47 protein-coding genes and 1 pseudogene are annotated in these 42,534 nt (G+C 71.1%); 27 read left to right on the forward strand and 21 right to left on the reverse strand.

Going from position 1 to position 42,534, the window contains the following annotated elements; all coding sequences use genetic code 11:
* Positions 1 to 101 precede the first annotated feature (101 nt).
* Complete coding sequence (locus tag ACFWBD_RS35410; protein ID WP_351766744.1) at positions 102 to 464, reverse strand: DsrE family protein; 363 nt, start codon at positions 462 to 464, stop codon at positions 102 to 104.
* A 227-nt stretch (positions 465 to 691) separates the two neighbouring features.
* On the opposite strand from ACFWBD_RS35410, the gene ACFWBD_RS35415 reads away from it, so the two are divergent.
* The 5 genes from ACFWBD_RS35415 to ACFWBD_RS35435 all read left to right on the forward strand — a co-directional run bounded on the left by ACFWBD_RS35415 (position 692) and on the right by ACFWBD_RS35435 (position 4,187).
* Positions 692 to 892, forward strand: a complete 201-nt coding sequence (locus ACFWBD_RS35415; RefSeq protein WP_385676234.1) for a hypothetical protein — start codon at positions 692 to 694, stop codon at positions 890 to 892.
* 178 nt (positions 893 to 1,070) lie between these two features.
* The gene (locus ACFWBD_RS35420; protein ID WP_385676237.1) at positions 1,071 to 1,820 is read left to right on the forward strand and encodes a hypothetical protein; all 750 of its coding nucleotides are present in this window, start codon (positions 1,071 to 1,073) and stop codon (positions 1,818 to 1,820) included.
* A 231-nt stretch (positions 1,821 to 2,051) separates the two neighbouring features.
* Positions 2,052 to 2,627, forward strand: a complete 576-nt coding sequence (locus ACFWBD_RS35425) for an FABP family protein (protein WP_385676240.1) — start codon at positions 2,052 to 2,054, stop codon at positions 2,625 to 2,627.
* Positions 2,628 to 2,764: 137 nt separating this feature from the next.
* Complete coding sequence (locus tag ACFWBD_RS35430) at positions 2,765 to 3,211, forward strand: Fur family transcriptional regulator (RefSeq protein WP_020130354.1); 447 nt, start codon at positions 2,765 to 2,767, stop codon at positions 3,209 to 3,211.
* A 10-nt stretch (positions 3,212 to 3,221) separates the two neighbouring features.
* The gene (locus tag ACFWBD_RS35435; RefSeq protein ID WP_385676243.1) at positions 3,222 to 4,187 is read left to right on the forward strand and encodes a YgfZ/GcvT domain-containing protein; all 966 of its coding nucleotides are present in this window, start codon (positions 3,222 to 3,224) and stop codon (positions 4,185 to 4,187) included.
* A 50-nt stretch (positions 4,188 to 4,237) separates the two neighbouring features.
* Here ACFWBD_RS35435 and dtd read toward each other — a convergent pair whose 3' ends face one another.
* Entirely contained in the window at positions 4,238 to 4,663 is a 426-nt protein-coding gene (dtd, locus tag ACFWBD_RS35440; RefSeq protein WP_385676247.1) for a D-aminoacyl-tRNA deacylase, read from the reverse strand.
* 159 nt (positions 4,664 to 4,822) lie between these two features.
* On the opposite strand from dtd, the gene ACFWBD_RS35445 reads away from it, so the two are divergent.
* The 3 genes from ACFWBD_RS35445 to ACFWBD_RS35455 all read left to right on the forward strand — a co-directional run bounded on the left by ACFWBD_RS35445 (position 4,823) and on the right by ACFWBD_RS35455 (position 8,061).
* On the forward strand, positions 4,823 to 5,389 hold the full coding sequence (locus tag ACFWBD_RS35445; protein WP_385676250.1) for an aerial mycelium formation protein: 567 nt from the start codon (positions 4,823 to 4,825) through the stop codon (positions 5,387 to 5,389).
* Positions 5,390 to 5,524: 135 nt separating this feature from the next.
* Entirely contained in the window at positions 5,525 to 6,790 is a 1,266-nt protein-coding gene (locus tag ACFWBD_RS35450) for a GNAT family N-acetyltransferase (RefSeq protein ID WP_385676253.1), read from the forward strand.
* Between the two features lie 404 nt (positions 6,791 to 7,194).
* On the forward strand, positions 7,195 to 8,061 hold the full coding sequence (locus ACFWBD_RS35455) for a winged helix-turn-helix domain-containing protein (protein WP_385676256.1): 867 nt from the start codon (positions 7,195 to 7,197) through the stop codon (positions 8,059 to 8,061).
* Here the strand turns inward: ACFWBD_RS35455 and ACFWBD_RS35460 are convergent.
* Positions 8,051 to 8,245, reverse strand: coding sequence for a hypothetical protein (locus ACFWBD_RS35460; RefSeq protein WP_020130348.1), 195 nt, complete (start codon positions 8,243 to 8,245; stop codon positions 8,051 to 8,053). The two genes, ACFWBD_RS35455 and ACFWBD_RS35460, sit on opposite strands and share 11 nt — an antisense overlap.
* A 153-nt stretch (positions 8,246 to 8,398) precedes the next feature.
* Between ACFWBD_RS35460 and ACFWBD_RS35465 the strand changes: the two genes are divergently transcribed.
* The 4 genes from ACFWBD_RS35465 to ACFWBD_RS35480 all read left to right on the forward strand — a co-directional run bounded on the left by ACFWBD_RS35465 (position 8,399) and on the right by ACFWBD_RS35480 (position 12,869).
* Positions 8,399 to 9,277 (forward strand): FadR/GntR family transcriptional regulator, encoded by an 879-nt coding sequence (locus ACFWBD_RS35465; protein WP_385676258.1) that lies wholly within the window; start codon positions 8,399 to 8,401, stop codon positions 9,275 to 9,277.
* Positions 9,226 to 10,038 carry an HAD family hydrolase gene (locus ACFWBD_RS35470; RefSeq protein ID WP_385676261.1) on the forward strand — a complete coding sequence of 271 codons (813 nt, stop codon included), beginning with the start codon at positions 9,226 to 9,228 and terminating at the stop codon, positions 10,036 to 10,038. Before ACFWBD_RS35465 ends, ACFWBD_RS35470 begins: the two co-directional genes overlap by 52 nt.
* Positions 10,039 to 10,174: 136 nt before the next feature.
* The gene (locus ACFWBD_RS35475; RefSeq protein ID WP_385676264.1) at positions 10,175 to 10,435 is read left to right on the forward strand and encodes a hypothetical protein; all 261 of its coding nucleotides are present in this window, start codon (positions 10,175 to 10,177) and stop codon (positions 10,433 to 10,435) included.
* Positions 10,436 to 10,664: 229 nt separating this feature from the next.
* Positions 10,665 to 12,869 carry an aminoglycoside phosphotransferase family protein gene (locus tag ACFWBD_RS35480; protein ID WP_385676267.1) on the forward strand — a complete coding sequence of 735 codons (2,205 nt, stop codon included), beginning with the start codon at positions 10,665 to 10,667 and terminating at the stop codon, positions 12,867 to 12,869.
* A gap of 180 nt (positions 12,870 to 13,049) precedes the next feature.
* Here ACFWBD_RS35480 and ACFWBD_RS35485 read toward each other — a convergent pair whose 3' ends face one another.
* Entirely contained in the window at positions 13,050 to 14,075 is a 1,026-nt protein-coding gene (locus tag ACFWBD_RS35485; protein ID WP_385676270.1) for a zinc-binding dehydrogenase, read from the reverse strand.
* Positions 14,076 to 14,185: 110 nt separating this feature from the next.
* Between ACFWBD_RS35485 and ACFWBD_RS35490 the strand changes: the two genes are divergently transcribed.
* Entirely contained in the window at positions 14,186 to 14,830 is a 645-nt protein-coding gene (locus ACFWBD_RS35490; protein ID WP_385676273.1) for a TetR/AcrR family transcriptional regulator, read from the forward strand.
* 49 nt (positions 14,831 to 14,879) lie between these two features.
* On the forward strand, positions 14,880 to 17,297 hold the full coding sequence (locus tag ACFWBD_RS35495; protein WP_385676275.1) for a HelD family protein: 2,418 nt from the start codon (positions 14,880 to 14,882) through the stop codon (positions 17,295 to 17,297).
* A gap of 56 nt (positions 17,298 to 17,353) precedes the next feature.
* Here ACFWBD_RS35495 and ACFWBD_RS35500 read toward each other — a convergent pair whose 3' ends face one another.
* Positions 17,354 to 18,094, reverse strand: a complete 741-nt coding sequence (locus ACFWBD_RS35500) for a patatin-like phospholipase family protein (protein WP_385676278.1) — start codon at positions 18,092 to 18,094, stop codon at positions 17,354 to 17,356.
* Positions 18,095 to 18,268: 174 nt separating this feature from the next.
* On the opposite strand from ACFWBD_RS35500, the gene ACFWBD_RS35505 reads away from it, so the two are divergent.
* The 3 genes from ACFWBD_RS35505 (at position 18,269) to ACFWBD_RS35515 (ending at position 19,924) form a co-directional block, all read left to right on the forward strand.
* The gene (locus tag ACFWBD_RS35505) at positions 18,269 to 18,697 is read left to right on the forward strand and encodes a helix-turn-helix domain-containing protein (protein ID WP_385676280.1); all 429 of its coding nucleotides are present in this window, start codon (positions 18,269 to 18,271) and stop codon (positions 18,695 to 18,697) included.
* Positions 18,698 to 18,783: 86 nt separating this feature from the next.
* On the forward strand, positions 18,784 to 19,416 hold the full coding sequence (locus ACFWBD_RS35510) for a hypothetical protein (RefSeq protein ID WP_385676283.1): 633 nt from the start codon (positions 18,784 to 18,786) through the stop codon (positions 19,414 to 19,416).
* Between the two features lie 163 nt (positions 19,417 to 19,579).
* Positions 19,580 to 19,924 (forward strand): DUF2516 family protein, encoded by a 345-nt coding sequence (locus tag ACFWBD_RS35515; RefSeq protein WP_385676344.1) that lies wholly within the window; start codon positions 19,580 to 19,582, stop codon positions 19,922 to 19,924.
* A 297-nt stretch (positions 19,925 to 20,221) separates the two neighbouring features.
* On the opposite strand, the gene ACFWBD_RS35520 is transcribed toward ACFWBD_RS35515, so the two are convergent.
* From ACFWBD_RS35520 to ACFWBD_RS35530, 3 genes are all read right to left on the reverse strand, one after another.
* The gene (locus ACFWBD_RS35520; protein WP_385676286.1) at positions 20,222 to 21,673 is read right to left on the reverse strand and encodes a PP2C family protein-serine/threonine phosphatase; all 1,452 of its coding nucleotides are present in this window, start codon (positions 21,671 to 21,673) and stop codon (positions 20,222 to 20,224) included.
* A gap of 290 nt (positions 21,674 to 21,963) precedes the next feature.
* A complete protein-coding gene (locus ACFWBD_RS35525) occupies positions 21,964 to 23,049 on the reverse strand; it encodes an NlpC/P60 family protein (protein WP_385676289.1) in 1,086 nt (361 codons plus the stop codon).
* A 370-nt stretch (positions 23,050 to 23,419) separates the two neighbouring features.
* Entirely contained in the window at positions 23,420 to 24,238 is an 819-nt protein-coding gene (locus ACFWBD_RS35530; RefSeq protein WP_385676291.1) for a class I SAM-dependent methyltransferase, read from the reverse strand.
* Positions 24,239 to 24,659: 421 nt separating this feature from the next.
* Here ACFWBD_RS35530 and mshA point away from each other — a divergent pair, with 421 nt between their 5' ends.
* Both mshA and ACFWBD_RS35540 read left to right on the forward strand, forming a co-directional pair.
* Positions 24,660 to 25,997, forward strand: a complete 1,338-nt coding sequence (gene mshA, locus ACFWBD_RS35535) for a D-inositol-3-phosphate glycosyltransferase (protein WP_385676294.1) — start codon at positions 24,660 to 24,662, stop codon at positions 25,995 to 25,997.
* Entirely contained in the window at positions 25,990 to 26,493 is a 504-nt protein-coding gene (locus ACFWBD_RS35540) for a YbjN domain-containing protein (RefSeq protein ID WP_385676297.1), read from the forward strand. Before mshA ends, ACFWBD_RS35540 begins: the two co-directional genes overlap by 8 nt.
* Before the next feature lie 128 nt (positions 26,494 to 26,621).
* On the opposite strand, the gene ACFWBD_RS35545 is transcribed toward ACFWBD_RS35540, so the two are convergent.
* Positions 26,622 to 27,092 carry a hypothetical protein gene (locus tag ACFWBD_RS35545; protein WP_385676300.1) on the reverse strand — a complete coding sequence of 157 codons (471 nt, stop codon included), beginning with the start codon at positions 27,090 to 27,092 and terminating at the stop codon, positions 26,622 to 26,624.
* 132 nt (positions 27,093 to 27,224) lie between these two features.
* Positions 27,225 to 28,034 (reverse strand): AraC family transcriptional regulator, encoded by an 810-nt coding sequence (locus ACFWBD_RS35550; protein ID WP_385676302.1) that lies wholly within the window; start codon positions 28,032 to 28,034, stop codon positions 27,225 to 27,227.
* A 139-nt stretch (positions 28,035 to 28,173) separates the two neighbouring features.
* Here ACFWBD_RS35550 and ACFWBD_RS35555 point away from each other — a divergent pair, with 139 nt between their 5' ends.
* The gene (locus ACFWBD_RS35555; RefSeq protein ID WP_385676347.1) at positions 28,174 to 28,641 is read left to right on the forward strand and encodes a DUF2000 family protein; all 468 of its coding nucleotides are present in this window, start codon (positions 28,174 to 28,176) and stop codon (positions 28,639 to 28,641) included.
* A 182-nt stretch (positions 28,642 to 28,823) separates the two neighbouring features.
* On the opposite strand, the gene ACFWBD_RS35560 is transcribed toward ACFWBD_RS35555, so the two are convergent.
* The gene (locus tag ACFWBD_RS35560; RefSeq protein ID WP_385676304.1) at positions 28,824 to 30,254 is read right to left on the reverse strand and encodes an MFS transporter; all 1,431 of its coding nucleotides are present in this window, start codon (positions 30,252 to 30,254) and stop codon (positions 28,824 to 28,826) included.
* Between the two features lie 188 nt (positions 30,255 to 30,442).
* On the opposite strand from ACFWBD_RS35560, the gene ACFWBD_RS35565 reads away from it, so the two are divergent.
* Positions 30,443 to 31,204 (forward strand): phosphoglyceromutase, encoded by a 762-nt coding sequence (locus ACFWBD_RS35565; protein ID WP_384122215.1) that lies wholly within the window; start codon positions 30,443 to 30,445, stop codon positions 31,202 to 31,204.
* Positions 31,205 to 31,284: 80 nt separating this feature from the next.
* Here ACFWBD_RS35565 and ACFWBD_RS35570 read toward each other — a convergent pair whose 3' ends face one another.
* Both ACFWBD_RS35570 and ACFWBD_RS35575 read right to left on the reverse strand, forming a co-directional pair.
* Entirely contained in the window at positions 31,285 to 31,491 is a 207-nt protein-coding gene (locus ACFWBD_RS35570) for a hypothetical protein (protein ID WP_385676307.1), read from the reverse strand.
* 573 nt (positions 31,492 to 32,064) lie between these two features.
* Positions 32,065 to 32,796: pseudogene (locus tag ACFWBD_RS35575) on the reverse strand (tyrosine-type recombinase/integrase); the annotation flags it as partial.
* A 680-nt stretch (positions 32,797 to 33,476) separates the two neighbouring features.
* Between ACFWBD_RS35575 and ACFWBD_RS35580 the strand changes: the two are divergent.
* The 5 genes from ACFWBD_RS35580 to ACFWBD_RS35600 all read left to right on the forward strand — a co-directional run bounded on the left by ACFWBD_RS35580 (position 33,477) and on the right by ACFWBD_RS35600 (position 37,284).
* Positions 33,477 to 33,668 (forward strand): CsbD family protein, encoded by a 192-nt coding sequence (locus ACFWBD_RS35580; protein ID WP_385676310.1) that lies wholly within the window; start codon positions 33,477 to 33,479, stop codon positions 33,666 to 33,668.
* Positions 33,665 to 34,033 carry a hypothetical protein gene (locus tag ACFWBD_RS35585; RefSeq protein ID WP_385676313.1) on the forward strand — a complete coding sequence of 123 codons (369 nt, stop codon included), beginning with the start codon at positions 33,665 to 33,667 and terminating at the stop codon, positions 34,031 to 34,033. The genes ACFWBD_RS35580 and ACFWBD_RS35585 overlap by 4 nt, the downstream gene beginning before the upstream one ends.
* Before the next feature lie 811 nt (positions 34,034 to 34,844).
* Positions 34,845 to 35,267, forward strand: coding sequence for an STAS domain-containing protein (locus ACFWBD_RS35590; RefSeq protein WP_385676316.1), 423 nt, complete (start codon positions 34,845 to 34,847; stop codon positions 35,265 to 35,267).
* Between the two features lie 459 nt (positions 35,268 to 35,726).
* Complete coding sequence (locus ACFWBD_RS35595) at positions 35,727 to 36,488, forward strand: ANTAR domain-containing protein (protein ID WP_385676319.1); 762 nt, start codon at positions 35,727 to 35,729, stop codon at positions 36,486 to 36,488.
* Between the two features lie 79 nt (positions 36,489 to 36,567).
* Positions 36,568 to 37,284, forward strand: a complete 717-nt coding sequence (locus tag ACFWBD_RS35600; protein ID WP_385676322.1) for a GAF and ANTAR domain-containing protein — start codon at positions 36,568 to 36,570, stop codon at positions 37,282 to 37,284.
* 171 nt (positions 37,285 to 37,455) lie between these two features.
* Here ACFWBD_RS35600 and ACFWBD_RS35605 read toward each other — a convergent pair whose 3' ends face one another.
* From ACFWBD_RS35605 to ACFWBD_RS35635, 7 genes are all read right to left on the reverse strand, one after another.
* Positions 37,456 to 37,626, reverse strand: coding sequence for a hypothetical protein (locus ACFWBD_RS35605; RefSeq protein WP_385676325.1), 171 nt, complete (start codon positions 37,624 to 37,626; stop codon positions 37,456 to 37,458).
* 366 nt (positions 37,627 to 37,992) lie between these two features.
* Positions 37,993 to 38,586, reverse strand: coding sequence for an alkaline shock response membrane anchor protein AmaP (gene amaP, locus ACFWBD_RS35610; protein ID WP_385676328.1), 594 nt, complete (start codon positions 38,584 to 38,586; stop codon positions 37,993 to 37,995).
* 10 nt (positions 38,587 to 38,596) lie between these two features.
* Positions 38,597 to 39,280 (reverse strand): DUF6286 domain-containing protein, encoded by a 684-nt coding sequence (locus ACFWBD_RS35615; RefSeq protein WP_385676330.1) that lies wholly within the window; start codon positions 39,278 to 39,280, stop codon positions 38,597 to 38,599.
* The gene (locus ACFWBD_RS35620) at positions 39,277 to 39,723 is read right to left on the reverse strand and encodes an Asp23/Gls24 family envelope stress response protein (protein ID WP_385676332.1); all 447 of its coding nucleotides are present in this window, start codon (positions 39,721 to 39,723) and stop codon (positions 39,277 to 39,279) included. The genes ACFWBD_RS35615 and ACFWBD_RS35620 overlap by 4 nt, the downstream gene beginning before the upstream one ends.
* Entirely contained in the window at positions 39,720 to 39,947 is a 228-nt protein-coding gene (locus ACFWBD_RS35625; protein WP_385676335.1) for a hypothetical protein, read from the reverse strand. Before ACFWBD_RS35625 ends, ACFWBD_RS35620 begins: the two co-directional genes overlap by 4 nt.
* A 45-nt stretch (positions 39,948 to 39,992) precedes the next feature.
* Entirely contained in the window at positions 39,993 to 40,424 is a 432-nt protein-coding gene (locus ACFWBD_RS35630; protein WP_385676338.1) for an Asp23/Gls24 family envelope stress response protein, read from the reverse strand.
* Between the two features lie 57 nt (positions 40,425 to 40,481).
* A complete protein-coding gene (locus tag ACFWBD_RS35635; protein WP_385676341.1) occupies positions 40,482 to 41,012 on the reverse strand; it encodes an FAD-dependent monooxygenase in 531 nt (176 codons plus the stop codon).
* Positions 41,013 to 41,372: 360 nt separating this feature from the next.
* On the opposite strand from ACFWBD_RS35635, the gene ACFWBD_RS35640 reads away from it, so the two are divergent.
* Positions 41,373 to 42,062, forward strand: coding sequence for a DUF4232 domain-containing protein (locus tag ACFWBD_RS35640; RefSeq protein ID WP_385676350.1), 690 nt, complete (start codon positions 41,373 to 41,375; stop codon positions 42,060 to 42,062).
* 38 nt (positions 42,063 to 42,100) lie between these two features.
* Here the strand turns inward: ACFWBD_RS35640 and ACFWBD_RS35645 are convergent, their stop codons facing one another.
* Positions 42,101 to 42,349 (reverse strand): SCO4226 family nickel-binding protein, encoded by a 249-nt coding sequence (locus ACFWBD_RS35645; protein ID WP_351766656.1) that lies wholly within the window; start codon positions 42,347 to 42,349, stop codon positions 42,101 to 42,103.
* Between the last annotated feature and the right edge of the window lie 185 nt (positions 42,350 to 42,534).

Raw genomic sequence — 42,534 nt, forward strand, 5'->3', positions numbered from 1 at the left:
TCGCCACCCGCTACAAGGCCGGAGTCCACCTGGCCGCACTCATCCTCTGGCTCCGCGAACCCACCCAAGATCCTTTGTCAGACAGTGCCTAGGGGGCTGTCCTAGTAGACGAGCGCCTGAACGCCGTCGGCCAGCGCCTCCTGCACGAAAACCTGCGCTCCCGCGATCCGTACGCCCTCGATGACGTCCTTCTCCGTGATGTCCCGGCGGGCCGCGCACTGGGTGCACAGGGTGAGGCGGCCACCGGCCAGGATCGAGTCGAGCAGCCCGGGCAGCGGGGCCGCGTGCGGCAGCTCGAACTCGGCGGCCCGGCCCGGCAGCGCGAACCAGGCGGACTCCCCGGTCAGCCACAGGGAGACCTCGACCCCACTGGCCACGGCGACGGCCGCGACCGTGAACGCCTGAGAGCACCGCTCGGGCGCATCGGCCCCTGCCGTCACCTTGATCACAAGCTTCTTCGCCATGCCTGAATCGTAATCAACTCGACTACAACTCACGGAGTTGACCACGGGTCTCCTGTGAGCGCGATACGGAACACGCGCTTCACGCTTCTGAGGGGGTGTTGTGGAAGGTCCTGAAAGGGCCGAAGCGGTAGCAGGCCACCGCCCTGCGCAAGGAGTCGATCAAGGACCTGCCCGGCAAGTCCCGCCGGCAGCTGGAGAAGCTGATCGACAAGGAGCGCATCAAGGGCGTGGTGATGCGCAGCTACGTCGCCGGCCGGTCGGACTACAACACCACGGACGCGATCGCGTTCGACGTCAACCTGTCGCGGATGGAGAACCGCACCGCCGTGCGTGAGGCGGCGACGTCCGTCAACGGCTTCCTCGCGCCACGGACGTCTTCCGCAAGGGCCCGAAGATCGCGGGCAACAAGGACGCCCAGTGCTTCCTGACGCCCAAGGGCGAGGGCAAGGACAAGGACGAGGAGCTGGGCTTCGCGCTCTGCACCGCCTACGTGGGAGACGTGCTGGTCAGCGTCAGCGCGAACGCCCCCGGTGTGCTCGACGCGAAGTTCGTCGCCAAGTTCTTCACCGCACAACTCGACCGCATCGACGACCCGGGACAGGCCGTATGACCGAGCAACAGCAGACGCCGGCCACCGCCGAACCGCCCGTCGGGACGACCGGCGCGGCGCGCCCCGAGACATCCGACGCGACAGCCCAGGCGACATCCGACGCGACGGCCGAGGCGACATCCGACGTGACGGCCCAGGCGACATCCGACGCGACGGCCGAGGCGACATCCGACGTGACGGCCGCCGCCACGCACTCCGAGGCTGCCGCCGAGCAGGTCGCCGCCGGGCCGGACCCCACCGAGGAGCTCCCGGCCACAGAAACACCCACCACCGCGCAGGGCCCGGCCACCCCGCAGGGCCCGGCCACCCCGCAGGATCCGGCCGCCCCGGAGGGCCAAGCCACCCCGCAGGGCCCCGCTCCTAAGGACCGACGCGTCCTGCGGGCCCTTCTGCGCTGGACCGCCGTCGTCACGGTGTTCGCGGCGCTCGGTGCCGGGACGGCGTACGGGATCACGAGCATGGAGCGCACGGACGTACCCGGTCTCGCCACCGAGTCGGACGGCCGCTGGGCGTACCCGGAGATCACCAGGCCGCCGTTGCCCTCCGGCAGCCCGAGCCCGTTCGACACCAAGAACTGGGCGCAGTCCCACTACGCGGACCTGCGCGCGCTGCTGCTGCCCGCGCCCGAGGGGGCGACGGACGACAAGGCGCTGCACGGCGCCGACGGCTGGCTGCCGACGAAGGACTTCCTGACCGTGTTCGAGACGGAGGCGGACCAGGAAGGCGTCGGCCAGCTGCTGGGCTGACCCCTGTGAGGGAGTACCTCGCAGGGAGGGCCGGCCCCCGGCCGCGTAAGCTGGGGGCCGGCCCTGTTGTACCTACCCCGAAGCACGCTCATCCGAGGAGCACCCTGTGGAGATCTTCTTCGAAGCCCTGCTGGTCCTGGTCTGCGTCGGCACCCTCGCCTTCGCCGGTCTGACCGTGAAGAAGCTGTACCAGGGCCAGCGCTGACCGACCACGTCCAGGAACTGTCACTCATGATCGAGATTCCGTCCGACCTCCACAAGGACCTCGTCCCCCTCGCTTTCCTGCTGGGCAGCTGGGCGGGCGCGGGCGTGCACGACTTCCCCGGTTCGGAGAAGTGCAACTTCGGGCAGGAGGTCACCTTCGGCCACGACGGCCGCGACTTCCTGGAGTACCACTCCCACACCTGGGTCCTGGACGGCGAGGGCAACAAGATCCGGCCGCTCGAGTCGGAGTCCGGCTTCTGGCGCGTCGACGCCGACCGCAAGGTCGAGGTGACCATGGTCCGCGACGACGGCGTGGTCGAGATCTGGTACGGCGAGCTCGCCGACAAGAAGCCGCAGATCGACATCGTCACCGACGCGGTGGCCCGCACGGCCGCCTCCGGCCCCTACACCGGCGGCAAGCGGCTGTACGGCTACGTCCACAGCGACCTCATGTGGGTCGGCGAGAAGCAGACCCCCGAGGTCGAGCTGCGCCCCTACATGTCGGCGCACCTGAAGAAGGTCGTCACCCCGGAGGACGTCGAGCGCTGGGCGAAGGCACTCCCCGACGACATGCCGGACGATGGGATCGCCTTCTTCAAGTGATACCTGCCCTCGGTCACCTGTTCGAGTGAAGGGTATGGCTCGGCAGGAGGCCGGGCTTCGTCGAACCCATCGACGACCCGAGCCGCAAACCTGGGACGCCGGCCCCGGGTAGCTGACGTGGTTCTAGACTCTTCTGTGTGGTGAGCACTGAAAGCACTGACTGGAAGAGCGACCTGCGGCAGCGCGGTTACCGGCTGACGCCGCAGCGACAGCTTGTCCTCGAAGCCGTGGACACCCTGGAGCACGCGACCCCCGACGACATCCTCGTGGAAGTGAGGAAGACGGCGTCGGGGGTCAACATTTCCACCGTGTACCGGACCCTGGAGCTCCTGGAGGAGCTGGAGCTGGTCAGCCACGCGCACCTGGGGCACGGGGCGCCGACGTACCACCTGGCGGACCGGCACCACCACATCCACCTCGTCTGCCGGGACTGCGGCAACGTCATCGAGGCGGATGTACAGGTGGCCGCGGAGTTCCGGGACAAGCTGCGCGAGACCTTCGGCTTCGACACGGACATGAAGCACTTCGCGATCTTCGGGCGGTGCAAGGACTGCACGCTCAAGGGTTCAATTACCAAGTCGTAGGCTGGGGTCCATGAAGAGCCCTCTGCTGTCCCTGCCCGGCGCCGTCCCCGCCGAGGGCGTGGACGAAGGCGTCGCCGGCCACTACGGCGACCTGTTCCGCGAGCAGCGCGCCCTCGCCGACGGCACCGGTTTCGTCGATCTCTCGCACCGCGGAGTCGTCACCGTCTCCGGCGAGGACCGGCTGAGCTGGCTGCACCTTCTCCTCACCCAGCACCTCACCGACCTCCGCGTCGGCGAGGCCACCGAAGCGCTGATCCTCTCCGCGAACGGCCACATCGAGCACGCGCTCTACCTGGTGGACGACGGCCTGACGGTCTGGCTGCACGTCGAACCCGGCACCCAGGAGGCGCTGATCGCGTACCTGGAGTCGATGAAGTTCTTCTACCGGGTCGAGGTCGCCGACCGCACGGCCGACCTCGCGGTCGTGCATCTCCCCGCGGGTTCCATCGCACCTGTCCCGCCGGGTGCCGTCGTCCGGGAGACCGCGTACGGCCGTGATCTCTTCGTTCCCCGCGCCGATCTGGAGGCCTACGCCGGGCAGGCGGGTCCGCCGGTCGGCATCCTCGCCCACGAGGCACTCCGCGTCGAGCACCACCGCCCGCGGCTCGGCTTCGAGACCGATCACCGCACCATCCCGCACGAGCTCGGCTGGATCGGCACCGCCGTGCATCTCCAGAAGGGCTGCTACCGCGGCCAGGAGACGGTGGCCCGGGTGCAGAACCTCGGCAAGCCGCCCCGCCGCCTCGTCTTCCTGCACCTCGACGGCAGCGAGGTCCACCTGCCGGTCGCCGGGACCGAACTCCGCGTCGCCGACGACGCCCCCGACGGCCGCAAGATCGGCTTCATCACCACGTCCGTACGCCATCACGAGCTCGGCCCGGTGGCCCTGGCCCTGGTCAAGCGGAACGTGCCGGTGGACGCGCCGCTGCTGGCCGGGACGACGGCGGCCGCCCAGGAAGTGGTCGTGGAGCCATAGGTCCCGGCAGGACCTCGGGTCCCGGCAGGACTCCGGGTCCCGGCAGGACCCTAGATGTCGATCAGCACGGTGAACGGGCCGTCGTTCGTCAGTGACACGCGCATCTGCGCGCCGAACCGGCCCGTCGCCACCGTCGCGCCCAGCTCCCGCAGCCGGGCGACGACCTGGTCGACGAGCGGCTCGGCGACATCGCCGGGGGCGGCCGCGTTCCAGGTGGGGCGGCGTCCCTTGCGCGCGTCCCCGTACAGCGTGAACTGGCTGATCACCAGCAGCGGGGCGTCGATGTCGCTGCACGACCTCTCGTCGTGCAGCATGCGGACCGACCAGAGTTTGCGGGCGAGCTGAGCCGCCTTCTCCTCGGTGTCCTCGTGGGTGACCCCGACCAGGACGCACAGTCCCTCGCCGTTGATCTCCCCGACCGTCTCGCCGTCCACGACGACGCTCGCGCCGTCCACCCTCTGCACCACCGCTCGCATGCGGACCATGATGCCGGGTGCTTCGCGTGGACCCGCGAGGGGCCCATTTTTGATCCTTAAGCCCCTATCTGGGGCCGTTCGGGGGGACTCGGTAACTCTTCGACCGATCGGGGTGGCACGATGCTTCCCACACGCCGGTCGAGGGGACGGTAGAAGGACATGAGCACACCGAGTACCGGGCGGCCTGCGACACATCGGCCGCCGACACAGCGCAGCGACAGCCCCGTGCTGCCAGCACGACCATCCGAGCACGACCTGACCCGGCTGAGCCTGCCCGAACTGCGCACCCTGCGCCGGGACGCCCAGCGCGACGAAGCCGACCTCAGCTATGTACGACGGCTGCTCCAGGGCCGTATCGACATCCTGCGCGCGGAGCTGGCCCGCCGCTCTCCGGCGGGTGCGGCCTCCGTGGTGGAGCGGTTGTCGGAGATCCTCACCGACGCCCCGGCCCGGCACCGTTCCTCGGCCCGCCACGTCACCCTGTGCACCCCGCAGAGCGAGGAGTACCGGCGTCTGGCCACCGACATGCTCGCCGACGTCGAACTGTCCGACCTGGACGCGCGCACCGATCCCGAGCTCCAGGAGGGGATGGTCTGCCTGGTCCGCTACGAGCAGCAGGTGTCGAGCCGGCGCCAGAGCCTTCAGCGGACGGCCGACGAGTCGGGTGCGGAGATCACGCGGCGGTACCGGGAGGGAGAGGCGCAGGTGGAGGACCTGCTGGTGTGACTCCGGCGAGGTCCCACCGGGCCCTGGGCCGGGGTCGGGTCCGGGGCCGGGGCCGGGGCCGGGTCGACGGAGGCGGGGCGGCGGAGGCGGGAAAAATCTCCGCACCAGCCGCCCGCCCCTGCCTACGGTGATCCCATGACCCGCCGAGCCATGCAGCAGCCCCTCGACGTCCGCCCGATCACCGACGCTGAGCTTCCCGACTGGACCAGTGCCGTGAACACGGGCTTTCTGCGCCCGCCCACCAGCCCCGACCGGATGCTCGCCGACCGCCGTATCGCGTTCGCGGACTCCCGTGTCTCCGGCGCCTTCGACGCGGGCCGGTGCGTGGCGACGTTCCGCTCGTTCGACCAGGAGCTCACTGCGGTCGGCGGCGTCCCCGTTCCCGCCGACGGCATCTCCAACGTCACCGTCGCGCCCACGCACCGCCGCCGCGGAATCCTCACCCGGCTGATGGCCGACGACCTGACGGCGGCGAAGGACCGCGGGGACGTCGTGGCCACCCTGATAGCCGCCGAGTACCGGATCTACGGCCGGTACGGCTTCGGTCCGGCGACCACGATGACCGAGTGGTCGATCGACGTACCGCGCGCCGGCCTCGACCCGAACTGGTCGGGCCCGCAGGACGGCGGCCGGATCGACTTCGCCGACGGCGAGGAGATCCGCCGGATCGGTCCCGAGCTGCATGAGCGGCTGCGTCGCGCCCAGCCGGGCGCGATCGACCGGGACGAGCACTGGTGGGCGGCGCGCACCGGGCAGCTGTGGCTGTACGGCAGTGCGTGGGTCGAGCCGTTCTTCGTGGTCTACCGCTCGGCGGACGGTGTGGTGGAGGGCATGGCCTCCTACCGGGCGGACGACGAGTGGAGCGACGCCAAGCAGCCGCTGAACACGGCGACGGTGAACTGGTTGAGCGCGGTGACCCCGGCCGCGGAACGCGCTCTGTGGCACTACCTCTGTTCCATCGACTGGATCACCCGGGTGAAGACGGGCTGGCGCTCACCGGACGACCTGCTCCCGCTCCATCTGCCGGATCCGCGCGCGGCGACCATCACCACGCAGGCGGACTGGCTGTGGGTGCGGATCCTGGACGTCGTACGGGCTCTGGAGGCGCGGACGTACGACGCGTCGGGCGCGTTGGTCCTCGAGGTCGTCGACCGGGCGGGCCTGGCCGGGGGCCGCTTCCTGCTGGACGCGACCCCCGACGGCGCCTCCTGTACGCCGACCACCCGCAGTGCCGACCTCACCCTGGACGTGGCCGAGCTGGCGACGCTGTGGCTGGGCGACGAGTCCGTGGGGCGGCTGGCGGCGCTGGGCCGGCTCCGGGAAGAACGAGCGGGCGCCGCCCGGGGGGCCGACGCCCTGCTGCGCACGTCCGGGCGGCCTTGGTGCCCGGACATGTTCTGACGGCTCCTCTCTGCGTGGCTGTGTGGCTGCATAGCTGTGTGGCTGCGCGGCTCGTGTCTCTGTGTGTCTGCGTGCCGGTGTGTCTTTGACTGCGATATCCGTAGCTGTTCAGTTGTGGCTGTGCGATCGATCTGAAGTTGTGGCTGTACGGGCGATGTTCAGTTGTGGCTGTACGTCGATGCCGACTGCTCGGGCTCCCGGCTCCCCTCCGGAAGGGAGCCCGACCGGCCAACCGTCTGAAAGTTTGACCATGTTGTTGAAGTTGGCTGCCAACTTCACTGTAACTATGTCCGCTTGGAAGCGTCCTATAACCATCTCTCTTTGAACTGCCCAAAGATGGCGGGAAGTTGTAGTGTGCGGACGTGGAGCCGGAACATGCCTCCGTCAATGGGCGGAGGAGGGCGGTGCGGCCGCAGCGGTCACATCGCGAGGTGGCCGACGAGCTGCGCACCCGGATCAGGACCGGAGTGCTGCGGCCGGGTCAGCGCATGCCGACGCAGGCCAAGCTGGCGGACGAGTTCGGTGTCGAGCGGGGTGCCGTACGGCAGGCGCTGCGCATTCTTCAGTCCGAGCAGCTCCTCACCAACGTCTCCAAGGGAAGCCCGGCGACGGTCGCCGCGCGGCCGGGTGCGGTCGGCCTCCCGGTGGGCCCCGCGGCGACACCGCAGCCCGCGATGGTGGCGCTTCCGCCGCGGATCACCGAGGCCTTCGCGGCCGACCACGTCGAGGTCGACGCCCTGTGTCTGACGGCGGTCTCGCTTACGGCCGCGATCGGCGAGCCCCTGCGGCAGATCCACGCGGGGCGACTGAAACCGGCCAAGATCGACGTCCGTGTCCTGTTGCCGTCCCGGAACATCGAGCTCGCCTTTCCGGCGGCGGTGGACATCGCGGAGACCGGGCGGCTCCAGCGCCGCTGGCTGGCCCACCGCAACGCCCAGGGCCAGGTGCTGCGGCACAACCTGCTCACCCTGCGCTCCACGCACGGCATCGACGTGCACGTCACCTTCCGCGCACTGCCCTTCACCCCGCCCGTCAAGCTGTATCTCCTCAACGGGACGGAGGCGCTGTTCGCCTACTACACGGTGAAGCGGCGCAAGCAGACGATCGACCACGAGCACCTGGAGATGTACGACGCCGAGGGCACGCGGTCGGTGCTGTTCGCCTTCGAACAGGGCGCCGGACCGCGTGACACGACGTTCGTGGAACAGTCCCACCTGTGGTTCGACGCACTGTGGAAGACGATCAGCTCGGAGCTGGTGCTCACGAGCTGACGGCGGGCCCGGTGGCGAGGAGGGCGAGGATCACGGCGCCGGCGGAGCTGATGACCGGGCTCTTGGCCTTGATGCCGACGCTGAGCAGGAGCAGGCCGAGGGCGCCGGCGGTGCCGTACTTCCACTGGATGGTCTGCTCGACACCGACGACGAAGGCGGCGCAGAGGAGGACGAGGACGGGCATGGTGGTTCCCCCCTTCGGAAACTGGAGTGGGTGGCAAAACTTCCACCAACTCACTCAAGTTGGTTGCCAACTATGACTATGTTGTCCCCACTTGGTGGCAACTGCTAAACAGCTTTCAAACAACTCCCGCCAGATGGATGTAAGTTGTAGCGTTTGGTCGTGACCCAGGAGAACGTGGCAGTGAACGGCAGCAGGCTCTCACCCCGTGAGATCGCCGATGTCCTGCGCGAGCGCATCCGCGTCGGGGATCTCAGGGCCGGTGACCGGTTGCCCACCCAGGCCGAGCTCGCCGACGAGTTCGGCGTGGAGCGTGGCGCCGTCCGCCAGGCCCTGCGGGCACTCCAGGACGACGGGCTGCTCACCAACGTGAGCAAGGGCAGCCCCCCGCGGATCGCGGAGCCGCCGGCGCCGGGCCGCGGCGAGCCCCAGCCCACGATGGTGGGCCTGGCCCCGCGGCTGACCGCGGCCTTCGGAGTCCCGCATGTGCGTATCGACGCGGCCTGCCTCACCGCCGAGAGCCTGATCCCGGCCCTGGGGGAGCCCCTGCGGCTGATCCACGCCGGCAGCATCCGGCCCCAGAAGATCGACGTCCGCATCCTGCTGCCGTCGCGGGACATCAGCCTCGCCTTCCCGGTCCCGGTCGAGGGCCGCGGCGACGACGAGGACCCGGTCCACCATCGCTGGCTGTCGATGCGCAACGCGCAGGGCCAGGTGCTGAGTTACAACCTGCGCGCGCTGCGCTCGCACGGCGTCGATGTCACCATCACCTTCCGCGCGCTGCCGTTCACCCCGCCGGTGAAGCTGTACCTCCTCAACGGGCAGGAGGCGCTGATCGCGTACTACATGGTCGCCCGCACGGAGGAGACCACCGACAGCGGGACCCTCGACATGTACGACGTGCGGGGCACCGAGTCCCTCCTCTTCTCCTTCGAGAAGGCCGCCGGTCAGCGCGACGCCGCGTTCGTGGAGGAATCCCAGAAGTGGTTCGACGCCCTCTGGGAAACCATCACGACGGACCTGACACTCTCCTAGTGACCTCTGAGACGACGCAGACCGAACAGGTGGCAGCCGACACCGGGAACGACGACACGGAGAACGGGACCGAGGATCCGCGGGAGTTGATCACCCGCGCGAGGGTCGTCCTCTGGGACTTCGACGGGCCGATCTGCCGGCTCTTCGCCGGACACTCGGCGGAAGGGGTGGCCGACGGTCTCGTGGAGTGGCTCGAAGGGCGGGGTCTGCACGGCCTGCTGACGGAGTCCGAGCGGGAGTCGCCGGACCCGCACGTGGTGCTGCGCGCGGTGGACCGCCGGCACCCGGGCAGCGACCTGGTCACGGAGCTGGAGGAACGCCTCACCCAGGAGGAACTGAAGGCCACGGCCACGGCGATGCCCACGGCATGGGCCGACCCCCTGATCCGCACGCTGGTCGCACTGAAGCTGCGGCTGGCCATCACCACGAACAACTCCCCGCGGGTGGCCACCGCTTACCTGGAGAGCCGTGGGCTCACCGCCTGCTTCGCGCCGCACATCTACGGCCGCACCCAGGAACTGAGCCACCTCAAGCCCCACCCGCACTGTCTGAACCGTGCCCTGCGCGCCATGGGGTCGGCGCCCGCCACCGCCCTGATGATCGGCGACACCCCCTCCGACTTCCTGGCCGCCAGCGAGGCCGGCGTGCCCTTCCTGGGCTACGCGCGTAACGAGCGCAAGGAGAAGCTGCTCAGGGGCGCCGGCGCCACGACAGTGGTGAACTCTCTGGAGACGGTGCTGACGGCCGTCAGACAAGTCTGAGACGACCTGGCGGTCCTTCCTGCCGTCTCAGCGGGACCCGGCCGCGGAGTTCGGGGTTTCCCGGGGCGCCGTGCGGCGGGGTGCAGGCGGAGCGGCTTCGCCTGCGGCGAGCGCCCCCGAACGCATCGTCCTGCGCATGATCCTCCCGGCCGAGGACCTGCCCGTGCCCTGTCCGCGGGCCAGGGAGGAGATCGAGGCGCTTGACGTTTTCGGTCTGGGCGCCAGGCTCACCAGTCAGATCAGGGACGCCGACCCCGACTCGCCGGGCTCGGTCTTCGCCGACAGCCGGCAGTGGTGGTTCGACTCGGTCCGGGAACATCTCGCCGAACAGCGAGTCCGCCGCACGGCCGGTTCGTCGGTCAGCCGGTTCGCCGAAGAGTCGAGGTGCTTGCGCTAGCATGCGCCGCACCGCGCGAGCAACCGCTCCCGTTCGTACGTATGAGACGGCGAACACGCCGACACGGCGAACACGCCGACACGGCGGACTAGCCGGTCTCGAACGGCCTGACGTAGCCGAATGACAGACCACCCATTGTGCTCACTCGTCCACGCACCGGCCGTGCGGACGCTCTACCGTCTGCTTACCGTGTGCCCGACCCATCTCAGCGCGACTACCGGAGTGGCCAGTGCGCGACCCCCTAGTTCCCCAGTGCCGTCCCGGGGAGCGAGCCACTGCCGACCAGCACGACGCCGTCTGCCGGGCCTTCGCCAGGACCGCGCAGAAGACGGGGGAGGAGTCCAGCGGCCATCACAACCGCAACTACGTGCTCCCCCTGACCGAGCCCGTGGCGCGCCTGCTGGGCCGGGAGGCAGGCACCTCGGTGACCGTGCGGATCCCGCGCCGCGACGCGCTGCGGGTCGTGATCAGGACCTGGCAGGACGAGGCCCTCGTCCTCAAGGCCATGCAGGGCGTGCTGCCGCACGCGCCCGAATGCCTGGTGCCGGGAACGGACTTCGCGATCCACAGCTTCGTGGAGGGCGTGCCGCTCTCCAGGGTCTGCGGAAACGGTAAACCTGTCGACTCCCTGCTGATCGGGGAGCTGGCCAAGCTGCTGGCACTGATGACCCGGGTGCGGCCGTCGGCGCTGCCCCCGCTGCCGGGCTCCTGGCCCGCCGAGCGCACCGACAGCCAGGGCTTCCTGAGGACGCTGGCGCATCTCGCCGACCAGCAGATCCGCCAGGAGAACTGGGAGGAGTTCGGGGGGCTGTTCAACACCCTCGGCATCCCCGACGACGCGCTGACCCGGCTGGCCGAGCGGGTACCCGCCATGGCGCGGCGGCCGTACAGCCTGCTGCACGCGGATCTGCACCGGGACAACCTGATCGTGTCCTGCGACGGCGATCCGCCCCTCGTCTGCGTCGACTGGGAACTCGCCACCTACGGCGACCCGCTGCACGACCTGGCCACACACCTGGTGCGCATGCAGTATCCGGCCCACCAGTGGGCCGAGGTGGTCGACGCCTGGGCGCAGGCCATGCTGGCATTCCGGCCCGCCGCCACCAACGGCCTGGTCAGGGACCTGGCCCACTACCTCTCCTTCGAGCGGGCACAGTCCGTCTACCCGGACGTGATGCGCGCCGCGCGGTCGCTGGAGGAGTCGTTCACCCAGAAGAGCCTGGACGAGGCGACGGCGGAGGTGCGCAGGGCCCTGGTGGCGGCGCTCGGGCCGCTGAGACTGCGTGACGTGCCGGAGCCGGCGGAGATCGAGAAGGCGCTCTATCGCTGGCTGGCCTCGCGCAACAGGGGCGACATCAGCGGGCGGGACCGGATCGGACCCGCCATCTCCTGGACGGCGGACCGGCGGCTTCCCCCGCACCCGAAATTCCCGGCGAGCGCGGTCAGGGAGGCGCTGCTGGCCGAGGGCGCGGCCCCCGCGGGGAACGTCTTCAAGGGGACCGCGCACCTCAACACGGTGGTCCGGGTGAGCGGCCACACCGAACCCGTGGTCGTACGCCGGCTGCTCTCCAACGTCCAGCGCAGGGAGCCCAGCATCCTCAGCGAGCACGCCGTGCTCCGGGCGATCGAGAAGTCGGGCGTGAAGGTGGAGGCCCCGCGCATCCTGGCCCTGGGCGAGAGCTGTACGAAGGACCCCTTCGCCATCCACACCTACGTCGGCCCGCGCCGTGGCGGACTCCCCGAGCACCCGGTGAACGGTCTGCGCCCGCGCGAGGCGGACGCGCTCGTCGACCAGCTGTGCGCGCTGACGAAGGTCGACCACAGCCTGGTCGACCCGGTCCCCGGCAGCGACGGCTTCTACGTGTGGCTGCGGGACCAGCTCGTGAAGCTGGTGCGGACGCTGCCGAAGGAGTCGACGCAGCTGGCCCGGATGCTCGGGCTGCCCCACCACGAGCGGCTGGGGGAGATCCTGTCCCGCCACACGCTGACCCACCGGGCGCCTGCCCTCCTGCACGGCGACCTGAACCCGTGGAACCTGGTGCGCGGCGGCCGGTACCTGCTGACCGTCATCGACTGGGAGATGGCCATGGTCGGCGATCCGCTCTACGACCTGGTCCGGCACATGCACCTGACACCGACCCGGCCGGAGATCAGGGACCGCATGTTCCGCCGGTGGGAGCGGATCATGCCCCCGGAGTACAGCAGGAACTGGCGCCTGGACTGGCCGGTGTACCGCTGGATCGAGATCATCCGGTCGGCCTACGTCGATCTGGACCGGCTGGTGACCAGGACGGGCCTGGACGCCCCCAACGTCCGCCGGGCCGTGGACTCCTACGCCGAGACGCTGGCCGCGGCCACCGCCTCCCTCGGCCTCCCGGCCTCACGCACCACCAATCCCTATCTCGAACTGGCCCTCACCCGGGGTGGGGTCTGACCCGGGGTCGGGGTTGAGCCGGGGTGGGGCTGAGTCGGGGTCGGGGTTGAGCCGGGGTGGGGCTGAGTCGGGGTCGGGGTTGAGCCGGGGTGGGGCTGAGTCGGGGTCGGGGTTGACCCGGGGTCGGGGTTGAGCCGGGGTCGGGGTTGAGCCGGGGGAGGGGCTGACCTCCCCGTCGGTTCACATCCCGAGCACCACCTTCCCGACCAGTTCCCGTCCCTCGATCGCCGCGTGTGCCGCGGCGGCCTCCGTCAGCGGGAACTGAGCGCCGATCACCGGCCGCAGCCGCCCCGCGGCCGCCTCCGCCAGAACCTGCGAGGACAGGCGGTGCACCTCGGCCTCGCCGAACTGCACGTCCCCGATCCCGAACAGGGTGACGCCCCGGCGTTCCGCCTCCGCCGCGTCCACCGCCGCGAAGCCGCCCGTGGACGCCCCGTGCGCGGAGAAACGCCCACCGTCGGCGGTCAACGGGAAGGCCGCGAGGCCGAGTTCACCGCCGACGCCGTCCAGTACGACATCGGCGGCCGGCTCGGCGGCGGCCGCGTCGGCGGTCTCGGTGACGGTCCCGTCGGCGCGGGTGGGCGCCGGCCGCCCCAGGGCCTCCCGCGCCCGCTCCACCCAGTCCCGCTCCGACACGTCCACCACCGCGTCCGCCCCCAGCCCCCGCACCAGTGCCGCCTTCCGCGCTCCCCGTGCCGCGGCCACCACCCGGGCGCCCCGGGCGCGGGCCAGCTGGATCAGCAGGGTGCCCATGCCGCCAGAGGCACCGAGGATCAGAACGCGGTCACCGGCGGCCACGGCGGTGTGCTCCAGCAGACCGGCGGCCGTCACCCCGTCGTGGACGAGTGCCGCGGCCGTGCGCAGGTCCACGCCATCCGGGACGGGGGTCGGCGCGGTGGCCGGGACCGTCACGCGCTCGGCGTAGCTGCCGTCCACGAAGGAGGTCACCCGGCGGCCCACCCACCCGGCGTCCACGCCCGCGCCGACCGCGCTGACCGTCCCGGCGACACCGCCACCGGGAACGTAGGGCGGCTCGACGGAGAACCAGGCGCGGGCCCGGCCGGCGCGGATCTGGGTCTCCACGAAGATCGTGTCGGCGTGGGCGACCTCGATCAGGAGCTCGCCGGGGCCCGGGACCGGGTCCGGCAGCTCCACCGTGGCCAGGACCTCCGGTCCGCCGAACGCCTTCACCTGTGCTGCTCGCATGACATACCTCCACTGCGGTGCCGTTGGATGCGCGTGCATGGAGTCTTCGACCTCAACCCCGGTTGAGGTCAAGCGGCGTCGGGTGACGACCGGCCCCGTAGGCTCGGTCCATGAGCGAGACCGGGCTGCGTGAGCGCAAGAGGCAGCGGATGTACGAGGCCGTGTCGGACATCGCCGTCCGGCTCTTCATCGAGCGCGGTTTCGACGCGGTGTCCGTGGCCGAGGTCGCCGCGGCGGCCGAGATCTCCAAGCCGACCCTCTTCCGGTACTTCCCGGCCAAGGAGGATCTGGTCCTGCACCGGATCGCCGACCATGAGCGGGAAGCGGCCCGGGTCGTCACGGCGGCGCGGGCCGAGGGGGTCGCGCCGCTGCCCGCGCTGCGCCGGCACTTCCTCGCCGGACTGGCCGCCGCCGACCCCGTCACCGGCCTGAACGACCACCCGCACGTGCGCGCCTTCTACGCCCTGCTCTATGGCACACCCGCTCTGGTCGCCCGCCTCCACGGCTACCTGGAACGCTCGGAGGGCGCCCTCGCCGACGCCTTGGTGAACGAGCTGCCCGACGCCCTCGACGCCCGGCTGGCCGCCGGCCAGATCATCGCCGTCCGGCGGATCCTCGCCGAGGAGAACTGGCGGCGGATCGCGGCGGGGGAACGGGTGGAGGACGTACGGGGGGACGCGGAGGCGGCGGTGGAGCGGGCGTTCGCGGTACTGGGGGCGGGTCTGCCGCAGCTCGGCCGGCCGGCACTCGACTGATACTGGGTAAAATATGTGACTCGGTTACGTTATTCGTTACCCTCGTCGTATGACGACAACCGAGCCGGTCCGCGAGGGCGACCCGAAGGGCCCGCCGGATCTCGGCACCGCGTTGCACGACGAACGCGCCCACCACGACGTCTGCCGCGCCGCCCTCGCCGCGATGGTCGAGGGCGCGGACCTCCAGGTCGTCACCGGCGAGGACGTCTCCGCCTCCGGCGCCGACGCCGAGGTTCTCGGGTTCCGGCTGCGCAGCCACGCCAAAGCCCTGCACGAACTGCCCGAGGGCCCCCTGTTCTTCGGCCGGCTGGACTTCGCGCACGGGACGGGCGGCGAGCACGAGGGCCTCGCCCATCACATCGGCCGGCTCCGCGTCAGCGAGCACCCGGCCGCCCCGCCCCTCGTCGTCGACTGGCGTGCCCCCGTCTCCCGCGCCTTCTACCAGGCGAGCGCCCGCGACCCCCAGGGCGTGGCCGTACGGCGCCGGTTCGGCTGGGCCCCCGGCAGCCGGGGCGACTCCGCCGACCTCACGGGCCTGGAGGACGAGCACCTCGACACGGGCGAACACGCCGACGGCGTGCAACGAGCCGGGCTTCATGGGCCAGAGGGGACAGGCGGGGCAGGCAGGTCAGGCGGGCCTGGCAGGTCAGGCGGGCCAAACGGATCAGGCGGATCAGGCGGGCCAGAGGGGTCGGACGGTCTCGGCGGGCCAGGTGGGCCAGGTGGGCCAAGCGGATCGGGCAGGCCAGAGGGGCCAGGCGGGCCAGAGGGGCCAGGTGGGCCAGGTGGGCCAAGCGGATCGGGCAGGCCAGAGGGGTCAGACGGGCTCGGCGGGCCAGAGGGGTCAGACGGGCTCGGCAGGGCAGGTGGGGCAGACAGGCTCGGCGGGCCAGAGGCATCAAGCAGGGCAGGGTGGCCGGGCGGGATCGTCGCCCGTGAGATCGAACGGCCCCGCGTCGGACCGATGCGGGACATCGCCGCGACCATCCAGCCCGAGCAGGACGAACTCGTCCGCGGGGAGCTCGCCGAGTCCGTGTGCGTACAGGGCGCTCCCGGCACCGGCAAGACCGCCGTGGGCCTGCACCGGGCCGCCTACCTCCTCTACACCCACCCGCGGCGCATCCAGCGCGGCGGACTGCTGATCCTCGGCCCCAACCGCACCTTCCTCTCCTACATCGCCGAGGTGCTCCCCTCCCTCGGCGAGACCGGCGTACGGCAGTCGACCCTGCACGACGAGATCGCCCGCGGGCCGGCGACGGGGGCGGACCCCGACCGGACCGCCGCCGTCAAGCACGACGCCCGGATGGCCGAGGTGCTGCGCCGGGCGGTGTACGGACGGGTGACGGCCGACCGCGCCGAGGACCTCTCCGTCCCCGACGGCTCCTACCGCTGGCGGATCGCGGGCGAGCGGCTCACGGACATCGTCACCGGGGTGCTCGCCGAGGAGCCGCCGTACGAGATCGGGCGCGAGCGGGTGCGCAGCCGGATCGTGCGCCGGATCCAGGAGCAGGCGGAACGCCGGAGCGGCCCGCGCCCGGCCTCCTGGACGCGCCGCATCGAACGGGCCCGGCCGGTGAGCGCGTGCGTGGAGGCACTGTGGCCGAAGGCGCGCCCGGAGGAGCTCCTGGCCCGACTCCTCATGGACGCGAAGGAGTTGGCACGGGCCGCGGACGGCTTCCTGGACCCCGAGGAACAGCGGGCCCTGCACTGGCCGCGGCCGCCCCGCTCACCGAGGTCGGCGCGCTGGTCGTCCGCCGACCTCGTCCTCCTCGACGAGATGGCCGGCCTCCTCGACCATCCCCAGGGGTACGGCCATGTCGTCGTCGACGAGGCCCAGGACCTCTCACCGATGGAGTGCCGGGCGGTCGCCCGCCGGGTCCGCTTCGGCTCGCTCACGGTCCTCGGCGACCTGGCGCAGGGCACCACCCCCTGGGCGGCGGACTCCTGGCGGGCGCAGCTGACCCACCTGGGCAAGCCGGACGCGACGATCGTCCCGCTGACCACGGGCTTCCGCGTCCCGGCCGCCGTCCTCACCCTCGCGGGCCGCCTGCTCGACCTCCTCGACGCCGATGTGCCGCGCGCCGACTCCCTGCGCCGGGACGGCGAACTGCGCGTCCGGCGAGCCGACGGCGACCTGCGCTCCGCGGTCGTCGCCGCCGTACGCGACGCGCTCCCCCGGGAGGGCTCGATCGGCGTCATCGCCGCGGACCCCCAGATCGACGGCGTCCGCGAGGCCCTGACCGGGGCCGGCATCCCGACCTCCGGACCGGACGACCCGGCCGCCCGGGTGACGGTGGTCCCGGCGACCCTCGTCAAGGGCCTCGAGTACGACCACGTCGTCGCCGTCGAACCGGCGGTCATCGCGCAGTCGGAGCAACGCGGCCTGAACCGGCTCTACGTGGTGCTGACCCGCGCGGTCTCGCGCCTGGAGGTGGTGCACGAACGGGAGTTGCCCTGGGAGGTGTGAGGAAGTAGGCAGGTCGGTGGCGCGGCGGGGGGAGGGCGAACGGCCGCCCGGTGACCTCAGGTCCAGTCCTCCAGGGCCTCCCGCGTCGCCCGGTACCCCCGGTCGATCAGGTCCGGGACGCCGGCGGCCGACCAGGAGGAGTGGCCGGCCGTGTCGATGGTGACGGCCAGGTCGGCGTGGCGGCCGTTCGCCGGGTGGTCGGGGCGGGACTCGAACCAGCGGCGCCAGCGGGTGTTGCCGCGACCGAAGCCCACGGCGATGACCCGCTCGGCGCCGAGCCGGTGCGCGGCCCACACCGGGGACGGCGACAGCACGGCGCCGTCGACGCAGAGCGCGCCGCCCACCTCCAGCCGGACCGGCGGGAACAGCCCGGGTACGGCGCTGCTGGCGCGTACGGCCGCCGTCAGCGAGCCGGAGTCGACCAGCCGGGGTGTCGTGGACCGCAACTCGGTGACCACCGCGCCGAACCGGGTCGGCAGGTCCTCGATCAGCAGATCGCCGAGCATCTCCTCGATGTTGCGGGCCATGGGGGTGGTGTCCAGGAGCCCGAGGCGCGGGGCGATCGCGGCGGACCCGAAGTCCGCCCACTGCGCGCGCAGCAGCCGCCCGGTGATCCGCTCGCTGCCGGTCCCGGCCGCCCAGGCGCCGCCGATCAGCGCCCCCGCGCTGGACCCGGTCACCACGGACACCTCGATCCCGGCCTCCTCGACGGCTCGCAGGACACCGGCGTGCGCGGCGCCGAGGGCCGCCCCGCTGGACAGGACCAGACCGACGGCGGGTGACTTCGGCGAGGGCACGTGCGCGCTCCCCTTTCGGGTGGGGATGTTGTCCGGGTGGGAGTGCTCAGGTGACGTGCTCAGGTGGGGCGTTCGGGTGACGTGTTCGGGTGGGGCGCTCAGTGTGGAGTGGCGCGACACACTATTGCAAGCAGGTGCTTGCAATAGTTAGCAGAGCTGGTGCACAGTGGAGCCATGGCATCGCTCAACGTCGGCAATCTCGGTGAGTACCTGCGCGAGCAGCGGCGCAACGCGCAGCTGTCGCTCCGGCAACTCGCCGAAGCCGCCGGGGTGTCCAATCCGTATCTGAGCCAGATCGAGCGCGGGCTGCGCAAGCCGAGCGCGGAGGTGCTCCAGCAGGTCGCCAAGGCGCTGCGGATCTCCGCCGAGACGCTGTACGTGCGGGCCGGCATCCTCGACGCGGAACGGGACGGGGAGGAGTACCGGGACGGCGCGACCCGCGCGGTCGTCCTCGCCGACCCCTCGCTGACCGGGCAGCAGAAGCAGGTGCTGCTGCAGATCTACGAGTCCTTCCGCAAGGAGAACGGATTCGCGGACGGCGACGGTACGGCGGGCCCACGGAAGAACGAGAGCGACGCCGACCCGCAGCAGACGGCCGGTTGACCGGACCAGGGGACCGGCCGCACCGCTGCGGACCTGCACGACCCTCAGCCGAATACGACGTAAGTGAATCCGGGAGGATCTTCACCATGGCCATCACCGACGACCTGCGCAAGACCTTCAGCGACCCGACTCCGTTCTACTTCGCCGCGGGCACCGCCGATCTGGCCCTCCAGCAGGCGAAGAAGGTGCCGGGTCTGGTGGAGCAGCTGCGCACCGAGGCCCCGGCTCGTTTCGAGGCCGTCCGCAACACCGACCCCAAGGCCGTGCAGGAGAAGGCCGGCGCCCGCGCCAAGGAGGCGACCGCCAAGGCCAAGGAGGCGCAGGAGACCCTCCAGACCAAGGTCACCGACTTCATCAGCGGCCTCGACGGGGACATCAAGAAGATCGGCAGCACCCTCGACGCCGACCTGAAGAAGTTCGGCGAGTCCGCCCAGGACTTCGCGCTGCGCGGGGTCGGCGTCGCCGCCGAGTACGCCGTCAAGGCCCGTGAGACGTACGAGAAGGTCGCCGAGCACGGCGAGCAGGCCGTGAAGACCTGGCGCGGCGAGGCCGCCGAGGAGATCGAGGAGCTCGCCATCGCGGTCGAGCCCAAGTCGGAGCCCAAGCCCGCGCCCGTGGTCCAGCCGGTCGTGGTCAAGGACGTGCCGAAGCCCGCCGCCGCCAAGAAGGCTCCGGTCCGCAAGCCCGTCGCGAAGAAGACCACGCCGCCGGCCAAGTGAGACCCACGGCCGGTACGGACACGGCGGACAGGGACATACGGTCACGGGCCGGGCACTCAAGTGGTGCCCGGCCCGTTGTACGGGTAGCGGGAGTGCGGTTGCGGGTACGGTGACCGCGTAAGGACGAGCGAGTCGAATCGCGTCGAGTCGGGTGGTGGACGTTGTGCTGATCGAAGGCTTCGCCGGGCTGGTGTGGCTGCTCTACCTCGCCATGCTGGTCCTCGCCGTGGTGGCGCTGGTGATGGCCGCTCTGTTCCGTGATGACGCCTACCGGGCGGCAGCCAAGCAGAACAAGGGCTTCTGGCTGATCATCCTCGGCGTCACGGTGGCGGTGAACCTCCTGGTGCCGATGCTCTTCCTCCAGCTCGCGGGACTCGTCGCCACGATCGTCTTCTTCGTGGACGTACGGCCCGCCCTCAGGCAGGTCGGCGGTGGCGGCGGCTGGGGCCGCAGGCGCGGCGGCAGCAGCAGCGACGGCCCGTACGGCCCGTACAACGGCGGCCGCTGACCACAAGAACCTCCCGTGCCCCGTGGCCCCTCCCAGGGGCCCGGGGCGTCGCGCACACCCGGCTCCGCCGCACGACCCCGACCAGCCAACCCTGGACGCCCCGGCAGGCAGGGGGCGCTGTCTTGCGGCCGGCGCCTGGTCCTGCGCCGCGGCCTTGTCTTTCTGGCGTGCGTCCGGCACCTGGCCCGGCGCTACGGCCTTGTCCCTCTGCCGCTCTCGCGGTCGGCGTCCGGCACCGGCTCGGCTGCCCAGCCCCTGCGCCCCGCGGGTTTCCGGGACCGGGCGGCTGACGTCGGGCTACGCGACCGGAACCGGGACACGGTCCAGCAGGACCACTGCCACGTCGTCCGTCAGCTCGCCGCCGTTCAGCTGGCGCACCTCGTTGACCGCGGCCCGCAGCAGCGCCTCGCCGCTCAGCCCCTCGGAGAGCTGGCGGCGGATCATCTCGACCATGCCGTCCTGGCCCAGCCGTTCCCGGCCCTCGCCGATCCGCCCCTCGATGAGGCCGTCGGTGTACAGCATCAGGCTCCACTCGGCGCCCAGCTCGACCTGCATCCGCGGCCAGCGGGCACCCGGCAGCAGGCCGAGGGCGGGGCCGTTGTTGTCGTACGGCAGCAGACGCGCGGGCCGGTCCGGGCGGGCGATCAGCGGCGCGGGGTGGCCGGCCAGGCACAGGCCCGCCCGGCGGCCGTCGGGCGCGATGTCCACCGTGCACAGCGTCGCGAAGATCTCGTCGTCGTCGCGTTCGTGCTCCAGCACCTGCTGAAGCGTGTTCAGCAGTTCGTCCCCGCACAGGCCCGCCAGGGTCAGCGCCCGCCAGGCGATGCGCAGCTCCACGCCGAGCGCCGCCTCGTCCGGGCCGTGCCCGCAGACGTCGCCGATCATGGCGTGCACGGTGCCGTCGGGCGTGCGGACGGTGTCGTAGAAGTCGCCGCCGAGCAGCGCGCGTGAGCGGCCGGGGCGGTAGCGGGCGGCGAACCGCAGCGGGGAGCCCTCGAGGAGGGGCGTGGGCAGCAGGCCGCGCTCCAGGCGGGCGTTCTCCTGCGCGCGCAGCTTGCCCTCGGCGAGCCGCCGCTCGGCTGTGTCGGAACGTTTCCTCTCCACCGCGTAGCGGATCGCGCGGCTCAGCAGCCGGCCGTCCAGCTCGTCCTTGTAGAGGTAGTCCTGGGCGCCCACGCGTACCGCTTCGGCGCCGCGCTCGGCGTCGCCGGACGCGGTGAGCGCGAGCACGGCGTGCCGGGGCGCGAGCCGCAGCACGTGCCGCAGGACGGCGAGCTCGTCGTCGGACTCGCCCGCCCTGCCGGGCGCCGGCAGCGCCAGGTCCAGCAGGATGCAGTGGACGTCATGGGTGAGCAGCCGCTCGGCCTCGGTGAGGTTGCGGGCGGTGCGTACCCGGATCGGCCTGCCGTCCGCGTCGAGCAGGTTGTGGACGATCGGCGCGGCCGTGGGGTCGTCCTCGATCAGCAGCAGGGTGAGGGCGGTGTGCGCGGTGCTCACGCCGGTGGCGCTCACGCTCGTGGTGCTCACGCTCGTGGTGCTCACGCCTTGGTGGACGCCGTCGGCGGGCGTGGCGTTGAGCGCGGTGTGGTGCGCGCCGTGGTCGTGCGCGGCGTTGTTCCGGTTCTCGGCCGTGGTCGCCTCGTTGCGAAGGGTTTCTTCCTTGGAGGGGCCGCCGACTGCGGGCGCGGCCTGCGCCTGACCACTTTCCACGGCCGGGATCGCTCTCTGCCGCGGTACGGGTACGGGCATCGTCTTGGGTTCCTTCCCTCCCCCCGAGGGCATGGCGGGGACGAGGGACCTCGACCCACCGACGGGGACCATAGCGGCAGAAGGCGCCGCAACGGAATGGTGTGCGGCAGGCCGCTTGATCTCTGGCCACTGTCATATGCCGCGTTCTGTACCGCATTTGGGCGGGGCGGGTGTGGTGCGGAGATGACGAACGTCACGTCCGCGTGGAGTTTGGCGACGGGACCGAGGTGGCCTGAGTCACGTGCCTGGGCACGCCCTGAGGAGCAGCCCGGCCGCCCGGCCGCCGGGCCTCACGCGTCCGGCCGGACCACCCCGAGTATCGGCATCGTGCCCGCCCCCGCGAGCGTGACCGTGCGGCCCGGGCGCGGGGCGTGGATGATCGCGCCGTCGCCCACGTACAACGCGACGTGGCTGGCGTCGTCGAAGTAGATGATCAGGTCGCCGGGGCGCATGTCCTCGACGGCGATGTGCGGCAGTTGCTTCCACTGCTCCTGCGAGGTGCGCGGTATCGCCTGTCCGGCGCTCCTCCAGGCCTCGGAGGTCAGTCCGGAGCAGTCGAAACTGTTCGGGCCCTCCGCGCCCCACACGTACGGCTTGCCGATCTGGGCGGTGGCGAACTGCACGGCCTTCTTGCCCTGGACGGAAGCCGCGCTGTTGATCTCGTCGAGGATGCCGGTGTCCAGCCAGGCGGTCTGCGCCTCCAGCGCGACCTGCGCCTCCAGTTGTTCGAGGCGCTCCTTCTCCTTCTTCTCGAGCTGGGACTCGAGCTTCTCGGCCGCCGAGATCTGCTTCTCGATCTTCTTCTGGGCCGCGGCCTTCGTCTTGCGGCCCGCCTCCAGCTTCTGCCACTGGGTGGAGGCGTCCTTGGAGTACTGCTCCAAGTCCTGCTGGGTCCGGGTGAGTTCGCCGATCAGGCCCTTGGTCGCGCGCTGGCCCTGGAGCACCCGGCCCGCGCCGTCGAGGAACTCCGACGGGTCGTCGGTCAGCATCAACTGCGCCTCGTCCGGCAGGCCGCCGGTGCGGTACTGGGCGCGGGCCGCGGCACCCGCGCGGTCCTTGAGGTCGTCCAGCTTCTCCTGGCCCGCGACGATCTTCTTGGCCAGCTCGACGATCTCCGCGGACTGCTTCTTCGCCGCTTCCTCGGCCGCGTTGTAGGCGTCGGTGGCGACCGCGGCGTCGTGGTAGAGCGCTTCGAGCTTGGTGCGGACGGCCTCGAGGTCCTTGTTGGACGCGGTGGAGGGGAGCGGCGGGGTCGTGGAGCTCGCCGACGGCGTGGGGCTCGGGCTGGCGAACGCGGTGCCGGGTGCGCCCAGCACGGTGACCGCGCAGACCACCGTCACAGCCACGGCGAGCAGGCCGCGCTTGCCCGTTCCCATACCCCGTCCCCCAACCCCTGATTAACCGTCAGTAACATACTGTGCCCGGGGGATCGTGCCACGTCACGGCCGAAAACGACAGAGGTGACGACGGAGCGCCGGAGCCGCACGGCGACCGAAACAGTCCCTCCCCTCTTCGCCGCCCCACCATGACGATCTCCCCGTCAGTGTGACGAACGACTCACGGAGATCGTTCCCAGCGCCCAGGGAGAAGCCGTGGTTCGGAAGCCGTGCTTCACAATCCGTGCCTCAGAAGCCGTAATTGAGAAGCCGTAGCCGTGGTTCAGAGCCGTGGTTCAGAGCCGTGGTTCAGCCGTGGTTCGGAAGCCGTGGTCCGGAAGCCGTGATGCAGCCCGGCGGGAGACCTGGCTCAGCTCCGGGGCGCCAACGCCCCCCACCGCAACGTCACTTCCCCCTGCCGCCAGCGCGCCGGCCCGTCCGTCACCGGCCAGTCGGCCGTCAGCTCCCGCACCGTGCGGATCCACCGCTGGCGGGCGCCGTACGACGCGTAGGGCGCGGCGGCCGCCCAGGCGCGGTCGAAGTCGCGCAGGAAGGCGTGCACCGGTTCACCCGGGACATTGCGGTGGATCAGCGCCTTGGGCAGCCGCTCCGCCAGGTCCGAGGGCCGCTCCAGCGACCCCAGCCGGGTCGCGAAGGTGACCGTGCGCGGCCCCTCCGGTCCGAGCGCGACCCATACGTGCCGGCGTCCGATCTCGTCGCAGGTCCCCTCGACGAGCAGACCACCGCGGGACCCGGTCGCCGGATCGGCCGGCGCGAGCCGCGCGCACAGCCGCTGCCAGACCGCGGCGACCTCGTCCTCGTCGTACTGCCGCAGCACGTTGGCGGCGCGCACGAGATGAGGCCGCCGGGGCACCGGGATCTCGAACCCGCCGTGCCGGAAGTCCAGCCCCTCGCGCTCGTACGGCTTGGCGGCGGCCACCCGGGCCGGTTCGATCTCGACGCCCACGACACGCGCGCGTGGCGCGACGGAACGCAGCCGCCGCAGCAACTCGACGGCCGTCCAGGGCGCCGCGCCGTACCCGAGGTCGACGGCGAGCGGCTCGGTCGCGCGGCGCAGCTCGGCGCCGTGCGTCGCGGCGATCCAGCGGTCCATGCGGCGCAGCCGGTTGGGGTTCGTCGTCCCGCGCGTGACCGTGCCCACGGGGCGGGCGGGGGCGCGGGATGTCATGCCTACGAGGGTAATGCGACCCCGCCTTCCGCCCACCGGAGCCTCACCCCGTCCGGAGCCTCAGCTGGTTCGGCGTCTCAGCCCGCCCGGAGTCTCGCCCCCGTCCGGCTTCTCGCCCCGGCTGGCGTCTCAGCCCGTCCGGCGTTTGAGGGCAAGGCCCTTTCGGGACCGGAAGCGGGGGTGCGGGGGCGGTGGCCCCCGGGTCGGGACGGGAAGGGGCGGCGGGGGTGAGACCCGCCTCGGGGTCGCCCCGCGACGCACACTGGTCTCGAACGGTTGAGCGATACGCGGTAATGACTGGGCAAAAACCGCCTCTTTCCGAAACCAGCCCGGAATGGGAACGCCTTCCTCCGGTGTTGCACCCCCTTGGAGGGTCCCCTGCCCCTCCTTCCGGCCTGCCCGCAGCAAGGAGGAACGCCCCGTGAGCCAGTACACCAACAGGCTCGGGCGTCGCTCTACGGTGGCACCCTCGCGGCTCAGGCTCCACCGCCGCCCCCGCCGCGTCGCGATGCTCTCCGTGCACACCTCTCCGCTCCACCAGCCCGGCACCGGCGACGCGGGCGGCATGAACGTCTACATCGTCGAGCTCGCGCAGCGCCTCGCCGCGATCAACATCGAGGTCGAGATCTTCACGCGCGCGACCACCGGCGGCCTCCCGCCGACCGTCGAGCTCGCCCCCGGAGTCCTCGTCCGGCATGTAGACGCCGGCCCTTACGAGGGCCTCGCCAAGGAGGACCTCCCGGCCCAGCTGTGCGCCTTCACGCACGGTGTGATGCAGGCCTGGGCCGGTCACCGCCCCGGCTACTACGACCTCGTGCACTCGCACTACTGGCTCTCCGGCCACGTCGGCTGGCTCGCCGCCCAGCGCTGGGGCGCCCCCCTGGTGCACGCCATGCACACCATGGCCAAGGTCAAGAACGCCAACCTGGCCGACGGCGACACCCCCGAGCCCGCCGCCCGCGTCATCGGCGAGACCCAGATCGTCGCCGCCGCCGACCGCCTCATCGCCAACACGGCGGAGGAGGCCGACGAACTCGTACGGCACTATCACGCGGGTCCCGGCAAGGTGGCCGTGGTGCATCCCGGCGTCAACCTCGACCGCTTCACCCCGGCGGACGGCCGGGCCGCCGCCCGCGCCCGCCTCGACCTGCCCCAGGACGCCCTGGTCCCCCTCTTCGCGGGCCGTATCCAGCCGCTGAAGGCTCCGGACGTGCTCCTGCGCGCGGTGGCCGTGCTGCTCGACGAGCGCCCGGAACTGCGTTCCCGCATCGTCGTCCCGGTCGTCGGCGGTCCCAGCGGCAGTGGCCTCGCCAAGCCGGAGGGCCTGCAGAAGCTGGCCGCGCGGCTCGGCATCGCGGACGTCGTACGGTTCCGTCCGCCGGTCGGCCAGGATCAGCTCGCGGACTGGTTCCGGGCGGCGTCGCTGCTGGTCGTGCCCTCCTACAGCGAGTCCTTCGGACTGGTCGCCATAGAGGCGCAGGCGGCCGGTACGCCGGTGCTCGCGGCCTCCGTCGGCGGGCTCCCGGTGGCCGTGCGGGACGGTGAGACGGGCTTCCTGGTGCAGGGCCACGATCCGGCCGCCTACGCGCGCGTGCTCGCGCGTTTCGCGGACACCCCCGACCTCACCGCCCGGATGGGCGCGGCCGCCACCGCGCACGCCCAGTCCTTCGGCTGGGACACCGCGGCGGCCGCCACCGCCGACGTCTACGCGGCCGCGGTCCAGTCCCACCGCCGTCGCGTACGCTCCGAGCATGGGTGACGTGGAGAAGACGGCCGCACAGGTCATCGAGGGTTTCCTGCAGGACGCGGAGCTGGAGTGGGAGAGCCCGGCCCCCGGCAACCACGTGGTCCAGCTGCCCGGCACCCGCAAACTCAAGACGACCGTCTCCCTCATCGTCGGCCGCCACTCCCTCTCCCTGAACGCCTTCGTCGTCCGGCACCCCGACGAGAACGAGTCCGGCGTGCACCGCTGGCTCCTGGAACGCAACCTCAAGCTGTACGGCGTGAGTTACGCCGTCGACCGGCTCGGCGACGTCTACGTCACCGCCCGCCTCCCCCTCGCCTCGGTCACCGCCGACGAGATCGACCGCCTCATGGGCCAGGTCCTGGAGGCCGCCGACGGCGCCTTCAACACGCTCCTGGAGCTGGGTTTCGCGAGCGCGATCCGCAAGGAGTACGAGTGGCGGGTCTCCCGGGGCGAACCGACGCGCAACCTGGACGCGTTCGCGCATCTGACCCGACGCCCGGCCGACTGACCCCGGAAGCAGAAGCAGAAGCGGAAGCGGAAGCGGAAGCAGAAGCAGAAGCAGAAGCAGAAGCGGAAACGGAAACGGAAACGGTCAGAAGGCGGTCGGAAGACGGTCAGGAAGCGTCCGGGAAGCGGTCAGGGAACGTCCGGGTCGTCGGGGTCCGGGGCGGGCGCGGTCGGAGTGGCCGGAGCGTCCAGCTGGTCGGCGAAGGCGCGCATCGCGTCGGCCAGTTCCTGCTTGGTGGGCAGCTGGTCCAGCTTGCGGTCGAGCTCGGTCAGACGCCGGTCGATCTCGTCCAGGCCGGCCGGGCCGGAGGGCGAGGGGGTGGGCGTGGACGGGGTGTCCGTCGCGTCGGGGCCGGTGCCGCCGGTCCCGCCGTCGGTGCCGCCGGTCCCCCCGTCGGCGCCGACGCTGGTCCCGCCGGAGACTCCGGAGCTGCTCCCGCCGGAGACGTCGCCCCCCGTGCCGCCCCCGGTGTCGGCGGGCTCCCCGGTGACCGGCGGCTGGGTGTACGACGCGCTCGGTACGGGAGTGGCGGGCTCCTCGTCCGAACCGGCCGCGAGGGCGATGCCGACGCTCAGTGCCACCAGGGCCGCCGCCCCCACGACGGCGACCGATATCCGTCTCGCGTGTAAGCCGCCCCGGGCGGAAGGTCCCTGGGACTCCTGAGGGTCGGGTGTACCGGAGGAGTGCTGTGTCTCGTCGATGTCCATGGAAGCGACGCTATGCGCCGGTCATCAGCGGACGATGGACTTCCGCCGATCTCTGTACCGCCCGGGCGTGACCCCCACCAACTTCCGGAAATGCCGGGTGAGATGAGCCTGGTCGTAGAAGCCGGCCGTTGCCGCGACCTCACCCGGCGGCCGCCCGTCGAGCAGGAGCCGGCGGGCGAGGTCGACCCGGCGGGCGGTGAGGTACCGGTGCGGCGCGATGCCGTACGCGGCGCTGAACGCCCGTACCAGGTGGGCAGGATGGGCCGACACGAGCCCGGCGGCCTCGTCCAGCGTCAGGCCCTGCACGACGTGTTCGTCGAGCAGCTCACGCAGGCGGCGCGCGAGGTCCGGGTCGCGGCGCGCGGCAGCGGTGGGCCGCCCTGCTCGCAGATGGGTCCGCAACCGCTCGCCGATCAGCGTCAGCCGGCTGTCGGCCTCCAGCTCGTCGCCCGGCCGGGCGAGCGCGGAGTGCAGCTGCCCGACCCGTCGGCGCAGCACGGGATCACGCAGGTCGGGCGCGTCGACGGCGGCCCCGATGAGGTCCTCGCCGAGCACCTCGGCGTCGAGGTACAGGACCCGCTTGCGGAAGCCGCCCGAGGTGGCCGGTGAGCCGTTGTGCGGCACGTGGGGCGGCAGCAGGGACACCGTGTCGTGCGGGGTGCCGTGCTCGTGCCGGTCGAGGTCGTACCGTACGGCGCCGTCGTCGACGATCAGCAGCGTCCACGCCTCGTGGACGTGCATCGGGTACGCGTACTCGGTGAAGTGGGCGTGGAAGACCTCCACGACGCCCGGGACGGCCGGACGCCAGGCGGAGACTTCCTGCCGGGGTGCCATGCAAAAAACGTACAAGACGAAGTCGTACGACGCCCGGCAGTCTCGCTGTATGACCACGAGCATGAACCCGAGCACGAGCACGAGCACGAACCCGAACGCGAGCACGAACCCGAGCACGGCCGCGGCCGCGGCCGCGAGCATGACAGCGGCCGAGAGCCCGAGCCCGGCCGAGAGCCCCAGCCCGGCCGCCGGCCCCGTCCGCTTCGACACGAAGATCGCCGTCCTGTTGCGCGAGGACCTGGAGACCTGGCAGCGCCTGAACGTCACCGCGTTCCTGGTCAGCGGCCTCGGTACGGCCTTCCCCGAGGTGATCGGGGAGCCGTACGAGGACGCGGACGGCGTGCGATACCTGTCGATGCTCCGCCAGCCGGTGCTGGTCTTCGCGGGCACGAAGGAGACGCTGACCGCCGCTCACGCGCGCGTGCTCTCCCGGTCCCTCCCGCGCGCGGTGTTCACGAGCGACCTCTTCGCCACCGGCAACGACCGCGACAACCGCGCCGCGGTGCGTGCCGTTCCGACGGCCGGGCTGGATGTCGTGGGCCTGGCGGTCCACGGCCCGAGGAACGCGGTGGACAAGGTGCTGAAGGGCGCACGGATGCACCCCTGACACCCGGGTCCTCCGGGCCCCCCTGACACCCGGGTCCCCTGGGTCCCCCTGACACCCGGGTCCCCTGGGTCCCCCTGACACCGGGGTCCCCTGGGTCCCCCTGACACCCGGGTCCCCTGGGTCCCCCAGACACCCGGGTCCCCTGGGTCCCCCGGGTCCCCAGCGTCCCCCGCGTCCGTCGCTCAGACGGCGCCGGCTGCCGCGGGCTCAGCGGCAGCGCCGGCCTTTCCGCCGAGGACGGTCCCCGAGACCTCGACCTGGCTCTCGACCTGGCTCTCGACCTGGCTCTCGATCTGGCCCTCGATCTGGCCCTCGACCTTGCCCTTGATCTCGCCTTCGGCCCGACCTTCGACCTTGCCCTCGACCTTGCCCTCGACCTTGCCCTCGACCTGGCCGTCTGCCTTGCCCTCGATCCCGCCCGGAAGGCGTCGCATCAGCACGGCGTATCCGACCCCCGCCGCCGTCCCCACGACCGCGCACATCCCCCACAGCCACGCGGCTCCGAACCGGTCGATGACGAAGCCGGACATCACCGGGGCGACCAGCGAGGCCACGGCCCAGGAGAGCGTGTACATGCCCTGGTAGCGCCCGCGCCCATGAGTGGGGGAGAGGCGGACGACGAGCCCGGTCTGGGTCGGCGCGTTGACGATCTCCGCCAGGGTCCACACGCAGACGGTGAGCGCGAAGACGCCGACCGACCCGGCGAAGGCGGTGAGCCCGAACCCGTACCCCGCGAGCACCGAGGAGACGACCAGCAGCCGCCGCGGGTCCCGGTGCTCGATGAACCGGGTGACGGGGATCTGCAACGCGACGATGAGCACGCCGTTGACGGCGATCGCCATGCCGTAGTCGGCCGGTGTGAACCCGGCCGCGCCCATCGCCACGGGCAGCCCCACGGACCCCTGCTGGAAGACGAGCGCGACGAGGAAGGACAGCCCGACGACGCTCATGAAGCGCCCGTCCCGCACCACGGCCCCCAGCCCGACGCTGTCCTCCCGTACGGCCTTCTCCTCCCGTACGGGCCGGGACTCGGGCAGCTTGAGGAAGACGACGACCGCGCAGACGAGGGTCATCCCCGCCTCGAGCAGGAACCCGGCGCGGTAGCTGACCTCGGCGATGAACCCGGCGGCCATGGAGGAGACGGCGAACCCGAGGTTGATGGCCCAGTAGTTGAGCGAGAAGGCGCGGACCCGGTCCTCGGGCCGCACGATGTCGGCCATCATCGCCTGCACGGCCGGCCGGGACGCGTTGGAGGCCATGCCGACCAGGAAGGCGACGCCGGCGATGGCGACGGGATGCTCCACGAACCCGAGCAGCGCCACGGAGGCGGCCGTCGAGGTCTGCGCGACGAGCAGGGTGGGCCGCCGCCCGAGCCGGTCCGCCATGACCCCGCCGCCGAGCGACGAGACGACCCCGCCCAGCCCGATCAGGGAGGCGACGAGCCCGGCGTACGAGGCGGAGTACCCGCGGTCGAGTGTCAGGTACAGCGCCATGAAGGTGGCGACGAAGCCGCCGAGCCGGTTGACGAGGGTGCTGGTCCACAGCCACCAGAACTCGCGCGGCAGACCGGAGAGGGTCTCGCGGGCGGCACGTCTCAGGACGGCGACGGACATGACGGATCCCCCGGGATGCAGTGGCTGATGCGAGTCGCTGATGTAAGTGGCTCAGGTGGCGCTCAGAACTTACGAGAAGCGAAGCGCCGGCGGCCACTCGATTAACGGATTCCGTCAACCGTCAGGGGGCCTGTCCGCTGTACGAGCGGGCGCACAACGGATCGGAGCGGTGGATTACGCTCATACGCATGGCCGACGCACCGTACAAGCTGATCCTCCTCCGTCACGGCGAGAGCGAGTGGAACGCGAAGAACCTGTTCACCGGCTGGGTGGACGTCAACCTCAACGAGAAGGGCGAGAAGGAGGCGGTCCGCGGTGGCGAACTCCTGAAGGATGCCGACCTCCTCCCCGACGTGGTCCACACGTCGCTGCAGAAGCGCGCGATCCGCACGGCCCAGCTGGCCCTCGAATCCGCCGACCGCCACTGGATCCCGGTCCACCGCTCCTGGCGCCTGAACGAACGCCACTACGGCGCCCTCCAGGGCAAGGACAAGGCGCAGACACTCGCGGAGTTCGGCGAGGAGCAGTTCATGCTCTGGCGCCGTTCCTACGACACTCCGCCCCCGCCGCTGTCGGACGACTCCGAGTTCTCGCAGGCCGCCGACCCGCGTTACGCGTCCATCCCGCCGGAGATCCGCCCCCGCACGGAGTGCCTGAAGGACGTCGTCGTCCGCATGCTCCCGTACTGGTACGACGGCATCGTCCCGGACCTCCTGGCCGGCCGCACCGTCCTGGTCGCCGCCCACGGCAACTCGCTGCGAGCCCTCGTCAAGCACCTCGACGGCATCTCCGACGCCGACATCGCGGGCCTGAACATCCCGACGGGCATCCCGCTGGCCTACGAACTGGACGCCGACTTCAAGCCGGTCAACCCCGGCGGCACCTACCTCGACCCGGACGCGGCCGCAGCAGCGATCGAAGCAGTCAAGAACCAGGGCAAGAAGAAGTAACGCAACACCAGCAAGCCCCCGACCTGCGACTTCCTCGCGGGGCGGGGGCTTTTTGGTGGGCCTGGGCCGTCTGTGGGCCGTCAGGTGCGACGACGCCAGCGGCGGATGCGGACGTCCAGGACGATCAACAGCGCCACGGGGACGGCGATCTCGACCGGAGCGTCGGCCCAGAGGGCGAGTGCACCGCCGGCCGTGCCGATGAGTGCGATCGGCAGGTCGCGGGGATGGATGTCGACGGTCACGCCGACGCGTGGGACCATGAGGCTCTCCAGCTGTGCTCGGTTCACTTGGCAAGGTGATTTCTGGGACGTGGCAATGGAGACGAATGCCGCCCCTGATCGGGCGGCATTCGTATGCCGCTGAAACTTTCCCACAGCCTCACGCGCCAGCCAAACGCGCAGCTAAAAGCCACTCTGTTCGCTTGCGTAGACGGACTGTCCACGATGGTGGACAGTCAGAGCACTCCAAGAATGCTCGGAGACTTTGAAGACTCTCCAATCTTTCCAGGAGTCTCCTTGTCGCCCTGCGCCGCTTCGTGCTGGATCCACAGTGCTCGCGCCGCGTTGCTGGTGCTGACCTGCGTCACCGCGCCGTCTCGTTCCCCCCCCCACGTTGCTACAGGGCATGCTGGCGGGGGTTGGGGTGCTCGTGGACCAGTCGCGGTCTGGGTTCCCGGTTTCCCAAATCCGCTTTGCCAAATCCGTTTGGCCAAATCCGTTTGGCCAAGTCGGTTTGGCTAAGTCGGTTTGGCTCAGCCGATTTGATCCTAGATTTTGGAACCTAGATTTGGACTGCGAAACGGATCTCAAATGTGAGGATCCAAATCGGACACCGTTTGGGGTCGACTGCTGACAAGCTAGCTAGAGCTCCTGCGATCTGAAGATCGCACTGACTGCCTTGCGCGTGCGCTCCTGGCTGGACGGCATCAGATGCGCGTACACGCGCAGCGTCAGCCCCGGGTCCGAGTGGCCGAGGTACTCGGCGAGAGCCTTGATGTTCTCTCCGGCGTCCAGGAGCACCGAGGCGTAGAAGTGGCGGAGCGCGTGCATGCCGTTCTCTCGGGACTCGGCGTACGACTCGCCAGGCTTCCGCTCGGGGATCACCCCGGCCGAGGCCAGCGCCCGCTTCCACGCCTCCTCGTTGAGGGACGTCCGCCGGACGTGACCACTGCGCGGCCGGGTGAAGACCGGCCGCTTGGTCGCCGGAGGCCCGTCCGTCACCTTCCACGGCAAGGTGATGTCGACCGGCGGGAACCGCCTCATGTGGGCCCGCAGGGCATCAGCGACCGGCCTGGGAAGCGGCACGTCCCGGAGCTTGCCACCCTTGGGTGGGGCGAAGACTGCCTTGCTTCGGCTCAGCTTGAGTTGCTGGACCACGTGGAGCGTGTCCGACGCGAAGTCGATCGCGTCGACGGCCACACCGAGGATCTCACCCTGTCGCAGGCCGCAGCCGCCACCCAGGTCGACCATGGCCCGGAACCGCTCGGGCATGCCGGCCCGGACGGCGAAGACCCGTTCCGGCGTCCAGGGAGCGACGCGCCTGTCATCGACGGTCGGCGGCCGGACAGAGCGAGCGGCACATGGGTTCCGGGGACGGAGGTCAGGCCGCCGGCCGCAAGGGAGATGAGTATTTTCCACCACCTCCGCCATGCGCCGGATCCTCCTCGCCACGGTGCTCCGTTCGGTTACGGACTCGGCCCCATCGCCATCGTGTGTCTCCCCACCAGTCCCCGTGTCGGGTTCATCCCCAGGGCGTTGCGAAGTCCCCCACGACAACCGGACTGCGTGAAGCGACAGTTGGTCGCGGATGCGCTGCACCAGGGTCTGCCACTGCCACGTGAAGCCATGCCTCTCCTTCGGTGTGCCCCACAGGGGGCGAGTTCCTGGATCACTCGCGCACGCGGCATCCACAGGCGCAGCAACCGCTCCCCGCTCCCCGCTTCGGGCGCTCGGGCGCCGGGCCATCCCCGGGGGGCACGGGGACAGCCCGTCGCAGCCCTGGGGCGGTGAGGCGTCGTGTGGCGGGATCGCCGCCGTGGCATGCTGAAAACGAGTGGCATGAGGGGCTCACCGGCCTCGGTGCGCACAGCGCGGCCGTGGTCAGGGACTGCGGCCGGATCGTGTGGACACGGCGTTGACACATGCCCTCGCCGGACGTTGACTGGCAGCACGGCGCCGGGCCACGCCACTTCGGAACACACGTGATGCATTCAGCCTTCCCACCTCGCCCAGACCTCGCGGGGACCCACCTGACGGACCACAGCGAGGCGGCCATGACCGTTGCACGGCCCATCAGAAGCACGGCGCAGGCGATGGAGGGCACGGTCACCGAAGAGCTCGGCCACGTCACCCGGAACAGGCGACCGCAGCGCCGGGGCAGGATCGACCGGGTGGCCGGAAGTCTGAAGCAGGCAGTCGAGAAGACCAAGAGCGCCTTCGGGCGGGACGAGAGCGGCATCCGATGATGTACGACCAGACACGCGCCCAGCAGCCCGCGGGACAAACCCGTGTCCCCGCCGAGCGCCGCACCGCCGGCTCGGAGCCGCTGCTTCCGAAGTCCGACCGGGACGGGATCCTCCTGCGCCTCGGGCACGCCCTCAACACCTTCACCGACACCCCGCGTGAGGCCCTGGAAACGGCGGAGAGCGCCTATGACGAAGCCGTCGCCCAGCTCGTGAACGCCCTCGCGGAACAGCGGCGTGTCCTGCGCGCCGGCTGGGAGGACCAGGACCTCGAAACCCCGTCCGACGAACTCCGGCAGGCGATGAGGCAGTACCGGGAGATCACCCAACGACTGCTCCAGCTCCAGGGCTTGTCCGGAGCGTCATAGGCCGCTCCGAGGCGGAATGCGGGACGCGAGCAGCGCGGACAGTACCGAGAATATTTCGCACACCGGCTTCCTCGCCGGTTCGTTCTCGGCGAGAAACGAAAGCGGGCCGCCACAGAGGCGGCCCGGAGACGGGTCCGCGTCATGTCGGCGACCTCGCACCCGACCCTGCCGCACGTTCAGCCGGCCGGAGCCCCGGCCACGCGTCTCACACGGAAACCGACGGTACGTCCCGTGGACTCCTTGAACGGTGCGCGGTGGCCCCGTTCCCGGGCTCCGCTGCGGTCCGCTTCCGACCGGCCCGCGTAATGGTTGTTCTGCCACGTAGCTCCGACACCGTCGGCAGCCTCGGGCCCAGGCGGGTGCGGGGCTCCGGACCGGCTGGCTTGTGCGGGAGTTGCACTGGCGTGCACGGACTGCCGCACTCGGGTGCCCAGACCCTTCGCCTACCGGATACCGTGCGGTGCCCCGGACATGAGCGAGCCACGGTGTTTTTGCATCGTCCGCATCCTGGGACCCGGCGACTTCGGCCCGTCCGCCACCCGGCACGAGGGCTATGCTGCTGTGCAGACGTCCCAGACCCCGGCGGCATGCTGTTGCTGAACGCAGATGGCTGCGGGGTGCGGACTCTTCGTCTGTCACCCGGCGCATCCCTGGAGGGAACCGGGTGGGCCTACCGTCCTGCTACGCAGGTTGTCGGACCGGCCGTTGCTCTGTCTCCGCCGAACGTACGCCCTGTCGGCAGCGCGCCCAAAGGGCCGGGACCCCGGCGCCGCCGCGCCCGCTGCCGGATGGTCTTCCGAACCGAGGCGTCATGCTCCTTCCCCAGCTCACCGTGTACCGCCATGCCCGAAGGAATCGGGCGCTGATCACCCTGTCGGGTGACATCGACCTCGACTCCGCGCCGCTACTACGTGCTTCCCTGGAGCGGTGCCTGCGCGACGGCAGCCACACCATCGACGTCGACCTCACCTCCGTCCGCTTCTGCGACTGCAGCGGCCTCAACGCCTTCCTCCGCGCCGCGCAGCAAACCACCGCGGCCGGCGGGGCCCTGCGGTTGCACCACCCGCCGCCGATGCTGGCCCGGATGCTCGAGGTCACCGGCTGCGGCTTCCTCCTCGGCCCTGCGTTCGGCCCGCTGCCATCTCCTCCCGGAGACGCTCCTGCCGCGCCCGCCCCAGCCCCGCCGCACGGGCCGGTCCCACCGGCGCCTGTTCTCCTGGACGATGTCCGATGACGGTCCGCCCTCGGCAGCAGCAGTCCTGGAAGCCCGAAGGCGTCGAGGCGTCCGCCATCGTTCCGGTGCGATCACGTCGGCCTCCGGTACGCGGCGACGGCTCCTTGTGGCTCGGCCTCGACGGATCACTGCCACGTGGCATCAGACAACTCACAGTGCCGAGAGCGGCTTTCGCGCTCGGTGGCATTCCGATCCGGCCGCACCCGCGGGCCCGTGTCCTCGTCTCTCCCGCGCAGGAGGGGCCGTCGACCGGCCACCAGGCGTCACTCGACGCCACCTTGGCGGACCGGGCCGATCGTCCGCCCTCCGCTGTGCTCTTCTCCCCCGGGCGGCTGTACCTTGCACGGCTCCACAGTCCGGCTCGCCCCACCACGTTGCGTGCGCCGGCAGTCCCCCTCGGGGAAGGAACCACGGCGAGGCTGAAGCGCCTTGTCACGATGCCCGGAGGCGGTGGCCCGAGTGGGCGCTGACAGCCGGTCGGGCCGCATCCAGTTACTGGTGGCCGAGCAGGCCGCCCGGCGTGGTGCCCGGGTCGGTGTGGTGGACGTGTGCACCGCGGCCGTGGCCGCACTCCCGGTCGCAGGGGCCGGACTGTCGGCGATGTCCCGGACCGCGGCGAGCCACCCGCTGTGCAGCACCGACGACATCAGCCGACAACTGGAAGAGCTCCAGCTCACACTGGGCGAGGGGCCGTGCGTGGAGGCCTTCGCGCACGGCTCGGCCGTCCTGACACCCGATCTGCTCACCGTCGAACTGCAGGATCACTGGGCAGTGTTCGCCGATGCGGCCCTGGAGGCCGGAGCTCGCGCGGTCTTCTCGCTCCCCCTGCAGATGGGGGCGATCAGCCCGGGAGTTCTGGACCTGTACGCCGACACTCCGACCGTGCTCGACTCGGAGGAACTGGCCGACGCACTGGCGTTCGCCGATCTCGCGACCCTCCTCCTGCTCGATGCGAGGATCGACGAGACGGGCGCACCGCCCGACGGGCCGGTGCCGCACCGCGGTTTCGAGGATCTGGGCGCATACCGGGCGGAGATCGACCAGGCCGCTGGGATGCTGACGGTCCAGCTCGGAGCCGGCATCGATGAGGCCTTCGTCCGGCTCCGGGCCCACGCCTATGCGCGGGGACGGCGGCTCGCCGACGTGGCTGCGGACGTGGTGGCCCGCCGGGTTCGTTTCCCGCCGGACGCGGAGCCGGATCAGACCGAGGAGGCAACCTGACGTATCGGTGCCGGCCGTGGAACGTGCCGTACTTCCCGCCCCTTCGGGCAGGGACTGGTCTCAATCGAGGGTGCCCACGATGGATCAACAGCTTCTGGCCAAGACCTTTGTCGAGCTGGCCGACAATCTGGTTGCCGACTTCGACCTCATCGACTTCCTGCGCCTGCTGACCGACCGCTGCGTCAGCATGCTCGACGCGAGCGCCGCCGGGGTGCTGCTCGCCGACCGGGACGGCAAACTCCGCGTCATGGCCGCCTCCGACGAACAGGTGCGGGTGCTGGAGCTCTTCCAGCTCCAGAACGACGAAGGCCCCTGCCTGGAGTGCTTCCGCACCGGCGCACCGGTGATCGTCCACGACCTGACCAGGGAGATCGACCGCTGGCCGCGCTTCGTCACGATGGCCCACCGCAGCGGATTCGGGGCCGTCCAGGCCCTGCCCATGCGCCTGCGGGAGGAGACCGTGGGCGCCCTGAACCTCTTCCGCGCCGCCTCTGGCCCCTTCGACCCGCCCGCCACGCTCATCGCCCAGGCACTGGCCGACGTCGCCACCATCAGCCTGCTGCAACAACGCACCGCCCAGCGCAGCACCGTGCTCAACGAGCAGTTGCAGGCGGCGTTGCACAGCCGGGTACTGATCGAACAGGCCAAGGGGAAGCTCGCCGAACGCCAGGGCGTCGACATGGAGCGGGCGTTCAGCGCGTTGCGCGGCTACGCCCGCGCCCACAACCGGCGCCTGGCCGATGTGGCCCGTGCTTTCATCGACGACTCCGAACCCCTCGCCGGACTGGAGGCCTGACCCACGCCCCGGGCACGGGCCCGCTGCCCTCTGCGCCGTCCTCGACCAGACGGTGCGGTTCCGTGGTCATGACGTGGATCGGTCGCGTCAGCTCGGTGTCGGCTTGAGCTCCGACTCCTCGGGAAAGCGTGGTCGGCCTCGATGACCAGCATCCGGAAGAGGCCGGTCTGTTCAGCGGGCCGGGCGCCGGGTGGAGCGCCAGATGGAGCGGGCCGCCAGGTAGAGCAGATCGACGATGAGAAGCAGGACGCCGATGGACATCAGGTAGAGCATGCCGTCGACGGCCGCGCCGATGGCGACCAGCGCGATTCCGGCGATGATCAGGGTCAGGAAGAGGACCATGACGGGATGCCTCCTGGGAAGGAACCGACCGGTGTCCGCGTGGTCTCTCGGCGGCGGCGGGACCCGCTGTGCCTGCGCTCGACGTCGCGTCGGCCGAGGAGTGGTACGTGACGGCGTCGGCGCACAAGGCCGCTACCAGTGGTGGCGGCGTCCGCCGAGCGTGCCCCACCGGCCCCGGGGTTCTCGGAATGATGCCGACGACAACCAAGGCCGGTGTCTCCGAGGGTGCCGACAGCGATGCGAGTGCGCCGGACGACGGGCAGCTCGTCCGATCCTCCGCAATCCGGAACGCCCGGGTTTCGGGAATCCGGGACGCCTCGCAGCCGGTACCCCCATGTACCCCATGGGGCTTCGGCCCAGGGGATCTCAGGCGGTGCGCCGGGCGCGGTGGCGGGCTTCACGGAGTCGGACCTTCGAGGGAAGGCGGTCCAGGCCGGCCGAGTCTCGTGCGTGTGCGAGTGCTTCCCGGCTCAGCCGGCCCAGGGTCCGCGCGGGATCCGCGTAAGGCTCCAGCAACAGCCGCACGCGTGCGGTCGGAGCGGTACGCCGGCCCGTCAGCCGGACATGCGCCCGCGAGACCCCTTCCTGGGCCTGCGCCTCTTCCTCGATCGCGTCCTCCAGCGTCCGGCCGTCGAGTCGGGCCACGGCGCCGTCTTCGCCGTCGACGAGGATCCGGTCCAGGCGGTGTCTGCGTTGCGCAAGGAGCCACCACAGCAGCAGGGCCAGCAGCACGGCGAGCACCGCGATGACGGTCGGCCACCACCAGCCCTCTTCCCGCCACCGGGTACGTCCCTCGGCGCCCAGCACCACATCGTCCGGCCCACGGAAGGGCCACCAGCCCGGCATGCCGAAACCCCAGCGGCGCTGCAGATCCAGCCCGCCCAGCAGCACGCCGCTGCCCAGAGCGAAGAGTCCGAGGCCGAGAAGCCCCAGCAGCACCCGGTTCACCGTCTTGCGCATCAGGATCGCCTCAGCCCTTCTTCGGGCGCCGGACGCGCACGGTCAGCTTGGGTTGCCGGGCGAGACCCAAGAACGTCACGGCTTCGCCCAGCGTGGCGTCCAGGTCGGCGCGAACCTCCTGGAGGTCACGGAAATGTGCCCGTGCCCGGGCTGTGACCTTCCGGCGGCCGACATCGACCTGCGCCGACCGGACACCGGGCACCTGCATGGCCCGGTCGCGCAGAACCAGGGCGGCCGCGCGGCGGTCGAGCCCGGCGCGGACCTCCCCTGTCCCGGGGGTACCGGTGGGCTGCCGCATGGCCAGCAGTTTGCGCAGTCCCGGCGTCACGGCCAGCAGGAAAAGCCACAGGCCGAGGGCCATCGCCACTGCGGCCCCGACGATCATCCAGATGTCGTCCAAGGGCCGTGTGGCCAGTTCCTCGGCGAGCCGCCGCCGCCAGCGCATCGCGGACCGGCCTGCCCGCACCGAGACCACGTCGTACAGGAGCAGTCCGACGGCCGCGGCGGACAGCAGGGCCGCCAAGGCCGCGGGAATCCGCCGCGCCGACCAGAAGCGGCGCGCCGACCGGCCTGGTCCGTCGGTCGCCACCGTCGCGCCCGTGCCCGGGGCGCCATCGGCGGACGGAGCCGCCTCCGCGGAATCGGAGGGAAGGCCGCTGTCACCGGTCGGCTGCCGCCAGGTGTTCGCGCTCATCTCACCCTCCCCTGGTCCGAGTGCCGCGCCTGCACCGAGTGCAGCCTCTCGACCGACACCGCGAGGTCGGAGACCTCCATGCCGGCCCATGTCCTGAGCCGTTCCGTCACCTCCCGGCGCACCGCGGCGCACTGCGCCCCGATGTCGGACGGATAGCCGAGCTCGACGGCGATGCGCAGCCGCGCCCGGCCGAGCACTGCCTGCCGTCTCGCGGCGGGTTCGGCGTCTCGTCCTGCGGCATTCCGCTCCGGTGCCCACCGCACGGATGTGGTCACGCGTGGCGTGCGGCGGCCGGGTGGTACATGGCCGGCCGACGCGGTGAACCGGCTCAGCGCCTCGCGCGCCACGTGGGAAGCGATCTTCGCAACGACTTTGTCGGCGACGGTGATCGCACCGCGCTGCCCGCGGGGGATGCCCGGACGCCGATCTGCTTCACCGGTCACTGCCGCCAGTCTCCCCGAGTCCGTCGCCGGTCATCGCGGATCCGCTCCTGCCGGTCCCGGCGGCGGACGAAGTCGCCCGGTTCGAGATCACCTTCCGTGAACCGCCCGACCAGGAGACCGGCGACACCCAGCCCCAGCACCAGCAGGAAAGCCCAGAAGTCACCGAAATACGCCGCGAAACCCAGCGCCATTCCGGCCATCAAGCCCACCACGGCCCTGCTCATCACGCGCTCCTTCACTTCAAGCGGGCTGCCCCGCGCGCGCCCCGCCTACTGGATCCGCTGCCGCTCTTCCCCTTCGTCCTCCTCGTCGGGCAGCTTCACGTCGCCGACCATGATGTTGACTTCCACGACTTCCCGGCCCGCCATCCGCTCCACCGCGGAGATCACGTTCTCCCGCACCGCACCGGCCACGTCCGTGATCGAGACGCCGTAGTCGACGACGATCTCCAGATCGATGGCCGTCTGCAGCTCTCCGACCTCGACACTGACCCCGCGCGTTGGGGACCGGCCACTGCCGGCGCCGGGCATCCGCTCCCGCATGGACCCCATCGAGCGCGCGAATCCGCCGCCCAGGGCATAGACGCCGAGCACGTCGCGTGCCGCCATTCCGGCGATCTTCTCCACCACCACGTCGGCGAGGGTCGTCCGGCCGCGGGAACCGGGCGCACCGCCAAGCTTCACGCCGGTGTTCTCAGTCATCGGGACATTCCTCCCTACGACGCTCACATGGCACTCACCGTTGAAATCATAGTCGTCTTAATGCGTTTTGACCGACTTGCGCACCGTGAGGGGGGTGGCCCAGCGAGGGAGAGGCTGGTGGAAACCGAGGCGTGGACGCGGGCAGCACGGCACCAGCTCGACCTGGGCCGGCTCCTCCCGCTCGGCGGGCCCCATGACGGGACATGGATCACCGAGCAAGCGGCCGTCCGGGCTCTCGGGCACGCTGCCGCCGGGATTCCCGGTGTTCGGCTGGAGTCTCTGCGCGTCGGGTCGGCACCGTTCGAGCCCGTGTCCGAGCCGGCCGTCCGTCCGCCGGCCAGTGCCCTGCCGCCTGGCCCGCTCAGGATCGAAGCCGCGTTCGGTGTGGATTGCGACGTCTGCACCAACAGAAAGGCCCTCCTGCCCCGCCGTATTGCACCCCTGGCCGAGACCGGCCGTCTGCGACGGCGGCTCGGAAGCCGCACGGCAGAGCGTGATCACCCCCTGCCGGCGCAGCTCCGCGGCGGCGCTCAGCCCGACCGGGCCGGCTCCCGCGATCAGTACGTCGGTCGTTCCGGGGTGTGTCACGGGTGCCTCCCAGTGCGGTGCCCGGCCCCCGGAACGGTCCCGTCATCCATGGTCACCCGCGGCGGCCGACGGGCGAGCCGGGCAGGTCGCCGCCACGGTCGACCGTTTGTTCCGATGTGCGGGGTTCGGTCGATGTGGCCGGTTATCGTCACCGATGCGTCACAGATCGACCGTCGGAAGAACCCGATTGCCCGCCTGTTCTGTCTGTGTCGACGGATGGCACACGGGTGCCGAGGACCGACGCCCTCGGCGATTCGGATTCGGGGGCGCAGCATGCAGTACGGGAACACCAACGAGAACGCGAACACCGACGAGAACACCAACGCCGACGCGAACATGAACACGAACAGGAACGGGCACATGCGCTGGAACAGGTTCGGAATTCGGGCTTCCGTGATGGCGGCCGTCGTGGCCTCCACCGCTCTGATGGTGACGGGATGCGATGCGGGGGAGTCCTCCAGCACCTCCGTCGATCCCGCCTCCGCCGGCCCCGCCTCCGCGACACCCGCCCCCGTGACCTCACCTTCCGTGGCCTCCCCTTCCGCCTCGTCCCCCGAGAGCGACGCTGTCGTGACACCCGCCGTGGCCGGTTCCCCGGGCGGCGCCGCGCCGGTCTGTTCCGCGGGGAGCCTGAAGGTCGCCGCCCGGCAGGCCGCCGATCGGCCGGCCGGTACGGGGATCGGGGCGGCGGTGGTCGAGTTCACCAATGGCTCGGCCAAGGCCTGCGTCCTCAAGGGTCATCCGACCGTCGCGGGGGCCGGCAACGGCTCTCCCGGGAAGAACTCCCCGCTCTCCGTCACGACGACCGGATCCGCCTCGCCGGTGAAGCTGGCCCACGGCGGCAAGGCGTGGGTGAAGCTGACCTTCGTGCAGGTGCAGGGGGAGGCCGACGGGTTCTGCGAATCCGGTGCGGAGCCCGTGGTGTACCCCACGCTCGTCGTCGGACTGCCGGGCTCGGGCAAACACCAAGTCGCCCTGGACGACGGCCTGTTCGCGGAGTGCGACAACAAGGTGACCGTCACCGCCGTATCGGCGGTCAAGCCTTCCTGACCCGCCTCGGCGCCCTTCGGCGGACGCTCCCACGGTTCTCACACCGTCAGCGGCACCGGGTGGATCTCGTCCGCCATGTGGCCGGTGCGCTCGTGGACGCGGAGGACGGCCTCCGCCGAGGGCGCTTCGGAGAGGCAGTAGACCGTTCCGGACTCCGGGTCCGCCCAGGCTCGGTCGAAGTGCACACCCTCTTCGCCCTCGATGGCGAGGTCCGCCCGGTGGGCCTCGAGGAGCTGGTCGGCGGTGATGCCCTGCATGCCGTGGTGGACGTCCATGAAGCGGGTCATGACTGCCCGCCCCCTTCCGGTCATCGTCGTGCCTGTGCCTGTGCCTGTGCCTGTGCCTGTGCCTGTGCCTGTGTCGGCGCTTGCGCGCCGGCTCTTCCATGCTGCGCTCGCGCTCCCCGCGCGGCGACCGGACGAGGAGCGGCCCGGGCATGACGAGGGGCCCGGCGCCGATATCGGCGCCGGGC

The organism is Streptomyces sp. NPDC060002, from assembly GCF_042737245.1.
Lineage (GTDB): Bacteria > Actinomycetota > Actinomycetes > Streptomycetales > Streptomycetaceae > Streptomyces.

What these genes read in the sequence shown, in the direction of transcription:
- ACFWBD_RS35560 (WP_385676304.1), bottom strand. Translation starts at nt 30,254, where the DNA reads ATGTCCGTCGCCGTCCTGAGACGTGCCGCCCGCGAGACCCTCTCCGGT.
- ACFWBD_RS35625 (WP_385676335.1), bottom strand. Translation starts at nt 39,947, where the DNA reads ATGAGCAGGGCCGTGGTGGGCTTGATGGCCGGAATGGCGCTGGGTTTC.
- dtd (WP_385676247.1), bottom strand. Translation starts at nt 4,663, where the DNA reads ATGCGAGCGGTGGTGCAGAGGGTGGACGGCGCGAGCGTCGTCGTGGAC.
- ACFWBD_RS35530 (WP_385676291.1), bottom strand. Translation starts at nt 24,238, where the DNA reads ATGACATCCCGCGCCCCCGCCCGCCCCGTGGGCACGGTCACGCGCGGG.
- ACFWBD_RS35525 (WP_385676289.1), bottom strand. Translation starts at nt 23,049, where the DNA reads ATGGGAACGGGCAAGCGCGGCCTGCTCGCCGTGGCTGTGACGGTGGTC.
- ACFWBD_RS35420 (WP_385676237.1), top strand. Translation starts at nt 1,071, where the DNA reads ATGACCGAGCAACAGCAGACGCCGGCCACCGCCGAACCGCCCGTCGGG.
- ACFWBD_RS35485 (WP_385676270.1), bottom strand. Translation starts at nt 14,075, where the DNA reads ATGCGAGCAGCACAGGTGAAGGCGTTCGGCGGACCGGAGGTCCTGGCC.
- ACFWBD_RS35585 (WP_385676313.1), top strand. Translation starts at nt 33,665, where the DNA reads ATGATGTACGACCAGACACGCGCCCAGCAGCCCGCGGGACAAACCCGT.
- ACFWBD_RS35630 (WP_385676338.1), bottom strand. Translation starts at nt 40,424, where the DNA reads ATGACTGAGAACACCGGCGTGAAGCTTGGCGGTGCGCCCGGTTCCCGC.
- ACFWBD_RS35565 (WP_384122215.1), top strand. Translation starts at nt 30,443, where the DNA reads ATGGCCGACGCACCGTACAAGCTGATCCTCCTCCGTCACGGCGAGAGC.
- ACFWBD_RS35490 (WP_385676273.1), top strand. Translation starts at nt 14,186, where the DNA reads ATGAGCGAGACCGGGCTGCGTGAGCGCAAGAGGCAGCGGATGTACGAG.
- ACFWBD_RS35600 (WP_385676322.1), top strand. Translation starts at nt 36,568, where the DNA reads ATGGATCAACAGCTTCTGGCCAAGACCTTTGTCGAGCTGGCCGACAAT.
- ACFWBD_RS35450 (WP_385676253.1), top strand. Translation starts at nt 5,525, where the DNA reads ATGACCCGCCGAGCCATGCAGCAGCCCCTCGACGTCCGCCCGATCACC.
- ACFWBD_RS35615 (WP_385676330.1), bottom strand. Translation starts at nt 39,280, where the DNA reads ATGAGCGCGAACACCTGGCGGCAGCCGACCGGTGACAGCGGCCTTCCC.
- ACFWBD_RS35475 (WP_385676264.1), top strand. Translation starts at nt 10,175, where the DNA reads ATGATCCTCCCGGCCGAGGACCTGCCCGTGCCCTGTCCGCGGGCCAGG.
- ACFWBD_RS35640 (WP_385676350.1), top strand. Translation starts at nt 41,373, where the DNA reads ATGCGCTGGAACAGGTTCGGAATTCGGGCTTCCGTGATGGCGGCCGTC.
- ACFWBD_RS35435 (WP_385676243.1), top strand. Translation starts at nt 3,222, where the DNA reads ATGAAGAGCCCTCTGCTGTCCCTGCCCGGCGCCGTCCCCGCCGAGGGC.
- ACFWBD_RS35605 (WP_385676325.1), bottom strand. Translation starts at nt 37,626, where the DNA reads ATGGTCCTCTTCCTGACCCTGATCATCGCCGGAATCGCGCTGGTCGCC.
- ACFWBD_RS35425 (WP_385676240.1), top strand. Translation starts at nt 2,052, where the DNA reads ATGATCGAGATTCCGTCCGACCTCCACAAGGACCTCGTCCCCCTCGCT.
- ACFWBD_RS35550 (WP_385676302.1), bottom strand. Translation starts at nt 28,034, where the DNA reads ATGGCACCCCGGCAGGAAGTCTCCGCCTGGCGTCCGGCCGTCCCGGGC.
- ACFWBD_RS35645 (WP_351766656.1), bottom strand. Translation starts at nt 42,349, where the DNA reads ATGACCCGCTTCATGGACGTCCACCACGGCATGCAGGGCATCACCGCC.
- ACFWBD_RS35495 (WP_385676275.1), top strand. Translation starts at nt 14,880, where the DNA reads ATGACGACAACCGAGCCGGTCCGCGAGGGCGACCCGAAGGGCCCGCCG.
- ACFWBD_RS35555 (WP_385676347.1), top strand. Translation starts at nt 28,174, where the DNA reads ATGACAGCGGCCGAGAGCCCGAGCCCGGCCGAGAGCCCCAGCCCGGCC.
- ACFWBD_RS35445 (WP_385676250.1), top strand. Translation starts at nt 4,823, where the DNA reads ATGAGCACACCGAGTACCGGGCGGCCTGCGACACATCGGCCGCCGACA.
- ACFWBD_RS35580 (WP_385676310.1), top strand. Translation starts at nt 33,477, where the DNA reads ATGACCGTTGCACGGCCCATCAGAAGCACGGCGCAGGCGATGGAGGGC.
- ACFWBD_RS35505 (WP_385676280.1), top strand. Translation starts at nt 18,269, where the DNA reads ATGGCATCGCTCAACGTCGGCAATCTCGGTGAGTACCTGCGCGAGCAG.
- ACFWBD_RS35510 (WP_385676283.1), top strand. Translation starts at nt 18,784, where the DNA reads ATGGCCATCACCGACGACCTGCGCAAGACCTTCAGCGACCCGACTCCG.
- ACFWBD_RS35460 (WP_020130348.1), bottom strand. Translation starts at nt 8,245, where the DNA reads ATGCCCGTCCTCGTCCTCCTCTGCGCCGCCTTCGTCGTCGGTGTCGAG.
- ACFWBD_RS35410 (WP_351766744.1), bottom strand. Translation starts at nt 464, where the DNA reads ATGGCGAAGAAGCTTGTGATCAAGGTGACGGCAGGGGCCGATGCGCCC.
- amaP (WP_385676328.1), bottom strand. Translation starts at nt 38,586, where the DNA reads ATGCGCAAGACGGTGAACCGGGTGCTGCTGGGGCTTCTCGGCCTCGGA.
- ACFWBD_RS35540 (WP_385676297.1), top strand. Translation starts at nt 25,990, where the DNA reads ATGGGTGACGTGGAGAAGACGGCCGCACAGGTCATCGAGGGTTTCCTG.
- ACFWBD_RS35520 (WP_385676286.1), bottom strand. Translation starts at nt 21,673, where the DNA reads ATGCCCGTACCCGTACCGCGGCAGAGAGCGATCCCGGCCGTGGAAAGT.
- ACFWBD_RS35590 (WP_385676316.1), top strand. Translation starts at nt 34,845, where the DNA reads ATGCTCCTTCCCCAGCTCACCGTGTACCGCCATGCCCGAAGGAATCGG.